Origin of the sequence: Oceanihabitans sediminis (genome assembly GCF_003337215.1) — a bacterium.
Taxonomy (GTDB): Bacteria; Bacteroidota; Bacteroidia; order Flavobacteriales; family Flavobacteriaceae; genus Oceanihabitans; species Oceanihabitans sediminis.
The window spans coordinates 1,211,098-1,268,768 of the sequence record NZ_QPIG01000001.1 but is presented as its reverse complement, the minus strand read 5'-3'; the positions used below and the strand labels follow the sequence as shown (position 1 = coordinate 1,268,768).

The window sequence follows — 57,671 nt, the reverse complement described above, 5'->3', positions numbered from 1 at the left end:
GTTATAGTTCTTTACAACACGCATACGTGTATCTCCTTCTAAAGCAGTACTAGGTACTACAATATCTCTTGTTGCTTGTTGCCCATCTTCACCACTTGAATTGTTTATTGATCCAATTTCGTACATTTCTTCTGTTTCAAAAGTTCCATTTTGGTTCCAATCAATCCAAACTGTAAAGTAATTTGTATATGGTCCACTAGTATTACCTTCTGCTGTAAAACTATAGGTATTATCTACTTCCACTTCTCCAACAATAGAAGTAAAATCTTCATAACCTGAACCAGCAGTAGTTGTAGGCGAAGAATTATCTATACCTGCAAATATAACTCTAGTAATTGGCTCTACACTAGATCCTGCAGATGTACAATAGTTTATTGAAGAAGTAAAAGTAGCTATCTCAGAATATGCAGATTCTTCTGAAACATTACAGGTTACAACTAACCTCCACTCTACAGTGTCACCAATCTCACTAGGAGCTGTTGCCACATAAGGAATTAAAGTATCGGAAGAAACCCCTTCATCTTGCCATCCTTGACCATTCAAATTAGATTGCCACTGAAAAGACATATCTGAAGCTAAGGTATAACCTTGTGCTGAAACCGTATAAGATTCTCCTGGGTTTCCTGATGTTGCGCTAAGCACTACAGTTCCGCCAGCAGGAGTACCTGTACAAGCTTCGTATACATAAGGAGCTGTCCCATCAATGTTTATTGTATACTCTGTACTTTGAGGTGATGGCCAAGTAGATATCACTATATAGTATGTTTGACCTGCAACCACTGGTAAGTTAGGAATTGATCGAGCTGCACCACTGGTAGACGTATGATATCCTACTGTTTCACTAAAAGGACAGCCTGTAAAAACCCACAATCCAATCCAAGAGTTTTGATTCGTAGTACTAATGTTTATTGACCCATCTGCCCCTGCAGTATAAGAATAAACCACATCATCACCACTAATATAGTCTGAAGCGCCTGTACCATTAGTTACAGCACCAGCCGCAAGTGGTGGAACATCAGAGCTTGAGTAGTTATTTCCAAAAGCAGAGGTGTTTCCCGCATCATTAAAGGGAACACTCGAAACAACTAAAGGAGCAGAACAATCGCTTCCTAATTGCGCATAGCCTTGCCAACTAAAAGCAGCAGCTAAAAACGAAAACAATAAAAAAGTAATTTTTTTCATAAAAAATAAATTAAGGTTAAACTAATAATATGATTAAATCATCATCCCCTCTTAAAATAGATTATATGCCTTTTTATTTTACTTGGGTATCGTGAAATGGAAAAGATGTATTCCATAATAAAAAACCTACCACAACCTTAGATAAGAAGGGGAATCCCTCATAAACATAACAAATGTTTTAATATTTAACAAAACATTTAATATCACTAAAATAAAACCCTTAATAATTTATACACTTGTTAGCTTTTACTGTATTCTAACAGTACTAAACACATATATGATTCCCTTCTATATCCCAGATGTATATCCCTTTTAACTAAAAATCAAAAATCAACAATAGAAAACGAACTTAATTTTAAATGACAAATAGTATCTTCGTAAAACAAAACTAAAAAGCAAAAGCATGCATTTAACGATTGAAAACATACTGTTAGTTGGATCTTTATTATTGTTAATTAGTGTTTTTGCAGGTAAGACTTCTTACAAATTTGGTGTACCAACCTTATTACTCTTTTTAGGTATTGGTATGTTAGCGGGTTCTGATGGTATTGGAGGAATTCGCTTTAACGATCCAAAACTAGCGCAATTTATAGGTATTGTTTCTCTTAACTTTATTTTGTTTTCTGGTGGACTTGACACTAGTTGGAAAGCCGTGAAACCTGTGCTATGGGAAGGGATTGCATTATCTACAGTCGGAGTATTACTAACCGCTATTTCTCTTGGTACCTTTGTTTGGTTTATTACCGACTTCACCATATATGAAAGCATGCTTTTAGGATCTATTGTTTCATCAACAGACGCGGCAGCTGTATTTTCTATTTTACGTTCTAAAAACCTTGCTCTTAAAAAAAATCTTAGACCTACTTTAGAGCTGGAGAGTGGTAGTAACGACCCTATGGCTTATGTACTTACGCTTGCCTTTTTAACCTTGGTAATTAATCAGGATCAGCATGTGCTTTCTATAATCCCTATGTTTTTTCAACAAATGATACTTGGTGGGATTGCAGGTATTGGATTTGGTTTTCTAAGCAAATTCATTATTAATAAAATTAAGCTCGATTTTGAAGGACTTTATCCTGTTTTAGCCATTGCTTTAATGTTCCTTACGTTTGCTGCTACAGATTTTATAGGTGGAAACGGGTTTCTTGCTATTTATATCTGTGCTGTATACTTAGGAAATCAAGATTTAATACATAAGAAAACCATCTTAAAAATGTTTGATGGTTTAGCTTGGTTGATGCAAATTGTGTTATTCCTAACCTTAGGACTACTAGTATTTCCATCGCAAATTGTTCCATATATAGGCATTGGGCTACTAATTTCTATTTTCTTGATAGTAGTAGCAAGACCGGTAGGAATACTTATTAGTTTGATGTTTTTTAAAATGAAGCTTAGAAGAAGAGCTTATATCTCCTGGGTGGGATTACGAGGAGCAGTTCCTATTGTGTTTGCCACCTACCCCCTTTTAGCCGGTATTGAAAAGGCCGATATGATTTTTAATATTGTATTTTTTATTTCGGTAACTTCTATATTAATACAAGGAACTACTTTGTCTGTAGTTGCAAAATGGCTGCGTGTTGCTCTTCCTGAAGAATCTAAGAAAATCACAAGAATAGACCAGTTACTTTTAGATTTACCTAAATCTGCCTTACAAGAATTTGAGATTTTAGCAGATTACTTTTCTATAGATAAAAGAATCGTAGACCTTAACTTCCCGGAATCTGCTTTTATAGTTATGATAAAACGTGGAAAGCAATTTATTCGACCAGGAGGATCTACAGTAATTAAAGAAGGAGATATTTTAATGGTTCTTGCAGATAAAGAGGAAGACTATACGCAAGTAAGCGAATGTTTAAAAAACTCCTTGTTATAAGTTATACAACAAGGAGTTTGCTATATATTTCTACATGCGTTCTGGAACGTCAACACCTAACAATCCGAATGCATTTTTAATTGTATTTGCTACCACACCAGCTAACTGCACTCTAAATGTTTTTTCAACTTCCGTATCTGCACCAAGTATCGAAACATTTTGATAGAAAGAGTTAAATTCTTTTACCAAGTCGTACGTATAGTTTGCAATTAATGCTGGGCTATGGTTTTCAGCTGCATTTTGAATAACCTCTGGAAACAATTCTAATTGTTTTAATAATTCTCTCTCCTTATCGTGAAGAGATACTTCTGAAGCGTTTAAATTTGTATTCAAATCTATATTTGCTTTGCGTAAGATAGATTGAATTCTCGCATAGGTATATTGAATAAAAGGCCCTGTATTCCCTTGAAAGTCTATAGAACTCTTAGGGTCAAAAAGAATACGTTTTTTAGGGTCTACTTTTAAGATATAATACTTTAAAGCTCCAAGCCCTATAGTTTTATAAAGCTCCTTCTTTTCGTCTTCGGTATAGTTTTCTAACTTTCCTAATTCTTGCGAAATTTCTTCGGCAGTATTAGCCATTTCTACAATTAAGTCATCGGCATCTACAACCGTTCCTTCTCTACTCTTCATTTTTCCAGAAGGTAAATCTACCATTCCGTAGCTTAAATGGAAAAGGTTTTTAGCCCAATCGAATCCTAGCTTTTTCAGAATTAAAAACAATACTTGGAAATGATAGTCTTGCTCGTTTCCTACCGTATAAACCATTCCTCCTACATCTGGAAAATCTTTTACACGTTGGATTGCTGTACCAATATCCTGAGTCATATAAACAGCGGTACCATCACTACGAAGTACGATTTTTTCATCCAATCCTTCCTCTGTTAGGTCACACCAAACAGAACCGTCTTCTTTCGTAAAGAAAACACCTGTTTTAAGTCCTTCTACAACAAATTCTTTTCCTAATAAATAGGTTTGGCTTTCGTAATAAAGGGTATCAAAATCTACCCCTAGGTTTTTATAACTTACGTTGAAACCATCGTAAACCCAGTTGTTCATTTTTGTCCAAAGAGCAACAACCTCTTCATCGCCAGCTTCCCATTTACGAAGCATTTCTTGCGCTTCTAATAAAATAGGTGCATTCTTTTTGGCATCGTCTTCGCTTTGTCCTTGCGCTTTTAAAGTCTCTATTTCTTTTTTATATTCTTGGTCGAATTTCACATAATAGTTTCCTACTAGTTTATCACCTTTTAACCCTGTTGACTCTGGCGTTTCATTATTTCCGTAACGTTGCCAAGCTAACATACTTTTACAAATATGAATACCTCTATCGTTTATAATTTGTGTTTTGTAAACTTTTTTTCCTGAAGCTTTAATAATTTCTGCAACAGAATAACCTAATAAATTATTACGAATATGTCCTAAATGCAAAGGCTTGTTTGTGTTAGGCGAAGAATACTCTACCATAACAGCTTTATCGTCTGCATTAGGCGCAACGAAACCGTATGTTTTATTGTTTTTTACACTATTGAAAAAATCTAGGTAATAAGCATCTTGAATTTCTATGTTTAAAAATCCTTTAACAACATTATATGCTTTTACTTCTGAAACATTTTCAACCAAATATTCCCCTATAGACTCACCAATTTGCATAGGGTTCCCTTTAATTAGCCGTAGCATAGGAAAAACAACTACAGTAATATCTCCAGCAAATTCTTTTCTTGTTGCTTGAAATTCTACAGTTTCTAATTCTACCTCATAGATAGATTTTACAGCTTGCTTTATTTGATTTGATAAAGTGTTTTGAAGGTTCATTTTTCGTTATTTTTAAGGATGCAAAGATAGGAATTTGATAATCTATATTGCGATTTTAAATTCATGATTTTTAAAGCAAGGCTAATAGATGTACTTTTTTTAGTGAAAATTAAAAAGATATAATCCTAACAAGAACATACTACAACAGGTTTTAGAAACAGATTTAACTTTGTTCCATAAAAAAATCTGGATGTTTTAGCATCCAGATTTTTTATTCGTTTTTATTTAGAAATAGTTTACTTTTTTGGCAAAAACACTTCTGCCATCATGCAACGTGCGCTTCCTCCACCGCAAGCTTCAATAGTTTCTAAACTACTACTCAAGATTTCACAGTGTTTTTTGAAAGTCTTTATTTGTGAAGGCGTTAAGCTATCATAAGCCGCTTGACTCATAATTAGATAACGCTTATCATCGTTTCCTCTTACTTGAAGCATATTACCTGCAAAATTATTGATTTGCTCTTCTGTAATATCGATAACTTCTTTTCCGCTTTCTTTTAAATGTTTTACTACATTTTTTCGTTCACTCTTATCATCAATAGCATCTAAACAGATAACTGAAAAAGTTTCAGCAAGACACATCATAACGTTTGTATGATAAATAACTTTACGTTCGTTATCAACGGTTTGATATGCTGTAAAGATTACTGGAGTATACTCAAAGTCTTCACAAAATTCAATAAATAATTCTTCATCTGCTCTTGCAGATAAAGCACAATATGCAATTTTGTTTTCTCTATCTAGTAGTAAACTTCCTGTTCCTTCTAGAAAAACTCCTTCTTCCTCTGCGCTAGTATAGTCTACAATGGTTTCAATATGGAAACCTTCTTCTTCTAGTCTTTCTAAAACATCCTCTCTTCTTTCATGTCTTCTGTTTTCAGCAAACATAGGATACAGTCCCACTGTACCGTTTTGATGAAAAGAAATCCAGTTGTTAGGGAAGATAGAATCTGGGGTATCATAATCGTCTGTATCACTTATAACGATAACTTGTACACCAACAGCTCTTAGTTTTTCTACAAATGCATTAAACTCTCTTTGAGCTTTTACATTTTCTGATTCTGCCAATTGAAGATCTGCTTCTTTTTGGTAGAAGTTATTTACTGCTGTTTGCTCATTCCTCCTAAAGTTAATAGGACGAATCATTAAAATGGTATTTGTAGTTTGTTGCATTTTTAAAAAATTTTAGACAGACAAAACTAATCTAAATATTTGTAATTATTTACTATAAATCAAATCCTAGTGAAAACATCCATACTCTGTTATGATGTTTAGTGTCTTCTTCATTAACATCCCCTAATCCTAAGTGATATCTTACACCAATACTAACACCAGAGTCTGTTTTAAATCCTCCACCAAAGTTCATTCCCCAATCAAATTTATTAGGCTCATAATCTGAACTAATATCAACAAAAGTCCCTTCATAAGTTTCCTTATGAGAAACAGCCAAACCTGCTTGTGGTCCTGCCTCTAAGAAAAAGTTGTTTGTTGGATATACTTTAAACATTAATGGCACATTAATATAATCTAGTTTTTGCGTAAAAGTACCAGTAGCATACTCTACTTCATATCCTTGTTGCGAGTATAATACTTCTACTTGAAGTGCAAGGTTATTCGTAATAAAAGATTCCCCATAAAGTCCAACATGAAAACCATGTCTTTGCCCTGTCTCTCCATCTTCATCTATACTTACAGCTGCCAGGTTATAACCAGCTTTCAAACCAAAGTTTGAATCGTTACTACTTTTATCTTGCGCTTGCATACTAAAAACCAAGCCTAAAATCACTAAAATAGATAAATACGTTTTCTTCATTTTTAATTGTTTTAAGTTAATAATTGTTCGTTTTTAATAAGAAATTCTACTGAATTGTTTAACAATAAACTTCCTACATAAATATATACGGAACATATAAGATTATGGATTATAATCTTAATAAAAATTATAATGAAATAAGTGTAATATTAATCTCTTAGTAGCGGTAAAGTACTACAACGAAGTAATCCTTCTTGCTTAGAAATCTCTGCATACGGTACTTCTTCAACAGTAATACCATTTTCACGAAGCCAAGTATTTAACCTTGTAAAGTTTTTTTCTGAAACTACAACATCTTCTGAAATAGAGAATATATTACTATTCATGTGGTACATCTCGTCTTTGGTGATTTCGAATACATTTTCTTTTCCGAAGAAATCAACTAACCATTCGTATTCACTTTCTTCTAAGAAGCCATTTTTATGAAGGATAGCTTTGTTTTTTCCTACTGGTTGAAAACAACAATCTAAATGTAAAGCATTTTCTCTAGGGTTGGTATTCGATTTTCTTAAGTTAAAAGACTTAATAGTTTTATGTGGAAACAACTCTTTCATTGCTTCAACTGCTGCCACATTGGTTCTAGCAATAATAAAATCTGAATAATCTTCTCCTCTGTATGTACCAATAAAGATATGATCGTTATATAACATTACATCACCACCTTCTATATGGCAATGCTCTGGAAGTTGTACTCTTTGCTCTTTTGGAACTTGTTTCCAAACATTATTTATAGCATCAAACTCTTGCTCTCTATCCGGAAGTACGTTTGCTTTTACAAATTTATCATCTATAACAAAGCCAATATCTCTAGTAAATATTTGATTGCAATCTTTAATTAATTCTGGCCTATAAACTTCTACATCGTACTTTTTAAATACAGCAGCTACTGCTTCCATTTCTTTTACCATATCTTCTTCTACTGGGTAAGTACCAGCTTTGATATGTTCTAAAGATTTTGGATCATAAGCTTCTTCAACAGTAGGTGTTGGACCGTTGCTATTTGCAATACCCAAAATAACTGATCTTAATCTAGATGTTTCGTTTTTTACGTTTAGTTTTAGCATATGTGATTATATATAAAAAGCCTCATAATTTCTTATGAAGCTTTTTTATTTAAGGTTTTAAACTTATCTATTTTTAATGTCTTTAAAATCTCTACGATTTTCTCCGATATATACTTGTCTTGGTCTACCAATTGGTTCTTTACGTAAACGCATTTCTCTCCATTGAGCAATCCATCCTGGTAATCTACCTAAAGCAAACATTACTGTAAACATATCTGTTGGTATACCCATACCTCTGTAAATAATTCCTGAATAGAAATCTACGTTTGGATATAATTTTCTGTCTACAAAGTATTTATCTTCTAAAGCTTCTTTTTCTAATCCTTTAGCAATATCTAAAATTGGATCTTCAATACCTAAGTCAGATAACACTTCATCTGCGGCAACTTTAATGATTTTTGCTCTAGGGTCAAAGTTTTTATAAACCCTATGTCCGAATCCCATTAAACGGAAAGGATCGTTTTTATCTTTAGCTTTTGCCATGTATTTTTTAGTATCTCCACCATCTTCTTGGATACCGTTTAACATTTCTAAAACTGCTTGGTTAGCTCCACCATGTAAAGGTCCCCAAAGTGCAGAAATACCAGAAGATAAAGATGCAAATAAGCTAGTATGTGCAGAACCTACGATACGTACAGTAGATGTAGAACAGTTTTGCTCATGATCTGCATGTAAGATTAATAATTTATCTAAGGCATTAACTAAAATTGGATTCTGTTTATATTCTTCGTTAGGTTGTTTAAACATCATTTTTAAGATGTTTTCAACGTAACCAAGGTTTTTATCTCCATAGTCTAAAGGTAAACCTTGTTTTTTACGAAGTGTCCACGCAACTAGAACAGGGAATTTCCCTAAGATCTTAACAATTGCTTTATACATATCTTCTTCCGATTCTACGTTTACTGAAGAAGGGTTGAAAGCTGTTAATGCACTTGTAAGAGATGATAACACTCCCATTGGATGCGCCGATTTAGGAAATGCATCTAATATTTTCTTAACATCTTCGTCTACTACAGATTGTTCTTTGATATCTGCATGAAACTTATCTAATTGTGCTTGTGTTGGAAGTTCACCAAAGATTAACAAATAAGCAACTTCTAAAAAATCTGCTTTATCAGCTAACTCCTCTATAGAGTATCCTCTGTATCTTAAAATTCCTTTTTCACCATCTAAGAATGTAATTGCGCTTTCGCAAGAACCTGTGTTTTTATACCCAGGATCAATGGTTGTAACACCACCTGTAGCACTTCTTAAGGTTTTTATATCGATAGCAACTTCGTTCTCAGTTCCTACGATTAAAGGGAATTCGTATTTTTTTCCATCAATTTCTAATGTAGCTGTTTTTGACATATGTAATCTTGAATATTATTTTAGTTTGCGGAATGCTAATTTACAAAATTTCACACGATATTTCATGCGATATAATAAAGGTTTTTTCAATATTAATATTAATAAAATTTATGGAATAAAAAAAGTGCTTATTCCATTAAAATAAGCACTTTTAAGATTTTGAAGAAAACAGCTTTTTATTTCACTTTAAAAGCTTTTTCCTGAGGATAATAGGCTACTTGCCCTAATTCTTCTTCTATTCTAAGAAGTTGGTTGTATTTTGACATTCTATCACTTCTTGAAGCAGAACCTGTTTTTATTTGTCCAGTATTTAAAGCAACTGCTAAATCTGCTATAGTATAATCTTCTGTTTCACCAGAACGATGCGACATTACGGAAGTATAACCTGCATTATGCGCCATGTTTACAGCAGCAATAGTTTCGGTTAAAGTACCAATTTGGTTTACTTTAATTAAAATAGAATTTGCAATTCCGTTTTCAATCCCTCTTGATAAACGCTCTACATTAGTAACAAATAAATCATCTCCTACTAACTGTACTTTCTCTCCTACTTTTTCCGTTAGGTATTTCCATCCGTCCCAGTCATTTTCATCCATACCATCTTCAATAGAAATGATTGGATATTTAGCAACTAGCTCGGCTAAGTAATCTGCTTGCTCTTTACTAGTTCTTACTTTACCTGAAGCACCTTCAAACTTTGTATAGACATATTTTCCGTCTATATAAAATTCTGCAGCAGCACAATCTAAAGCAATCATGATATCCTCTCCTAAAGTATAACCTGCATTACTTACTGCTTTAGCAATAGTTTCTAGAGCATCTTCTGTACCTCCTTCTAAGTTTGGCGCAAATCCACCTTCATCTCCTACAGCAGTGCTTAAACCTCTTTCTTGTAAAACTTTTTTAAGGTTATGGAAAATCTCTGTCCCCATTTGCATAGCATGTGTAAAGTTATTTGCTTTTACAGGCATGATCATAAATTCCTGAAAAGCTATAGGTGCATCACTATGCGAACCTCCGTTGATAATATTCATCATTGGAACAGGAAGTGTGTTTGCAGAAACACCACCAACGTATCTGTATAAAGGCAAACCAAGTTCATTTGCTGCTGCTTTTGCCGCTGCAAGAGAAACTCCTAAGATAGCATTAGCTCCTAATTTTGATTTGTTTGGTGTACCATCTAAATCGATCATGATTTGATCAATTTCATTTTGTTCAAAAACAGAAACTCCTAAAAGTTCTTGAGCAATTATTGTATTTACATTATTAACAGCTTTTGTAACAGCTTTACCCATGAATGCATCACCTCCATCTCTAAGTTCAACTGCTTCATGTTCTCCAGTTGAAGCACCAGATGGTACTGCAGCTCTACCCATAAAACCGTTTTCGGTAGTTACATCAACCTCTACAGTTGGGTTTCCTCTAGAGTCTAAAATTTGTCTTGCGTGAATATTAATAATAATGCTCATTGTAATATGTTTATACGATTAATAGTTTTGTTATTTTTTTATTCTTGAAATAAATTCATCGAATAAGTAAGTTGAATCATTTGGTCCAGGACTAGCTTCAGGATGGAATTGTACGGAAAAACAGTTTTTGTTTTTCATTCTCATACCTGCTACCGTATTGTCGTTTAAATGCACATGGGTAATTTCTAAGTCTGGATTTGCTTCCGTTTCTTCTCTATTCACAGCGAAACCGTGGTTTTGAGAAGTAATTTCACCTTTACCAGTGATAACATTTTTTACAGGATGGTTAATTCCTCTATGTCCGTTATGCATTTTATAAGTTGAAACTCGGTTTGCTAAAGCAATTACTTGGTGCCCTAAACAAATACCAAATACAGGTAAATCTCTTTCTAAAATTTCTTTTGCAACTTGTTGTGCTTCTACTAATGGTTCTGGATCTCCAGGTCCGTTAGATAAGAAATATCCATCTGGATTCCATGCTGCTAATTCTTCGAACTTCGTATTATATGGAAAAACTTTAATATAAGCTCCACGGTTAGCTAAGTGACGAAGGATATTCTTTTTAATTCCTAAATCAAGAGCGGCAATTTTAATGGAAGCATTTTCATCTCCAAAGAAATAAGGTTCTTTGGTAGAAACTTTAGAAGCTAATTCTAAACCATGCATTTCAGGGAAATCGGCTAGTTGCTTTTTTAGTTCCTCTAAATTGTCCACCTCTGTAGAAATCACAGCATTCATTGCTCCATTATCTCTAATATATCTTACAAGTGCTCTTGTGTCTACATCCGATATGGCAAAAAGATTGTTGTCGTTTAAAAACTCTTCTAAGGAAGCATCAGCAATATCGCGAGAATATTCATAACTAAAGTTACGACATATTAATCCTGATATTTTAATAGAATCTGATTCTACTTCCTCTTTATTAGTACCGTAATTACCAATATGTGCATTGGTAGTTACCATAAGTTGTCCAAAATAAGAAGGGTCTGTGAAAATTTCTTGATAACCGGTCATTCCAGTGTTAAAGCAAACTTCTCCGAAAGCAGTACCTTCTTTGTCTGCAACTGCCTTACCATGAAAAATTGTTCCGTCTGCTAATAAAATGATGGCTTTTCTACGAGATTGATATTTCATTATTTATTGTGTAGTGTTGTGTTGTTTGTTTTGCAAAATTGCATAAAAAAAAGGATAAACTAAAATAGTTTATCCTTTATATTATGAATGCTTATTAACATTTATTCTTCTTCGTTAGAAGCTTTAGTATCTACAGGTGGAGTAACAGTTTTACTTCCTCCTCTTCTACTTCTACGCGTAGTTTTCTTAGCTTTCTTATCTGCGTTGTAGATTTCGTTATAATCTACAAGTTCGATCATTGCCATATCCGCGTTATCTCCTAAACGGTTACCTAATTTGATTATACGAGTATAACCTCCTGGACGGTCTCCTACTTTAGTAGAAACTTCTCTGAATAATTCAGTTACAGCATCTTTTTGTCTTAATCTAGACATTACAATACGTCTGTTGTGAGTTGTATCCTCTTTAGACTTTGTAATTAATGGCTCAACAAATTGCTTTAAAGCTTTTGCTTTTGCTACAGTAGTGTTAATACGTTTATGCTCAATTAAAGAACAAGCCATATTAGCTAACATAGATTTTCTATGTGCTGTTTGTCTACTTAAGTGGTTTACTTTTTTTCCGTGTCTCATGACATTTTGGTTTTAACTCCATCTTGCTCTACTCCCTTTAGAGGAGCAAATTATGAAGTAATTAATCTTTATCTAGTTTATATTTTGAAAGATCCATACCGAAGTTTAAACCTTTAACATTTACAAGCTCTTCAAGCTCAGTTAAAGACTTCTTACCGAAGTTACGGAATTTCATTAAATCGTTTTTGTTGTAAGATACTAAGTCTCCTAAAGTATCTACTTCTGCAGCTTTTAAACAGTTTAATGCACGAACAGAAAGATCCATATCTACTAATTTTGTTTTAAGTAGTTGTCTCATGTGAAGTGATTCTTCGTCATAAGTTTCTGTTTGAGCAATTTCATCCGCCTCTAAAGTGATACGCTCATCAGAGAATAACATAAAGTGGTGAATTAAAGTTTTAGCTCCTTCTGTTAAAGCATCTTGAGGCGAAATAGAACCATCTGTTTGGATTTCGAAAACTAATTTTTCGTAATCTGTTTTTTGTTCTACACGGAAATTCTCAATGCTATACTTAACATTTTTTATTGGAGTGTAAATAGAATCTGTAAAGATAGTACCAACTGGTGCTGAAGACTTTTTATTTTCTTCTGCAGGTACATATCCTCTACCTTTTTCTATTGTAATTTCCATATTGATGTTTACTTTAGGGTCTAAGTTACAGATAACTAAATCTGAATTTAATACTTGGAATCCTGAGATAAACTTTTGGAAATCTCCTGCTGTAAGTGTTTCTTGACCAGAAATTGAAATAGAAACAGACTCATTGTCTACATCTTCTATTTGACGCTTAAAACGCATTTGTTTTAAGTTTAAGATAATTTCTGTTACGTCTTCTACAACTCCAGCAATAGTAGAGAACTCATGATCTACACCTTCAATTCTTACCGATGTGATAGCAAATCCTTCTAAAGAAGAAAGTAATACTCTTCTTAAAGCGTTTCCTACTGTTAATCCATAACCTGGTTCTAGAGGTCTGAATTCGAATTTACCTTCGAAGTCAGTAGAATCAATCATGATTACCTTGTCAGGTTTCTGAAAATTAAATACTGCCATGTTTTTTTCTTCGTTTTAATTGTTATTAGGTTGCGCGATTTAGAAGTTTGAAGATCACTAATAAATCCTTTGGCCAAATACCAATGTGATTATTTATTATTTAGAGTATAATTCAACGATTAACTGCTCGTTAATGTTTTCTGGAATCTGAATTCTTTGAGGTACAGAAACGAAAGTCCCTTCCTTCTTTTCGTTATTCCAAGTAATCCACTCATATACTTGACTAGAGTTTGATAAAGATCTATCAATAGCTTCTAGTGACTTTGATTTTTCTCTTACTCCAACAACATCTCCAGCTTTTAATTGGTAAGATGGAATGTTTACTAACTCTCCATTTACAGTGATGTGTTTATGAGAAACTAATTGTCTTGCACCACTTCTAGTTGGAGCGATACCCATTCTAAATACAACGTTATCTAATCTTGACTCACAAAGTTGTAATAAGATTGCACCTGTAATTCCACGTGCTGCTGTTGCTTTTTTGAATAAACCTCTGAATTGACGCTCTAAAATACCGTAAGTATATTTCGCTTTTTGTTTCTCCATTAATTGGATCGCATATTCAGATTTTTTTCCACGTCTTCTTGTGTTTCCGTGTTGCCCAGGAGGGTAATTTCTTTTTTCGAAAGATTTGTCTTCTCCGAAGATAGCCTCGCCAAATTTACGAGCTATTTTAGTTTTAGGACCAGTATATCTTGCCATTTTTAATTGTTTTTTGAGAGTGTTTGTGAATTAAGGTCTTAATCTTATCCTTCGACAAACGTTAATCTCTCTAATTGATACTTGTTTATAATTTTCAATTTGCAAATTTACATATAAAAAATTTAATAGCAACTATTAAAAAACAGTTGCTATTAAATTTCTTTATGATATAAATTATACTCTTCTACGCTTAGGAGGTCTACATCCATTATGTGGTAATGGAGTAACATCGATAATTTCGGTTACTTCAATTCCTGCATTGTGGATAGAACGAATAGCAGATTCTCTACCATTTCCTGGTCCTTTAACATAAGCTTTCACTTTCTTTAAACCAGCTTCTAAAGCTACTGCTGCAGCATCTTCTGATGCTAACTGAGCAGCGTAAGGAGTATTCTTTTTAGAACCTCTAAATCCCATTTTACCAGCTGAAGACCATGAAATCACGTCTCCTTTTTTGTTGGTAAGTGAAACAATGATGTTGTTGAAAGAAGCAGTAATGTGCGCTTCTCCTACAGCATCTACTATAACTTTACGTTTTTTAGTACTTGACTTTGCCATATTATTTAGTTTTTAGTATTAGTATAAAGTCGCTAGAATCCTAAACCGTTAAATTTCAAACAGATTCTTTCCAACGCCTAAAGACTAAAGACTATTTTTATTTAGTTGCTTTTTTCTTGTTAGCAACAGTTTTTCTTCTACCTTTTCTAGTTCTAGAGTTGTTCTTAGTACGTTGCCCTCTTAAAGGAAGACCAGATCTGTGACGAATACCTCTGTAACATCCAATATCCATTAATCGCTTAATGTTTAATTGCGTTTCAGAACGTAATTCACCTTCGATTGTATAACTTCCAACAGCATCACGAATAGCTGATATTTGGTCGTCGTTCCAATCTTGAACTTTTATACTTTCGTCAACTTTAGCGCTAGCTAAAATTTCTTTTGCTCTACTTCTACCTACTCCGTAGATATAAGTTAAAGAGATTACTCCTCTTTTTTGTTTTGGTATGTCTACACCTGCAATTCTTGCCATAATTATCCTTGTCTTTGTTTGAATCTAGGATTCTTTTTGTTAATTACGTAAAGTCTTCCTTTTCTACGCACTATTTTGCAATCTGCGCTTCTTTTTTTAACTGATGCTCTAACTTTCATCGTATTAGTATTAGTATCTATAAGTTATTCGAGCCTTAGTTAAATCGTAAGGACTCATTTCTAATTTTACTTTATCTCCAGGTAACAATTTAATGTAATGCATACGCATTTTACCAGAAATATGTGCTGTCACAATGTGACCATTTTCTAATTCAACACGAAACATTGCATTTGATAATGCTTCAATAATTGTTCCGTCTTGTTCTATTGCTGCTTGTTTTGCCATAGTATTATAATTAAGCTACTGCTTTTCTATTTTTACCAGTTTTCATCAAGCCATCATAGTGTCTATTTAACAAGTAAGAATTCACCTGTTGCATAGTATCTATCGCAACTCCAACCATAATTAATAGTGATGTTCCACCAAAAAATAAGGCCCAACCTGATTGCACATTCATTAGCTTTACTATAAATGCTGGGAACACAGCAATAAGTGCTAAGAATATAGAACCCGGTAATGTTATTTGAGACATAATCTTATCTAAATATTCAGAAGTTTCTGATCCTGGACGAATACCTGGAATAAATCCACCGCTTCGTTTTAAATCGTCTGCCATTTTGTTTGTAGGTACTGTAATTGCTGTATAGAAGTATGTGAATACTATAATTAATAAAGCAAATATTAAGTTGTACCAGAATCCAAACATATCAGAAAAATTAGTCTGCATCCACTGTCCAGCCGCTGTATCTTTTAAGAAAGAAGAACCACCTATTAAACCTGGAACAAACATAATTGCTTGAGCAAAGATAATTGGCATTACTCCTGAAGCGTTAAGCTTTAATGGAATATATTGTCTTGAACCAAATACGTTTTTTTCGTAACCACCAGAAGCAGTTCTTCTTGCGTATTGTACGGCAATTTTTCTAACTGCCATTACTAATAGCACAGATGCTGCAATGATAGCTAACCAAATTACTAGTTCAAAAAGGATTAACATTACGTTATTTCCTTCTAATCTTGAAGATGCATTTAGTAAGAAGTTTTTAGGTAGAGTAGCAATAATACCAACCATAATTAATAATGAAATACCATTACCAATACCTTTGTCTGTAATCTTCTCACCTAACCACATTGCAAAAATACACCCTGTTACTAAAATAACGATAGATGAGAAATAGAATAATCCACCTTGACCTAATAAAAAGGCTGATTGTGGAATACCTAATGCTGGTAAACTTGCTAAATATCCTGGTGCTTGCACTAGACATATAGCTATGGTTAACCAACGTGTAATTTGCGTGATTTTCTTTTGACCACTAGCTCCTTCTTTTTGTAGTTTTTGTAAGTAAGGAATAGCTATTCCCATTAACTGTACTACAATAGAAGCAGAAATGTATGGCATAATACCTAAAGCAAAAACAGATGCGTTAGCGAATGCTCCACCTGTAAATGCGTTTAATAAACCTAATAAACCATCTTCTGTGTTACCTTGTATACCTGCTAATTGAGATGCATCAATACCCGGAAGTACTACTTGCGCTCCAAAACGATACACTAAAAGTAACCCTAATGTTAAGATTATACGGTTTCTTAGTTCTTCTATTTTCCAAACATTCTTTAATGTCTCTATAAACTTCATGCTTCTTAGTTGATTATAAAGTTACTGCTTCTCCTCCAGCCGCTTCGATAGCTGCCTTTGCAGTTGCTGTAAATTTATGAGCTGTTACTGTTAATTTAGATTTTAATTCACCACGTCCTAATATTTTAACTAGATCATTTTTTCCAGCTAAACGTAAAGAAACCATAGTATCTAAATCAAGTGTGTCTGTAATTTTCTTATCATCTACTAACTGTTGTAGCGTATCTAAGTTAATTCCTTGATGCTCTTTACGGTTAATATTTGTAAATCCAAATTTAGGAACACGACGTTGTAAAGGCATTTGACCTCCCTCAAAACCAACTTTCTTAGAGTATCCTGAACGAGATTTAGCTCCTTTGTGACCACGAGTTGCAGTACCACCTTTACCAGAACCTTGTCCACGACCTACTCTTTTTCCTTGATTTTTTACTGAACCTTCTGCAGGTTTTAAATTACTTAAATCCATTTGTAAGTGTTATATTATTTTGTTTCTTCAACAGAAACTAAATGTGAAATTTTAGATACCATTCCAAGGATATTTGGAGTGGCATCGTGCTCTACTACTTGACCAATCTTTTTAAGACCAAGAGCTTCTAAAGTTCTTTTTTGTCTTTGTGTACGATTGATTGCACTTCTTACTTTTGTTACTTTTATCTTTGCCATCGTTTTCCTTTTTATCCTTTAAAAACTTTTTCAAGAGAAACTCCTCTATCACGAGCAATTGTTCCAGCATCTCTTAACTGTAATAAAGCATCAAAAGTTGCTTTTACTACGTTATGAGGGTTTGATGAACCTTGTGATTTAGATAAAACATCTTGTACTCCAACTGCCTCAAGAACTGTTCTTACAGCTCCACCAGCAATTACTCCGGTACCGGCAGATGCAGGTATGATGTTTACTCTTGCTCCACCATATTTCCCTTTTTGTTCATGTGGTAAAGTACCTTTGTTAAGTGGGATACGTACTAGGTTTTTCTTAGCGTCTTCAACTGCTTTTGCAATTGCACTTGCAACGTCTTTAGATTTTCCTAAACCGTGTCCTACAACACCAGCCTCATCACCAACCACTACGATTGCTGAAAAACCAAATGCTCTACCACCTTTTGTTACTTTTGTAACTCTTTGTACACCAACTAAACGATCTTTAAGATCTAATCCACTTGGTTTTACTAACTCTGCGTTTTTGTATTTATGATACATAATTTCTTAGAATTTAAGTCCTGCTTCTCTAGCTCCTTCAGCTAATGATTTTACTCTTCCGTGGTATAAGTATCCACCTCTATCAAAAGAGATAGTGTTGATACCTAATTTCATTGCTTTTTCGGCAACAGACTTACCTACTAATGCAGCTACTTCTGTTTTACTTCCTTTAGCAGAACTAATGTCTTTATCTCTTGAAGATGCTGCACTGATAGTTTTACCAGTTACGTCATCTACTATTTGAGCATAAATTTCTTTATTACTTCTAAAAACAGATAATCTTGGTCTAGCTTCTGTGCCTGTAACAATCTTACGTATTCTGTTTTTAATTCTTATTCTTCTTTCGTACTTTGATAGTGCCATAACTTATTTATTAAGCTGATTTACCTGCTTTTCTTCTTAATTCTTCTCCAACAAACTTAATACCTTTTCCTTTGTAAGGTTCTGGTTTACGGAAGCCACGAATCTTTGCAGCAACTTGACCTACTAATTGTTTATCGAAAGAAGTTAACTTGATGATTGGATTTTTACCTTTATCTGAGATTGTTTCAATCTTAACTTCAGGAGCGATATCCATAACTATATTGTGAGAGAAACCTAAAGCTAAATCTAATTTTTGACCTTGGTTTGATGCTCTATATCCTACACCAACTAACTCTAAACTTAAAGTCCATCCTTTAGATACACCTTCAATCATGTTATATACTAATGATCTGTATAAACCATGTTTTGATTTGTTCTCTTTTGAGTCAGAAGAACGAGTAACATATACGTTTCCTTCTTCCACTTTGATATCAATAGTATCAAAAGTTTGTGTTAATTCTCCTAATTTACCTTTTACAGTTAGAGTATTATCTTTAATATCTACTGTTACGCCTTCTGGAATGGCTACTGGATTATTTCCTATTCTTGACATTTCTTTTGGGCTTTAAATTAGTAAACGTAACAAAGTACTTCTCCACCTACTTTTTCTCTTTGTGCTTGTTTGCCTGTCATTACACCGTGAGAAGTAGAAACGATAGCAATACCAAGACCGTTTAAGATTCTAGGAAGATCTTTAGAACTTGAATATTTACGTAAACCTGGTTTACTGATTCTTTGAATTTTCTTGATTACTGGTTCTTTTGTTTCTTTATTATACTTAAGAGCAATTTTAATTGTTCCTTGTATTGAAGAATCGTCGAACTTGTAACTTAAAATATATCCTTGATCGAATAATATTTTAGTAATTTCTTTCTTTAGATTAGATGCAGGAATTTCAACCACTCTGTGGTTTGCTCTAACTGCATTTCTAATTCTAGTTAAATAATCCGCTATTGGATCTGTGTACATAACTAATTGATTTTGTGATCTTGGTTTTCAACGTTGGTGTTGAACCTAAAATCTGATTATAATAATATTACCAACTTGCTTTCTTAACCCCTGGGATTAAACCATTATTCGCCATTTCTCTAAATGTAACACGAGAGATTCCAAAGGTACGCATGTATCCTTTTGGTCTTCCTGTTAATTTACATCTATTGTGCATACGCACTGGCGAAGCATTTTTAGGTAGCTTTTGTAATGCTTCGTAGTCTCCAGCTTCTTTTAAAGCTTTACGTTTCTCAGCGTATTTTGCTACTGTTTTTGCTCTTTTCACCTCGCGGGCTTTCATTGATTCTTTAGCCATAACTTAGTTCTTTTGAAAAGGTAATCCTAGTTCTGTTAATAATGATTTTGCTTCTTTATCTGTATCTGCGGTTGTAACAAATGTAATATCCATACCTGAGATTCTGTTTACCTTATCGATATCGATCTCTGGGAAGATAATTTGTTCAGTAATACCTAAGTTGTAGTTACCTCTTCCGTCAAAGCCAGTCGCTTTAATTCCACTAAAGTCTCTTACACGTGGTAAGGCACTAGTGATTAAACGATCTAAGAATTCATACATTCTTTCACCACGTAAAGTTACTTTTGCCCCAATTGGCATTCCTTTACGTAATTTGAAAGATGCAACGTCTTTTTTAGATATTGTCGCTACAGCTTTTTGTCCAGTTATAGTTGTTAATTCTTCTACTGCGTAGTCGATTAACTTTTTATCTGCAACTGCAGCACCAACTCCTTTAGATAAAACTATCTTAGTAAGTTTAGGTACTTGCATTACATTTTTATAACCAAATTCTTCTGTAAGAGTTGCAATTACTTTGCTTTTATACTCTTCTTTAAGTCTAGGTGTATATGCCATAACTATATTACTTCATTAGATTTTTTTGAAAATCTTACTTTCTTGTCGCCTTCCATTCTGAATCCAACTCTTGTTGTTTCTCCTTTTGAAGTCAACAAAGATAAGTTAGAAATTTGAATTGAAGCTTCTTTTTCTACGATTCCTCCTTGTGGGTTTTGTGCACTTGGTTTAGTATGTTTCTTCACCATGTTAATTCCCTCAACGATCGCTTTATTCTTATCGGTTAATACTCTAAGAACTTTACCTTCTGAACCTTTATGGTCTCCAGCGATTACTCTTACTGTATCTCCTGATTTTATTTTGAGCTTTGTCATTTTTTTAATGTATTAAAGCACTTCTGGTGCTAATGATACAATTTTCATGAATTGTTTATCACGAAGTTCTCTAGCAACAGGTCCAAATACACGTGTTCCTTTCATTTCACCAGTTGGGTTTAAAAGTACACAAGCATTGTCATCAAATCTTATATAAGATCCGTCTGGACGTCTTACTTCTTTTTTAGTACGAATAACTACTGCAGTAGAAACAGCTCCTTTTTTCACGTTTCCGTTAGGAGTTGCATCTTTAACTGTAACAACAATTTTGTCACCTACAGAAGCATATCTCTTCTTTGTTCCACCTAGAACACGAATGGTTAATACCTCTTTTGCTCCAGTGTTATCAGCTACTTTTAATCTTGATTCTGTCTGTACCATAATTATTTAGCTCTTTCTATTATTTCAACTAATCTCCAACATTTAGATTTAGATAAAGGTCTAGTTTCCATGATCTTTACTGTATCTCCAATGTTACAGTCGTTTGTTTCGTCGTGTGCAACATATTTTTTTGTTTTTAACACGAACTTACCATACATAGGGTGTTTTACTTTTTTTACCTCTGCTACAACAATAGATTTCTCCATTTTGTTAGAAGTAACTACACCAATACGTTCTTTTCTTAAGTTTCTTTTTTCCATCTTTTCAGCTGAATTATTGTAATTCTCTTTTAGTTAATTCAGTCGCAATTCTAGCTACTGTTCTTCTTACAGAACGTATCTGAATAGGATTCTCTAAAGGAGAGACTACATGAGCCATTTTAAGGTCTGAATAACTTTTTCTAGTCTCACTAAGTTTCTCTTGTAACTCAGCAGTAGATAATTCTTTAATTTCTGATTGTTTCATCATCTTAAATTATTATGCTTGATAATCTCTAGCAATTACAAACTTAGTTTTAACTGGTAGTTTTTGTGCAGCTAAACGAAGAGCTTCTTGCGCTACTTCTAAAGGCACTCCTCCTACTTCAAATAAGATTCTACCTGGTTTAACTACAGCTGCCCAATATTCTACAGCACCTTTTCCTTTACCCATACGTACTTCAAGAGGTTTCTTTGTGATTGGTTTATCTGGAAAGATTTTAATCCACAATGATCCTTCTCTTTTCATGTAACGAGTAGCAGCAATACGTGCAGCTTCTATTTGACGTGAAGTTAAAAAGTTTGAATCTAATGATTTTATTCCAAAAGTACCGTATGATAATTGGTGACCTCTACCAGAGTTCCCCTTCATACGTCCTTTTTGCATTTTTCTAAATTTTGTTCTTTTAGGCTGTAACATTTTTTCTTTTCTTTAAAAAATTACTTTCTACGACGAGATTGGTTCTTATTTCCACCGCGTCCACCTTTTCCTTGCTTCTTAGATAAACCAACAAGTGGAGAAAGTTCTCTTTTACCATAAACCTCGCCTTTCATGATCCATACTTTCACACCTAATCTACCGTAAGTAGTATGTGCCTCAACTAAAGCATAGTCAATATCAGCTCTAAAGGTTGATAATGGAATACGTCCTTCTTTATAGTGCTCACTACGTGCCATTTCAGCTCCGTTTAAACGACCACTAATTTGAATTTTTATTCCTTCTGCATTCATTCGCATTGTAGCAGCGATAGCCATCTTGATTGCTCGTCTGTATGAGATACGGTTTTCGATTTGACGTGCAATACTTGATGCTACTAAAAATGCGTCAAGTTCTGGTCTTTTGATTTCAAATATGTTTATTTGAACCTCTTTACCTGTAATTTTCTTCAGCTCTTCTTTTAACTTGTCTACCTCTTGTCCACCTTTTCCGATAATGATACCAGGTCTAGCAGTAGTGATAGTAACGGTTACAAGTTTAAGAGTTCTTTCGATAATTACTCTTGAAACACTAGCTTTTGATAAACGTGCATGAACGTATTTTCTGATCTTATCGTCTTCGGCAAGTTTATCGCCGTAATCGTTTCCTCCATACCAGTTAGATTCCCATCCTCTGATAATTCCTAAGCGATTCCCGATTGGATTTGTTTTTTGTCCCATTTCTATCTTAGCTTTGTGTGTTATTGTTAGCTCCCACAACGATTGTTACGTGGTTTGAGCGCTTTCTTATTCTGTGTGCACGACCTTGTGGTGCTGGACGTAATCTTTTTAACATAGATCCGCCATCTACTCTAATCTCTTTTACTATTAATTCAGCGTCTTCTAGACTTGCGTCTTCGTTTTTAGCTTGCCAGTTTGCAATTGCAGACAATAACAATTTCTCTAAACGATTTGAAGCTTCTTTTTGGCTAAATTTTAAGATATTTAAAGCTTTCTCTACGCGTTCACCTCTTACTAAATCGGCTACTAAACGCATTTTCCTTGGTGATGTAGGACAGTTATTAAGTTTAGCAAAAGCGATTTCCTTTTTTGCTTCTTTAATAGCGTCTGCCATTTGTTTTTTACGACTTCCCATAGCTTTCTACTTTTTACCTTTATTTTTAGCACCAGCGTGACCTCTAAAAGATCTTGTTGGTGAAAATTCTCCTAACTTATGCCCTACCATGTTTTCAGTTACGTAAACTGGAACAAATTGACGTCCGTTGTGTACTGCTATTGTTTGTCCTACAAAATCTGGAGTAATCATACTTGCTCTTGACCAAGTTTTGATTACTGTTTTTTTGTTAGCTTCAACGTTAGCTGCAACTTTCTTCTCTAGTTTATAATGAACGTAAGGTCCTTTTTTTAATGATCTTGACATGACTTATTATTTCTTTCTACGTTCTACAATATATTTATTACTCGCTTTTGTTTTAGAACGGGTTCTATAACCTTTAGCAGGTATACCATTTCTAGAACGAGGGTGTCCTCCAGCAGACTTACCTTCTCCACCACCCATTGGATGATCAACCGGGTTCATTACTACTGGTCTAGTACGTGGACGTCTACCTAACCATCTTGTTCTACCAGCCTTACCTGACACTAACAGTTGATGATCTGAGTTAGACACTGCACCTATTGTAGCCATACAAGCTGCTAATACTAAACGTATTTCCCCTGAAGGTAATTTAACAGATACAAATTTACCATCTTTTGCTACTAATTGAGCAAAAGCTCCTGCACTACGAGCCATAACAGCTCCTTGTCCTGGACGTAATTCTATACAAGAAATAATTGATCCTAAAGGAACATTACTTAATGTCATTGCATTTCCTACATCAGGAGTTGCTGTATCTCCAGAAACTACTTTCTGTCCTACTTGCAATCCGTTTTGTGCAATGATATATCTTTTTTCGCCGTCTTGATAGTTCAATAAAGCGATGAACGCAGTTCTGTTTGGATCGTACTGAATTGACATAACTTCTGCTGGGATTCCAGCTTTATCACGTTTAAAATCAATAATACGATACTTACGTTTATGACCTCCACCTATATAGCGCATGGTCATTTTTCCTTGACTGTTTCTACCACCAGACCTTTTGTTCGGAGCTAATAAACTTTTCTCCGGCTTATCAGTAGTTATGGCGTCAAACCCATTTACTACTCTAAATCGCTGTCCTGGTGTGATTGGTTTTAATTTTCTTACTGACATTTGTCTCTAATTACATGTTACTGTATAAATCAATCATTTCACCTTCCGCCAGTTGTACAATTGCTTTTTTAACAGCATTTGTTTTACCATGTTGAATACCAGTTTTTGTAAACTTAGTACTTCTATCTGGACGGACATTTATAGTACGAACTTTTTCAACAGAAACTCCATAAGCAGCTTCCACCGCTTTTTTAATTTCTACCTTGTTCGCCTTTGTATTCACTTGAAATGTATAGCAGTTATTTAACTCACTATTAGCTGTCGCTTTTTCTGTGATTATCGGTTTAATTAAGATATTCATTTGTTTCTTATTTACTTAAATTCGTTTCAATTCCTTCTAAAGAACTCTCTAAAAGCACTACTTGATTTGCATTTAAAATCTTGTAAGTACTTAATTCTGTGTTAGTTATAACTTCAGAGCCTTTTAAATTGCGTGAGGACAAATATACATTATTATTTGAAGCACCCAACACAAATAAAGATTTTTTGTTTTCTAACCCTAAAGCTTTCAGCACATTTGTGAAATTTTTAGTCTTTGGAGAGTCGAAATTTAGATCCTCTAAAACTACTATTGAGTTTTCACTAGCCTTCATACTTAAGGCAGATTTACGTGCTAAACGTTTTAAGTTTTTATTTAATTTAAAACTGTAGTTTCTAGGTCTTGGTCCGAACATACGTCCACCACCTTTAAAAACTCCAGACTTAATTGATCCAGCTCTCGCTGTACCAGTTCCTTTTTGTTTTTTAATCTTACGAGTACTTCCAGTAATCTCAGCTCTTTCTTTAGCCTTGTGAGTACCTTGTCTTTGGTTTGCTAAATATTGTTTAACATCCAAATATACTGCATGATTATTAGGTTCAATAGCAAACACATCTTTAGAAAGGTCTACCTTTCTACCTGTGTCTTTTCCGTTAATATCTACAACTGCTACTTTCATTATTTTCTAATAATTACATAAGCGTTTTTATGACCAGGAACACATCCTTTAACCACAAGCAGATTCTTTTCAGCAACTACTTTTAAAACTCTTAAATTTTGAACTTTTACTGTTTCACCACCCATTCTTCCGGCCATTTTCATGCCTTTGAATATTCTACCAGGGTAAGAAGCCGCTCCAACAGATCCAGGTGCTCTACCCATACTTTGTTGACCGTGCGTTCTCTCAGACCCTGCGAATCCGTGACGTTTTACTACACCTTGAAACCCTTTACCTTTAGAAGTTCCTGCGACATCCACAAATTCTCCTTCTGTAAATTGATCTACTGTGATAGCATCTCCTAATTTGTACTCCTTATCAAAACCTTTGAATTCAACAACTTTGCGTTTTACAGAAGTACCTGCTTTTTTAGCGTGACCTAAGTCAGCTTTTGTAGCACTTTTTTCTGTCGCGTCATCGAAACCAAGTTGGATAGCTTCATAACCATCAACTTCTTCAGTTCTGACTTGGGTAACGATACATGGTCCAGCTTCGATTACTGTACATGGAATGTTTTTTCCATTTTCATCGAAAATGCTGGTCATACCGATTTTTTTTCCAATTAACCCAGACATAATTTATCTTTATTATATTATGGACAACTCGCGATTTGTCCTGCTTATTTATTAGTAGACAAGTCGCGACTTGTCTTTAAAAATTCAAGGCTGAAAAATACGTTTCAGCCTTGAATTGTATTTTTACCGTTTTTCCCTTGCACGCAGCTCAGGACATGTACATCCTGTTATCAACAGGAATCTCTTTTGGAGATCTCCCAAAAATATATTTTGGGCTGTATATTAAAGTCTATACTTAAACTTTGATCTCTACTTCTACTCCACTTGGTAACTCTAATTTCATTAGAGCATCAATCGTTTTAGAAGATGAAGAGTAAATATCTAATAATCTCTTATAAGAGCTTAATTGAAATTGTTCTCTTGCTTTCTTGTTAACGTGTGGTGAACGTAGCACAGTGAAAATTTTCTTGTGTGTTGGTAACGGGATTGGACCAGTTACAACAGCTCCAGTACTTTTTACTGTTTTTACAATCTTTTCAGCAGACTTGTCTACTAAATTGTGATCGTAAGACTTTAATTTTATTCTGATTTTTTGACTCATTTTCTTAAGATTTACGATTCTGTGCCTTTAGCAGCTTTGATTACTTCTTCTGAAATATTTGATGGAGTTTCCGCATAGTGTGAAAATTCCATTGTAGATGTTGCACGACCTGAAGATAATGTTCTTAATGTTGTTACATAACCAAACATTTCAGATAATGGTACTACAGCTTTTACTGTTTTAGCTCCAGCTCTATCTCCCATTTCGTTTACTTGACCTCTTCTTCTGTTTAAGTCACCTACGATATCACCCATATTTTCTTCTGGAGTAATAACTTCAATTTTCATGATAGGCTCCATAATAACAGCTTTTGCTGCTTTAGCTGCATTTCTAAATCCTAGTTTAGCAGCTAATTCGAATGATAATTGGTCAGAATCCACATCGTGGTAAGAACCGTCAGTTAATGTTACTTTCATAGCATCTACTTCGTATCCTGCTAATGGTCCGTTAATCATAGCCATTTTGAATCCTTTTTCAATTGAAGGGATAAATTCTTTAGGAACGTTACCACCTTTAATTTCAGAAACAAATTCTAATCCTACTTTTCCTTCTTCTGCAGGCTCAAGAGTAAATACAATATCTGCGAATTTACCACGTCCACCAGATTGTTTCTTATAAACTTCTCTGTGTTCAGCACGTTGTGTAATTGCTTCTTTGTACTCTACTTGAGGTTGTCCTTGGTTTACTTCTACTTTAAACTCACGTTTAAGACGATCTACAATAATATCTAAGTGAAGCTCACCCATTCCTGATATAATTGTTTGACCTGAATTCTCGTCAGTTCTAGCTGTAAACGTTGGATCTTCTTCAGATAACTTAGCTAATGCCATACCTAATTTATCAACATCTGCCTTAGTCTTAGGCTCCACTGCGATACCAATTACTGGATCTGGGAAGTCCATAGATTCTAAAACGATAGGATGTTTTTCATCAGACATAGTATCACCAGTCTTAATATCTTTAAATCCTACTGCTGCTCCAATATCTCCTGCTTCAATATAGTCGATAGCATTTTGTTTATTAGAGTGCATTTGATAGATACGTGAGATACGTTCTTTCTTTCCTGAACGGTTGTTAAGGATATAAGAACCTGCATCTAAACGTCCTGAGTACGCTCTAAAGAATGCTAAACGTCCTACGAAAGGATCTGTAGCAATTTTAAAAGCTAATGCAGCGAATGGCTCGCTTACGCTTGGTTTACGAGAAACCTCTGCACCTGTATTAGGGTCTGTTCCAATTACACTTTCTCTATCCATTGGAGAAGGTAAGTAACGACAAACAGCGTCTAATAAGAATTGTACTCCTTTATTTTTGAATGAAGAACCACAAACCATAGGAATGATAGCCATATCCATTACAGCAGCTCTAAGTGCAGCGTGCACTTCATCTTCTGTAATAGATTCCTCATCTTCCATGAATTTTTCTAATAAGTTCTCATCATAACTAGCTACTTCTTCGATTAATAAAGCACGGTACTTACGTACTTCGTCTTTCATATCTTCTGGAATGTCTACAACGTCGAATGTAGATCCGTAGTTCTCGTCATGCCATACAATAGCTCTGTTTTTTACTAAATCAACGATACCTTTAAAGTCTCCTTCGTCACCAATGTTTAAAACGATTGGCACCGCGTTAGACTTTAACATATCTTTTACTTGTTGACAAACACCTAAAAAGTTAGATCCTTGACGGTCCATTTTGTTAACGAAACCAATTCTTGGAACTTTATAGTTATCTGCAAGTCTCCAGTTAGTTTCAGATTGTGGCTCAACACCATCTACTGCACTAAATAAGAAAACTAAACCATCAAGCACACGTAATGAACGGTTTACCTCTACAGTAAAGTCAACGTGACCTGGTGTGTCAATAATATTAAAGTGATAATCTTTAGCATCTGCTGTTGGCTGTCCATTTTCCATTGGGAATGTCCAATCACATGTAGTTGCTGCTGAAGTAATTGTAATACCTCTTTCTGCTTCTTGCTCCATCCAGTCCATTGTTGAAGAACCTTCGTGAGTTTCACCCATTTTGTGATTAACACCCGTATAAAAAAGAATACGCTCTGTTGTTGTTGTTTTACCAGCATCAATATGAGCGGCAATCCCTATGTTTCTTGTAAGTTTTAAATCTCTTGCCATTTCTTAAAATCTAAAGTGAGAGAACGCCTTGTTAGCCTCCGCCATTTTATGTGTATCTACTCTTTTCTTAACCGCTGCTCCTTCTTCTTTAGCTGCTGCTAAAATTTCTGAAGCTAAACGTTGCGCCATAGACTTTTCATTTCTCTTACGAGCATAGCTAATAAGCCATTTCATCGCTGTTGAAACTTTTCTGTCTGGACGTATTTGCATTGGAATTTGGAATGTTGCACCTCCAACTCTACGGCTACGCACTTCTACGTGAGGCATAACGTTAGATAAAGCATCCTTCCAAGTCTCTAATGCTGTTTTTTCGTCATCTGTTTTCTTTTCTTCTACAATTGCAATAGCATCGTAAAATACTTTAAAAGCTACAGACTTCTTACCATCCCACATCATCATGTTAACGAAACGAGTCACTAACTGATCATTAAATTTTGGATCCGGTAAAAGCGGTCTTTTCTTTGCTGCTTTTTTTCTCATGTCTTCTTCTTAAAGTTTTAAAATTACTTCTTAGGGCGTTTTGCACCATACTTAGATCTACGTTGCGTTCTACCTGCAACACCTGCTGTGTCTAAGGCACCACGAACTACGTGATATCTAACTCCTGGTAAATCTTTTACCCTTCCACCTCTAACCAATACTATCGAGTGCTCTTGTAAATTGTGACCTTCTCCACCAATGTATGCATTCACCTCGTTACCGTTTGTCAAACGAACCCTTGCTACCTTACGCATTGCTGAGTTAGGTTTTTTAGGTGTCGTTGTATAAACACGAGTACACACACCACGTCTTTGTGGACACGAATCTAAAGCAGCCGATTTACTCTTCTTGGCTATTTTGGTTCTTCCTTTTCGTACTAATTGTGAAATTGTTGGCATATATATTATATATAAATTTTAATAAACCTCTACTTAGAGGGGTGCAAATGTAGAAATAAAATTTAAAACATCAAACGTTAAAGCATTAATTTTCAATAGAAATTAAAAAATAATTTTCATTCTATATTTTTCCTAAGCTTTTTCCGTTAGTTTTACAAAACATAAATTATCTTAATATAACGGTGCAAAAAACGTATTTTTTTCTTCTTTTAATACAAATTCTATTCTCTAATTGGATGGTTAGCCAAAATCTTCAACTAGAAATTCAAGGAGAAACAGATATTGAAACCAGCATTATTGATTCTATTTCGTATAAAAAATTACATATAGATTTAAATGGACTTAATAAAGAAATAGATAGTCTTCAAAATAAGCTTTTCAAAATAGGTTATATAGAAAATAAACTTGAGGAAATATCCAAAAAAAACGACTCCAGCTACCAAGCTATTTTTCAATTAAAAAATAGATATGACACCATATATATATACTTCGAAAAAGATATAATAAAAAAAAGCACGCTTCAAAATATAAGCAAGCAGGTTTTTGATGATTATTTCATTTTAGATTTTCAAAAAATAGAAACATCCTTGCAGTATATAAATTCTAAAATTATTGATTTAGGGTTTCCGTTTAACGAATTACAACTTCAAAATATATCTATCAAAAACAAAAACACCTTACAAGCAACTTTAACTACAAGCAACAAAACACAGAAAAGAGGTATTGACAAAATAATTCTGAAAGGTTATGAGAAATTCCCTGAATCTTACTTAAAACACTATTTAAGAATTAAAAAGAAAAACACGTTTAATCTTTCAGAAATAAAAAAGAAAACAGAAGCTTTAGATGGATTACGATTTGCCAACCAAACTAAAGATCCTGAAGTTTTATTCACAAAAGATTCTACCATATTATATTTATATGTAGAAAAATCGAAAAGCAATAGTTTTGATGGCTTTTTAGGTTTTGGAACAAACAAGACAACTAATAAAATTGATTTTAATGGTTACTTAAACTTAAACCTTACAAACAATTTAAATTACGGAGAATCTTTTAACCTTATATACAAAAGCGATGAAAACGAGCAAAAAACCTTTAAAGTCCACTTAAGCGCACCATATTTATTTAACTCCCCTATTGGAACTGAAGTTGGCCTAGAGATTTTTAAAAAAGACTCCACTTTTACAACCGTAAATCAAACAGCTAAAATTTTCTACCCTATAAATAATAAAACCAATATTTATGTTGGTATAAAAAGTAGCATGTCTAACAATTTATTAAGCGAAGAAAATCTAATTAACAGCATTCAGGACTATAGATCCAATATCTATAGTATTAGATTCACACATATCAAACCACAAAAAAACAAGCTATTTAATAAAAACCTCGGATTAGATATTGAAGCCGGAACTGGAAAAAGAAGCTTTTCAAGCAATTCTGAAAACCAAACCCAACTAAGTTTAGAAGCTTTTAAGATTATAAACCTAAACAACAAAAACAGCGCATTTTTAAGAATAAATGGCTCTAGCTTATTCTCTAAAACATATTTAGAAAATGAATTATATCGTTTTGGAGGAATAAACTCCATAAGGGGCTTTGAAGAAAATAGTCTCATCGCCTCTCAATATGGCGTAATAAATTCTGAATACAGATACCAACTTAACCAAACCATCTACATACATTCTATTTTAGATTTCGCTTACTTGGAAAACAATATTATTTCCCAGAAAGATAAACTATATGGCTTTGGCTTTGGTTTCGGACTACTTACAAAAGCTGGTCTACTTAAATTCAACTATGCAAATGGAAAAAACGAAAGCCAAACTTTCAAATTCTCTAACTCCAAAATACACATTAGTTTAAGCGCAATATTTTAACAAAAAAATAACTTTAAACGCATGTATTTTGAAAAAAAATCAAAACTTTAACCGTTATTTATTGGTTTTTTAACTTTTTATTGTGATTTTTGAGAAGACTAATTCAAAAAAACATTATAATGAAAACAAAGTTTAATGGAATTCTAACGCTACTATTAGCGTTTGTTGTGCAGATGACATTTGCACAAGAAAAAACAATTTCAGGAACAGTTTCTGATGAAAACGGCATGCCCTTACCAACGGCAACTGTAATCATTCAGGGAACCAGTACTGGAACATCAACTGATTTTGATGGTAATTACTCACTTAATGCCAAATCAGGGGATGTTTTAATTTTTAGCTATGTTGGATACGCCAACCAATCTGTAACTGTTGGCTCCTCTAACAAAATTGACATCTCTCTCCTACCAGACAACACTCTAGACGAGGTAGTTGTAACTGCACTAGGTATTAAAAGAGAAAAGAAAAGCTTAGGGTATGCAACTCAAGAAGTTAAAGGAGATGCAGTATCTACAGTAAAGAGCCAAAACTTCGTAAATTCTTTATCTGGTAAAGTAGCAGGTTTAGAAATTAAAAGTTCTGGTACTTTAGGTGGATCCACAAACGTTGTAGTAAGAGGTAGTAACTCTATTTCTGGTAACAACCAAGCTCTTTTCGTAATTGACGGAGTACCTGTAAGTAACCAAAACACAAACACATCTGACCAAGTAAGTGGTAGGGGTGGTTATGATTATGGTAATGCTTCTTCTGATATTAACCCAGATGATATTGAGTCTATCAATATTCTTAAGGGTGCGGCTGCAACAGCTCTATATGGGTCAAGAGGTATGCACGGTGCTGTAATTATTACAACTAAAAAAGGTAACACGAAAAAAGGAATTGGTGTAACTGTTAGCTCCAGTGCAATGTTTGGTAGAGCAGATAAAGAAACACTTCCTACTTACCAAGACAAGTATGGTGCTGGGTACGGAGCATATTACGACTCTCCGGACGGATACTTCAACTATGAAGATATTAACGGAGATTCCGTAATGGACTTAGTAACTCCTACAACAGAAGACGCATCTTACGGTGCTGCTTTCGACCCTAATTTATTAGTATACCAATGGGATGCTTTATTTCCACAGTTACCAACTTACGGGCAAGCTAGACCTTGGTTAGCAGGTAAAAATGATCCAAACTACGTTTGGGGTACTTCTGGAACTTTTGTAAACTCTGTATCTTTAGATGGTTCTGATGAAAAAAGTTCTTTCCGTTTAGGATACACTAACATGATGCAAGAAGGTAACTTACCAAATAGTGAGATTAAAAGAAACTCTATTACGTTTAACGGATCTCATGAGCTAACTGACAAATTAACCGCATCTACAACTTTCACATACACTAAAGTGAGTGGTAAAGGGAGATACGGAACAGGTTATGACTCTAACAACGTGATGCAACAATTCAGACAGTGGTGGCAAACAAACGTTGATTTAGAAGCTCAAAAGAATGCATATTTCGCAACTCGTGAAAACATCACTTGGAATACGAGTTCTTCCACAGATTTATCTCCAATATATTCTGATAACCCATACTGGACTTTCTTTGAAAACTATGAAACAGATTCAAGAAACAGATATTTTGGAAATGTAACTTTAGATTACGAAATAAACGACTGGATCAACCTAATGGGTAGATTTACTTATGATACATTTACTGAATTACAAGAAGAGCGTACAAACGTAGGTTCTGCAAACGTATCTAGCTACTCAAGATTCAACAACCAAGTTGCTGAGTACAACTATGATTTATTCATAAACTTCAACAGAGACTTAACGGATAAATTAAACTTAGACGGTAATATTGGTTTCAACTTAAGAAGACAATCTTGGAACTCAATAAGAGCTAGAACTAATGGTGGTTTAGGTATTCCTAAACTATATGCTCTTTCAAACTCTAAAAACCCTATCAACCCACCAAACGAGTATGAGGCTATAAAAATGGTAGATGGTGCTTTCGCTAGAGCTAGTTTAGGTTATGATGGTTATGCTTTCTTAGAAGGAACATACAGAAGAGACCGTTCTTCTACCCTACCTAAAGACAATAACACTTATGGGTACTATTCACTTTCAGGAAGCTTTGTATTCTCTGAATTTATTGACCAAGATTGGATTTCTTTCGGAAAAGTAAGAGCTAACTACGCAGAGGTAGGTGATGATACAGGACCATACAGAGTATATAATACTTATGGAATTGCTCCACCTTTTGATGGATCTGGAGTAGCTTCAAACTCTTCTTCTTTAAACAACCTAAACTTAAAACCACAAAGACAAAAGTCTTATGAGTTTGGTTTAGACATGTCATTCTTAAACAAAAGAGCAGGTTTTGATGTAGCATACTACAATACTAGAACAGAAGATCAAATTGTAAACGTGCCTTACTCTAGTTCAACAGGCTATACTTCAAGATGGTTAAACGCTGGTACTATAGAAAACAAAGGTATAGAGTTACAAGTGTTTGGTACTCCTGTAAAAACGGAAGATTTAAGCTGGAATATTTCCGTAAACTGGGCTAAGAACGAAAGTGAAGTTGTAGAACTAGCTGAAGGAATTGAAAACCTACAGTTAGCTAGTTTACAAGGTGGTATTTCTATTAATGCAACACCAGGTGAAGCCTATGGAACCATTAGAGGTAACGATTTTGTTTACCATGATAACGGACAAAAAATCGTAAATTCTAACGGTTACTATGCAACTACAAGCAATTCAAATGCTGTAATTGGAAACATAACTCCGGATTGGAAAGCAGGTATTTCTAACGCAGTTTCATACAAAAACTTAAGTCTAAACTTCTTAATCGACATCCAAAAAGGTGGAGATGTATTCTCTCTTGATACTTGGTATGGTTATGCAACTGGTTTATATGACTTTACTGCAGGAACTAACGATTTAGGAAACCCTGTAAGAAACCCTGTAACAGGTGGTGCTGATAGTGGTGGTGTTATTTTAGAAGGTGTACAAGCTGATGGTACTCCTAACACTGTTAGAGCTAGTGCTACTAGTTATGCTAACCCATGGGGTTATGTTAGAACACCAAATGCTGCTCACGTTTATGATGCATCATATGTAAAACTTAGAGAGATGAGTTTAGCATACAAACTAGGAGATAAAGTATTAGCGAAATTACCTTTCACGAATGCTTCTGTTTCATTAATTGGTAGAAACTTATGGATCATTCATAAGAACGTACCATTTGCAGATCCTGAAGCTGGATTAAGTTCTGGTAATATTCAAGGATACCAATCGGGCTCTTACCCTTCTATTAGAGAAATTGGAGCTAGTTTAAAACTACAATTCTAAAAAAAATATTATGAAAAAAATCTTTCTTTCAATTTTAACTCTCACTCTTATATTTTCATGTATGAGTGATGAGAAATACGATCGCTTTAATGAAGATCCTAAAAATCCGACACAGGTTTCAGAAGATGTATTATTTACAGCTGCAACCAAAAGTCTGGTAGATCAAATGTCAAGCATTAACGTAAACATGAACGTTTTTAGAATGTTTGCACAATATTGTACGCAAGTAACGTATATAGACGAGTCTAACTACGATTTAAACGGTAGAGGAATTACAGATAATCACTGGTCTGAAATGTACAGAGATGTACTATTAGACTTACAAGATTCTAAAACTAAAGTAAATGAAAATGCAAATTTAACTGCTGCTGAAAAAGCAGGTAGAATTGCACAAATCGAAGTACTTTCTGTTTATGCTTGGCAACAATTAGTAGATACTTTTGGAGACATTCCTTATACAGAAGCATTAAATATCATTGATTACCCGCTTCCAGCTTATGATGACGCTGCAACAGTTATCTATCCAGATTTAATCAACAGATTAGATGCTGTTATCCCAAGTTTTGATACAGGGGAAGGATTTAATGCAGTTGCTGACAGAATTTATGACGGAGATATGGGGGCTTGGAAAAAGTTTGCTAACTCTCTTAAGTTACGTGTAGGAATGCGTTTATCTGATGTTAATCCAGGTTTAGCACAAAGTACCGTAGAGTCTGCAGCTCCTGGAGTTTTTACATCCAATGATGACAATGCTTTATTATACTACCAAAGTGCTACTCCTAACACGAATCCAGTATGGGTAGATTTAGTAGAGTCTGGTCGTAAAGATTATGTGGCTACGGAAACTATTATAGACATCATGAATGACTTAGATGATCCAAGAAGAGAATTCTATTTCAGACAAAATGTTGGACCTGACACCTACCAAGGTGGTGTATACGGGGATTCTAACAGCTATACTGCAAACACGCAATTAGGGGATATATTACACGAAGCAACTACTCCTGGTGTATTAATGGACTTTGCAGAAGTATCCTTTTTACTAGCTACTGCAGCTACTCCAGAGTACAACTTTAGTGTTGGTGGAACTACAGATTTCTTTTACTCAAGAGGTATTGAAGCTTCTATTGAGTATTGGGGTGGTTTACCTGCAGATGCTTTAGCTTACTTAGCTGATCCAGATGTGGCTTATGCTACAGCTCCAGGTACATGGAGAGAGAAAATTGGTAAACAATTTTGGTTAGCTATGTACAATAGAGGTTTTGAAGGTTGGACAGTTTGGAGAAAATATGACGCTCCAGTTATGAATATTGCTGCAGAATCAGGATTACCTGTTCCTCACAGATATACATATCCAATTGACGAGCAAAATCTTAACGTAGCAAACTACGATGCAGCATCTGCTAGTATTGGTGGTGATGCTCAAGGAACAAAGTTGTTTTGGGATGTAAATTAAAACCAAATAAATTACTTTAAATCAAGTAACTTTTATAAGCAAAAGCCAGAGATATTTTTTCTCTGGCTTTTTTTTCTTACACACTCAAGCAAAAAAATAAAAAAACAGATATAGAACAATAAAACATCTGTTTATTAAAAAAATCTTAAAAACAAATAGTTAAGCACAACCAATACCACACTAAGGTAGTTACAATAAAAGACAATAATTATTAGAAACCTTTTTAAAATCAAATGCTCCGAGTTAAAACTCTCTTTTTAGATGCAAATAGGAATTTTATCATAAAAAAGTTGTTTTATTAACTTTTTATTGTGATTTTTGGGCAGACTAATTCAAATAAAATATAAAATGAAAACAAAGTTTAGTGGGATTTTAACGCTATTACTAGCGTTTGTTGTGCAAATATCGTTTGCGCAAGAAAAAACAATTTCAGGGACAGTTTCCGATGAAATGGGGTTGCCATTACCAACGGCAACTGTAATTATCAAAGGGACTACAAGTGGAGTATCAACAGATTTTGATGGTAACTATACTATTAAAGCTAAAACAGGTGATGTTTTAAACTTTAGCTATGTAGGTTATGCAACTGTATCTAGAACAGTTGGTACATCAAATACTATTAATGTATCACTTCAACCTGACAACGCATTAGAAGAGGTAGTAATTACTGCTCTTGGTGCAAGACAAAAAGACGAGTTAACTTCAGCAGTATCTAACGTATCTGCAGAAGACTTAGAAAAGATTGCTCCTTCTGTAAGTATAGACAATATGCTACAAGGTCAAGCAGCCGGAGTACAAGTAACAGCTCAAAATGGTAAGCCAGGTCAAACGGCTTTTATTAGAATTCGTGGTATCGGATCAATTAATGCAGGTAACGAACCTCTATATATTGTTGATGGTGCTCAAATGGATGAAAGTTTCGTGAATGGTATTAACCCTTCAGACATTGAAAACATTTCTGTTTTAAAAGATGCTGCTTCTACATCAATCTATGGTGCACGTGGTGGTAACGGTGTTGTATTAGTAACAACTAAAAGAGGAAAAGTAAACAAAGGAGCTCAATTTCAATTAAGTAGCCGTGTAAGTAGTACAAGAAAAATCAAAGATAACTTTGAAATGATGGACGCTGCTCAAAAACTACAATATGAAAGAGAATTAGGTTTAGGTACTGGTGCAGGTCTTGCTACTCAAGCAGATTATAACAGATTAGTTGATCGTAACACAGATTGGCAAGATGAATTATTAAAAGATGGTTTTATCCAATCTATTAACTTTTCTGCTGTTGGTGGAGAAGAAAAAATCAACTACTTTTTCTCTGTAGGTAATGATGAAGATAGCGGTATCATTCAAGATATTGATGCTTACAACAGAACTACAGCTAGATTAAACGTAGATTATCAAGCTAAAGACTGGGTTAAGATTGGAACAAGCTTAGGTTTTTCTAGTATGAAAACTGGAGACCCTAGAGATAGAAACAACGCTCAAAACCCAATTAGAGCGATGTATGACTACAACCCATACGAAACGAAATGGGTAGTTGATGGAGACAACAACTTAGTATTAGATGCTAACGGTAATAAAATATTAAACGAAAACTTACTTGCAGGTTACCCTGTAACAGCTGAGTTAACAGGTAACACTACTGATAGATTTTATACTAGAATTTTCGGAAACGGATTTTTAGATTTCACACTTACTGATAAATTAAGTTTCAAAACGCAAGTATCTGGAGTTTATGAACGTTACCGTAGAGAAAACTTTTTACACCCAGGGTCTGTATTAGATTTAATTGTAAACAGTCAAATTCCTACAGGATCTAAAATAGAAAATGGATCTTTCGATTTAACTTATAGCTGGTTAAACAAAGTTACTTATAACACAGACATTAATGACATTCACAGATTACAATTTAATGTATTCTCTGAATATGTAAACAATGATTTTAGATCATATTCTGCAACAGGTAAAGGATTTCCTTTAGGAGGACCTAGCACACTTAATGTTGCTGCTACTCCAGATGCAGTTGGAGGAAGTAGATCTCAATACACATTATTCTCTCTTGCTGCAAACGTTGATTATAACTACGATGGACGTTATATCTTAAACGCAACTGTAAGAAGAGATGGTTCTTCAAGATTCGGAGAAAACACTAAATATGGTAACTTCTATAGTGGATCTTTAGCATGGAACGTAGACAATGAAGATTTCTTCAATGTAGATGCAATCAACACTTTAAGATTAAGAGCTTCTGCTGGTACATCTGGTAACGACCAAATTGGTAACTACAGTGCTCAAACACTTTATGGATTTAACGCATATAACGGAAACAACGCATTAGTACCTGCTCAATACGGTAGTGCTGATTTAGGATGGGAGCAAAACTTTAGCTACGGTGTTGGAGTTGAGTTTGGTTTATTTGAAAACAGAGTAAGAGGTCTTGTAGATTACTACAACAGAACTACTTCTGACTTATTATTAAGCCAACGTTATTCTTATACTTTAGGAGGTTTCTCTATCTTAGGTAACTTAGGAGAAATGGTAAACAAAGGTTTAGAATTTGAACTTTCTGTAGATATCTTAAGAGATACTGAATTAAAGTGGTCTGTTAACGGTAACGTAAACTTATATGACAACGAAGTAACTAAATTAGTAAATGATGAAGATTTATTTACTGCTAGTAACTTCTATACAATTTTAAGAGTTGGTGAAGAAGTAGATTCTTACTATATCACAGAGTACGCTGGTGTTAACCCTGCAAATGGTGAAGCATTATACTATGATACTGAAGGAAACATTACTAACAACCCTAATGGTAACGAAAAATTATTATCAGGAAAATCTCCTTATGCTAAGTTAGATGGTAGCTTTGCTACAAACCTTGCATACAAAGGATTTGATTTATCTGCAAACTTTTACTTCAAAACAGGAAACTATATCTATAACCTAATGGAGCAAAACATGCTTAACGATGGTACAGATATTAACTCTAACCAAAGAGTTGAAGCATTTAATTACTGGACTCCAGGTACTACTAATTCAGATGTATTACCAAGACCAACTTCTGCTTCTTATTCTCCTGATTTTGATACCAACACTGCCTCTACAAGGTTCTTACAAAAGGGTGACTACATTCGTTTAAGAAGCTTACAATTAGGGTATAACTTACCTTCTAAGTTTACAGACAAATTATCTCTTGATGCTTTAAGAGTATATGCTGCTGGTAACAACTTATGGACGTATGCTCCACATTATAAAGGCGATCCTGAAGTAGGTATTGGTTCTGGTGAAACTCAAGAAGGTAGCGTTACTCCAGGTGAGTTCTCATTATACAGTTACCCAACTACAAGAACTTTATCTTTTGGAATTGACGTTAAATTTTAAAAAAAAATAAAAATGAAAAAATACTTATATATATCAATATTCGCAATTGGAGCTCTATTTAGCTCTTGTGATGATAATTTAGATAAGACGCCGTTTTCTTCTGTTGGAGAAAATGATGCCTTAACTAGTGAAATAGCATTTGAAAATGCAACATTAGGGTTATATACTCTAGCGATAAGCCCAAGTTACTACGGTGAAGAGATGATGTCTTTTCCTGATGTAATTTCGGATAACTTAATTTTTAGCGCTGAAGGTCGTGGAACTCAAAAAGCTTACCACGAATGGCAGTTTAATGAAAATATTACTAAAGGGGGTTTCATGGCTCAAGCTTATGCTGTAGTAAGACATGCAAACTTTATCTTAGATAATATTGATAACATTCCTCAAACTCCTGCAAGAGATCATATCCAAGCGCAGGCATTAGCAATGAGAGCGTTATCTCACTTTAATATCACTAACACTTTTTCAAAGATACCTACACAAGATGCAGGTGCTTTATCTAGTTTAGGTATGCCTTATGTAACTTCTTCAGATATTTTACAAGAACCAGGTTCTAGAGGTACTGTTGAGGCTATTTATAATGGAATTATCAACGACTTAGAAACTGCTAAAAACTTAGTAGGAGCTGATGATATTATCAAAATAAACAAAAACGCTATTAATGGTTTACTTTCAAGAGTTTACTTATATAGAGGTATGTATGCAGAAGCTGCAGCTGCTGCAGATGACGTTACTGCTAGTGTAGCAACATTTGGAAACTTCCCAGGAGTATGGGATGATTCTTCTGATGATGGAGTTTTATTTAAGCTTAAAAACTTAGATGCTGATACAGGAGTTAGTGTTAACACTCCTTATAGCCAAACTGTTTCTTCAGGTGTAAGATCTGAGTATGTTGTAGATTTCGATTTATTCAACTTATACGGTGGTACAGATATTAGAAAAGCAACTTACGTTGAAACAAGTGCTTATAATGGGAAAAACTATAACCACGTTGCAAAACATATGGAATCTTCTATTAACTTAGGATCTGGTGTTGTGGATATTAAAGTTATAAGAATGGCAGAGGTTATGCTTAATAAAGCGGAAGCTTTAGCTATGCCTGGACCTGCACAAGATGAAGCTGCTGCTTTAGCTGCTTTAGACGCTGTACGTTCTCAAAGATATAGCTCTTTTGTATCTGGAAATGAAACTGGTCAACCTTTATTAGATGCAATTGCATTAGAAAGAAGATTAGAACTTGCATTTGAAGGACACAGATTCTATGACATCAAAAGATCTGGAGAAGGAATCAACAGAAGTGGTGCTGGTCAATATGCTGACGGTACTGGTTTAGCAACTTTATTTACTACACTTCCAGCGGGAGATTGTAAATTCCAGTTACCAATTCCTAAAACAGAAATGGATGTTAACCCTAATATGGAGCAAAACCCATGTTATAACTAATAAAGAAGAACAAAATGAAAAAAATATTTAAAACATTATTATTTGCATGTACTGTAGCATTAGTTTCAGTATCATGTGATTCCGATGAGAACTCTCATAGCTATAATGGTCCTTTTCAAACTTATTATGACCAAGCTAACTATTCAATTAGCGCTATGGATACTGATAACAACACAACTAATTTGGTTGTTGTTGCTACAACAGCAAGTGCAACTGACAGACAGATTTCATTATCTGTTGACCCAGCTTCAACTGCAGTTTTAGGGGATGATTTTACAATGGCTTCAACAGTAACAATTCCAGCGAATTCTTACACAGGAACTGTAGCAGTAACTTCAAACTTTACTGCTAATACTTTAGCTGGTGTTCAAGCAATTATTAACATTACAGATGATAGTGCTGCTCAGTTTAAAAACAGTGCTGTAGTAAATATCCAACACAGAAGTTGTGATCCAGTAGATGCTCCAGCATTTACAGGTCTTTATGCTATTGAGCAAGTAGCTGGATCAAACGGTTTTGGTGATTCTTTCAATGATGCTCAAGTTGAGTTATTCGATAATGGTACGGATTCTCGTGTATTCCAAGTAGGATACTTAATTGGTGCTCCATTAGTATTAGAATTAAACTTCGATTGTTCTTTTGTAACTATTGAGCCTACAGAAGCTCCTGTAACTTGTGGTGGTGCTATTACTTTAAGTAATGCTCCTGCAGGATCAGAAGGTACTTATATGCCAGCAGATGACAGTGAATTTTACTTCACATATACTGAGACTATCCCAGAAGGATGTACAGTTGCTCAATCTGCAGTTATAACTTATAAATTCACAAAAATATAATTATGAAAAAACTAATTTTTAAACTATTAGCTATAACTCTTGTCGTGAGTTTTACTTCATGTAACGAAGAATACAAAGACGATAATGATGATACTCTTGCAGATAGAACTACGGTAGCATATTTTGCTGAAAGTGGTAGTACTCTATTTGTAAAAGAAGAAGAGGTTGGTAAATTAGATGTACTTGTTAGTGTATCTGAAGCAAAACCTTATGATAGATCATTCGCAGTTTCTATAGATGCTTCTGCGACCACAGCTGTTGCTGGAGGATTTGATTATGAAGATTTAAACCTTTCTAATTTAGTTGTTCCTGCAAATGCACAATACGGAAGCTTTACAGTAACTGCTGGAGATTTTAATAATTCAACAGTACAAGGTGTTAACTTAGTATTTAACCTAGATGATGTACAAGATGCAACTTTAGATTACAGATTAACACATACTGTAAAAATTCAACGTTTTTGTCCAATCTATGCTCCTTTCGCAGGTGAGTATTTCATTGAGGAAATTACACCAATTGGTGCTGATGGTCCTGTATTAAATCACCAATCTGTGGTAACTTTATATACTTTACCAGGTTCAGAGACTAAAAGAGCATTTATGACTAACAACTTCCCTAACTTCTGTGCAACTCCTAACCAGTTTGTAATAGACTTAGTTTGTGAAGAGATCTTAATGCCAGTTGGTGGAAACAGAGGAAACTGTGTTTGTGATCAAGGAACTCCATATTTATTTGGAACAGCTCCTACACCTACTACTTTTGATCCTAATGACGATAGTGTATTTGAAGTATCATTTGAAAATGATGTAACAGGAAACTGTGGTCCTTCAGTAATTACTACTTACAGATTTACAAAACAATAATCTAGTATTGTAATATAATTTAAAACCACCTCAACAGAGGTGGTTTTTTTATACCTTTGTATTCATGGAAAACAGTACACAAATATTTGGAATAAGAGCAGTAATTGAAGCAATCAATGCTGATAAAGCTATAGATAAGGTTTTTATTCAAAAAGGATTAAGAGGTGAATTATCTCACGAATTAGAATCCTTAATTAAGGAAGAAGGAATTAACACATCTTATGTTCCTGTAGAAAAACTAAACCGATTAACTAAAAATAACCACCAGGGTGTTGTTGCACAGATATCGCCAATTGAGTTTTATGAACTTGATAATTTAGTATTACAAGTAATGGAATCTGGTAAAACACCATTGTTTTTAATACTTGATCAATTGAGTGATGTGCGAAACTTTGGTGCTATTATAAGAACAGCAGAATGTACCGGTGTGGATGGAATAATTATACAAAAAAGTGGTAGTGCACCTGTAAATGGTGATACTATTAAAACAAGCGCGGGAGCTGTATTTAAAGTTCCTATTTGTAAAGTAGATCATATTAAAGATGCTATGTTCCATTTTCAAGCTTCGGGAATAAAAGTTATTGCTGCTACAGAAAAAACAGATAACACCCTTTATGATGTTTCTTTTAAAGAACCTTGTGCTATCATAATGGGAAGTGAAGGACGAGGAATCAATCCTTCCGTTTTAAAACTTGTTGATGCTAAAGCAAAACTACCTTTACTAGGAGATATTGAATCTTTAAATGTTTCAGTAGCTTGTGGAGCTTTCTTATATGAAGCTATTAGGCAAAGAAGATAATCTTCAATAGTTATACCTATGAATTAGTAATCCTTAGAAAACTCTAAGGATTTTTTTTATCTAATTTTTTGAAAATGTAATTAACTTTTTGTTTAGATGTAGTTTCTAATTCATGGTATTGGGTGGTATCTTTTATGCTTATACTAGTTTCCTCTTGCTCCTCTTCCACTTCAACCGGTTCCTCAACACTTTCTATAAAGTTACCGTTTTCATCAAAGTGTTTTAAAAAAGGGTCATCATCTTCCTTATAGTCTTCTTCTTCCCAAACATACTTTTTAGGTTTCGCTATTTCTTTCGTGAATATAAATGCGAAAATCAATCCAGTTATTAAACCTGATAAATGTCCTTCCCAAGAAATGCCTTTTTCAATTGGCATAGTATACCAAATCATACTTCCATAGAGGAAAATAACTAATAAGGAAAGCGCTATTAAACGGTAATGTTTTGCTAGAATTCCTTTAAAAAAGGTAAAACTAACTAACACATAAATAAGTCCGCTTGCACCTATATGAAAAGAAGGTCTACCAATAAACCAAGTTAGTAATCCAGAAAGCAAAATACCATAGCCCAGAACCTTCCAAGCAATAGGCCTATAGAAATAAAACAAAGCAGTTGTTAATACATATAAGGGAATGGTGTTAGAATACAAGTGTTTTATTCCGGAGTGAATAAACGGACTAAAAATAACACCTTGTAACCCAGATATTTTTTTAGGATAAATACCATGACTATTAAAATTCATATGAAAACGAACTTCAAACCAAAAGACTAACCAAATGATTAAGACAAATGCTATTGGATAGCCAAAAACACCTGTAGTGAATTTAAATTCTTCTTGCATAATTTAAAGATAGCAAAATACTATCCAATATAAATTTTAGTGTTAAATTGTCAGTAGACAGCTTTACTAAATTTGTTTAAAATAGGTTAAAGAAGAATCCTTCTTGATAAAAGATTTGTAATTTTACCGTTATGAATGAACCACTAGCAGAACGCTTAAGACCAGAAACTTTAGAAGATTATATAAGCCAAACACATTTGGTTGGTAAAAACGGATCGTTAACCCAACAAATAAAGCAGGGCTTGATTCCCTCCATGATTTTATGGGGACCTCCAGGAATTGGTAAAACAACGCTTGCAAATATTATTGCAAACCAATCTGGTAGACCTTTCTACACTTTAAGTGCTATTAACTCAGGAGTAAAAGATGTTAGAGATGTTATTGAAAAGGCTAAAAAAAGTGGCGGTTTATTTACTACTAAAAATCCGATACTTTTTATTGACGAGATCCACAGGTTTAGTAAGTCGCAACAAGATTCCTTATTACAAGCTGTAGAAAAAGGTTGGGTAACTTTAATTGGTGCTACTACCGAAAATCCGAGTTTTGAAGTTATTTCTGCACTTTTATCACGTTGTCAGGTTTATATATTAAAAGCATTTGATAAAAACGATTTAGAGGCTCTTTTAAACCGTGCGATTGAAAAAGACGAGTATATATCTAAAAAGAATATAGAGCTTAAAGAAACAGATGCTTTATTGAAGCTATCGGGTGGTGACGCAAGGAAACTATTAAACATATTTGAATTACTCGTGAATTCGGAAGAAGGAGATGTGGTAACCATCACCAATGAATATGTTTTGGATAGAGTTCAAAATAATACAGTTCGTTATGACAAAACCGGCGAACAGCATTATGATATCATTTCTGCTTTAATAAAATCTATTCGTGGAAGTGATCCTAATGGTGCGGTATATTGGTTAGCTAGAATGATTGAAGGTGGTGAAGATGTGAAATTCATTGCTAGGCGTTTATTAATTTCGGCTAGTGAAGATATAGGAAATGCAAACCCAACTGCTTTGGTTATTGCAAATAACACCTTTCAAGCAGTTTCTACTATAGGAAATCCAGAATCAAGAATCATATTAAGTCAATGTGCCACTTACTTAGCTTGTTCTCCTAAAAGTAACGCTGCATATATGGCCATAGGAAAGGCTCAACAGTTGGTAAGAGAAACCGGGGATTTATCGGTTCCTCTTGATATAAGAAACGCTCCAACCAAATTGATGAAAGAATTGGGTTATGGCGACAATTATAAATATGCCCATAACTACGAAAACAATTTTGCAGAACAAGAATTTCTACCAGAAGAAATTAAAAACACCAAACTGTATGAACCAGGAAATAACGCTAGGGAAAATGCACATAGGGAGTTTTTAAGAAACCGTTGGAAGAATAAGTATGGATATTAATTAATAATAGATACCTCTACATTAGGCTTTATTAAAAAAGGACTCCTACAAATAGTTCTTTAGCTCTAGAAGCGAATCTACCTTTTTAATGTTTCTTTCTAATGGAAAATCATGATAGTTAAAGCAAATAGCATCCATCCCGAAGTTTAGTGCACCAAGAATATCTGCTTCATAATTATCACCAATCATTAAGCTTTGCTCTTTTGTGGTTTTGGCAAGGTTTAATGCGTGATCAAATATTTTAGGATTTGGCTTCTTCACCCCTACCATCTCACTATTAGTTACTGTTTTAAAGTAATTATTGATATTGGCATTTCGTAACTTATTATGTTGCACCTCATGGAAACCATTGGTTATAATATGTAAATTATAATTTGGTTTTAAATAATCAAGAATATCTAAAGTACCATCAAACAAATGATTAAAACTAGATAAATGTGCAATATAATCTTCTGAAAGCTGATCAATCAATGTTCTATTTGCTGAAAAATTAATCGCTTCAAAAGTATCATATAGCCTTTTATAACGCAGATTTGCTTTATCAATTTTCTCTTCTCTAAAAAGCTTCCAATAATTTAAATTTATAGGTTCGTAATGTTTTAAAAACTCCGAAGTATCCACCTCTACATTATGCACACGAAAGATTTTCTCGAAAGTTAAAGCAGAGTTCTTATCAAAATCCCATAAGGTATGATCTAAGTCAAAAAATATATCTGTGATGTTTTTATTCATTATTAGGCGATTCAATTATAATTTTAAAAAGTTCCTTAAAGCCACTCCATCTCTCTAGGTTACTAAAGGTATAATTATGAAACACAGGAATAAATGTTCCGTTTACTTTTTTAATTACCTCAATAGTTTCATTTAAAACTTTCTTCTTATCTAGTAAAGAATTTGTTTTTAATAGTGCGTAATCTAAAAGATTATACGAATATACTTTTAGTGGTGTTTGCACTTCGTAATCTAAATCATAAAACAGAAATGGTGTACAAGTTCCGGCTCTAAAACCTATATGATTAACAAAGCCCATGGTGTAATCTTCTTGAATTTCTAATTCTACTAAATTCCTATACGATTCGGGTAGACTTATTTTAGAATAGGAATTTCTAGAAGCTATTAAAGAAGAATTTATAACCGATTCCATTCTTTCCTTTTCCCGTTTTAAAGTATCATAACTAGTAAGCGATAAAAAAGAAGCTTTTAAACCAACCATACTATAATCTGACACTTGTTTTATAAGCGAAACAAAATTGGTGTTGTTTATATTGATGTTCTTATCGTAGGTAGAATAATCTCCTATTAAAAAGAAAAATATAAACTTAAATCTAGATTGCTTCTGCTTATTGATAATATACTTATAGTTATCAAAAGGATCTCTTTTCAATCCGAATAAAACGGAAAATCTGGTATATAATCTTTTAAATTTTAATCCAGCCAAATCCTGTAGTGATCCTCCTATACTGCGCATAATCCCCTTTTGTTTAAAGGAATATGCTTCTGGCACATCTATAACAGGTTTTACTTGGTATTTTTGAGTTTCAAATTTAAAATCGGGATAGCTATCTTGTAATATCTGTTTGAATTTATATGCCCATATATCTACAATTGGTTCGTGTAGAAAGTTGTTATTATAAGCAATACTTTCTTCTGCAGGAAAACGACCATAGGCATCTTTTACATGTGGTAAATATTCTTCGTATCTAGATAGTAAATAAAAGGAAGCTGCAAAAATATCATAAGGCAAGGCACTTTTTTCTCCTGTTGGAAAAAAGCCTTTAGTTTCTCCCCATGTATGCACTTGAATCTCAATATCATTTAAGCCTTGTTCAAATAATAATTCATGGCTTCGTATAGAAATTTCGTTGCTTAAAGGTTGCTTGGTGTAAGACATCTTTAAACTATCGTGCGCAATAAACTCTTCAATAGTAGTTGTAAAAGCAACTGGTAACCCTAGAATTCTAGTGCAAATATGCTTAAAAACATATTTTACTCTTGGGGTTATTTTATGTGTATATACTAATAACATTCGTTATTTGGATTCCGATTTGTTTTTTAGTGCAAACTAAAGAAGGTTTTCATCTGCAAAGCTAAAGTATGCTTTTTCGGTTATAATAAGATGGTCTAACACTTTAATATCTAAACTTTCTCCGGCTATTTTCAATTTTCTTGTAATTTGTTTGTCGGCTTCACTCGGTCTTAAAGTTCCTGAAGGATGGTTGTGAGCTAAAATAATTCCTGTGGCACCTACTTCTAAAGCATTTTTAAGTACCAGTCGAACATCTACCATCGTTCCTGTGATTCCGCCTTTACTTAGTTGATTTTTTTGAATTACTTTATTGGAATTATTTAAATAAACTATCCAAAATTCCTCATGAGGTAATTCACCTAAAATTGGCTGAAGCAATTCAAAAACCGAAACACTAGAAGTAATCTTCTTTCTTTCTAAGGCTTCTTCTCCCCTACGTCTTCTTCCTAGTTCTAATGCTGCTACAATGGTAATGGCTTTTGCTTCACCTATTCCTTTAAACTGCATTAGTTGTTTTAAAGAAAGCTTTCCTAGTTCGCTTAAATTATTATCTACACTTGCTAGAATTCGTTTACATAAGTCTACCGCACTTTCTTCTCTATTACCCGAACCTATAAGTATTGCAACTAATTCTGCATCACTCAAAGCCGCTTTGCCTTTATCGCGTAACTTCTCTCTTGGCTGGTCATCTTGACTCCAATTTTTTATAGAAAAAGAAGTTGGTTTTTCTCGCATAATATAAAAATAGCAAATTTTAAGTAAGTCTTAAAATTTACCTTATTTGCTTATGCAGAGCTTCTTATGAAAATGCTGTAAAACTATTTTATCAAACTTTTAACCTCATCAAAATCTAATCCGCCATAATTACCAGAACTCATTAGTAATAAGGCAGCATTATCTAGGTTTTGTGCGTATAAGAATTCTTTAAACTCCTCTGGAGTTGTATAAATAATTAGATCCTTGCGCTGAAAAGCATTAGCTATTTGCTCTTTACTTACTGCTTCTAATTTCTTAATTTCTACAGCATGTGGAGAGTAGAAAACTACCGCAACATCTGCTGCGTCTAAAGCTCCTTTATATTCTTTTAGAAATTCTGCATTTAAACTAGAATACGTATGTAATTCTAAACAAGCTACAAGCTTTCTGTTTTGGTATTGTTCTTTTACTGCGTTGGTAGTAGCTTCCACCTTTGAAGGAGAATGTGCAAAATCTTTATAAGCTACACTTGTATTAGATTCGGCAATTTTTTCTAACCTTTTACTTGCTCCTGAAAAAGTTGCAATAGCTTCATAGAAATCATCCTCATCAATTCCCATATGCTGACAAATCCATTTTGCTCCTGCTAGATTATTAAGGTTATGTTTCCCAAATACTTCAATTGGAAGTGGTCCTTCTGGAGTATCTAAAAGTGTTTCTCCATCTTCAACAGTATATTCAGGAGTTTGATATGCTAGTTTTCTAATGGTATTTTCACTTGCTTCTACTACTCTTTTTACTTCGGCATCTTCTTCATTATATGTGATGCTTCCGCCTCTAACAATACTATCTACAAATATGCTGAATTGCTCTACATAGTTTTCATACGTTGGAAACACATTGATATGATCCCAAGCTATTCCGCTTAATAATGCAATATTTGGTTTGTATAAATGAAATTTTGGTCTTCTATCTATTGGCGAACTTAAATACTCATCCCCTTCTAAAACAATAAAATCATTTTCTTCGGTAAGTTTTACCATTACATCAAATCCATCCAGTTGCGCACCAACCATATAGTCTACATCTCTGTTATGATAATGCATAACATGTAAGATCATAGAGGTTATTGTTGTTTTTCCGTGGCTTCCACCAATAACAACTCTAGTTTTATTTTTAGATTGTTCGTACAAGAATTCCGGGTAGCTGTAAATCTTTAACCCTAATTCTTGAGCTTTTAATAGTTCCGGATTATCTGCCTTGGCATGCATTCCTAAAACTACAGCATCTAAGTTTTGGTTTATCTTTTCTGGAAACCAACCAAAAGATTCTGGAAGAAGTCCTTTAGCTTCTAAACGAGATTTAGAAGGCTCAAAAATAGTATCATCGCTTCCTGTTACTTGGTATCCTTTATTGTGTAATGCTAGGGCTAGATTGTGCATTGCAGATCCGCCAATAGCTATAAAATGTACGTTCATGTCTTAATTTTGAAGATATTTCAAAGATAGTTTTTTGACACGAATTTCACTAATTTTCCAATATCTGTTGTAGAGATTGTTATATAGCATGCTTTTCTGAAGAAGCAAATAACATATACCTTGTAGAAATGAAGCAAAACAATAATGCGTTAAAGATTTAAGATGAAGTCCTTTTCTTCTTTAAAAACTTTCACTTTTGGTAATTCAGAAATAGCTAAATTAATATACTTTAAGGCTATAGCTTTATTTTGTCTATGTTTATAAATCTGTGCCAATCTGTAATTTGCCCAAGCAATTGGTACTCCGTCTCCTGCTTTATAATTTGCTATATACTTGTGTAGAAATTCTTCGCCTTTTGCTAACTGAATATTATAGCTTGCTGCAACCTTTCCTATTTGATAATGCAAGGCATTCCGTTGGTGTTTTTCATGCGAAGCCTCTATAGTTGCAAGTGCTTTTTCTGGTTGGTTTTCCTTTTCGTAAAAGGTAGAAAGTTTTTCATAACAAGTTAAAGAGCCTCCAACTTTAATTGCCTTTTTATAATATTTCTCTGCTAGTTCTGGTGAGGATTCATACTCATAAATATAACCTTTTGCCAAATATCCATCTACTTTTGAAATAGCTTCTAACTCATTGGCATACTGCAAGGATTTAGATAAGCTTCCTCCAATAATCCCTGGTAATTGCATGTATAATTCTACCAAAGCCCAGCGAGTATCAATATGCTTGCTATCTAATTTTGCTGCAGTTAAAAAAGCTTCTTTAACATCGCCAATCATAGATAATGCCATTAGTTTATTCACACTTAAAGCTTTCATTCCTAAAGCTCCACCATATTTATAATGGTAATTCGCAACCTCTGGCTTCGCAGCTATTAACTTATCATATTGCGTAATAGCTTCGTCCCATTTTTTCTGATAGCTAAAGGCATCTCCGTATAATTCTATTCCTTTTAAATCATTCGGATTTTCATTTAAGTAGTCAAACAGTGTTACTTCTGCTTTTATATATTCCTTTTTCTGAAGAAGTTCTTCTGCAAAAACTATACTTTGCTGACTGAAGCTCAACAAGGGAAATAAAAAGAAGAAAATTAACTTAGACATACTTATTAGACAATATAAACAAATATAAACTTTCAAAAACTATTTTAAACGGAAGGAGTTTTAACTTCAAAAAAATAAATTCCTTAAATTGAGCATAGACTTCAGTAGGAACTCTTTTTTGGAACGCATTTTGAAGTTAGCAGCATACAAATCTATAAATATGAAAAAAATTCTATCTATAATCATGATTCTTCTTTTCGCCAACAGTGCGTTAGCACAATCCGATGATTTTAAAAAGCTATGGGCTCAAGTCGATACATTTGAAAAAAAAGGTTTAACAAAATCAGCATTAAAAGTTGTAGAAGAAATTAGTCGCAAAGCGAAATCAGATAAAAACTCTCCGCAAACTGTTAAGACACTAATATACAAAAGTAAATACGCCTTAACCCTTGAGGAAGATGCACAACTAAAAATTATCCTTGACTTTAAAGAGGAAATTAATAAAAGTGTTTCGCCTACTAAAAACCTTTTAGAAAACATGCTTGCTAATTTATATTGGCAATACTTTCAACAGAACAGATATAAATTTTATAACAGAACAAAAACCGAAGAAAAAGTTGATGATACAGACTTTAGAACTTGGGATTTACAAACGCTTTTTAATGAGGTGAGCATTCATTTTCAGAATTCTCTAGAAAACAAAAAACTCCTACAAGAAACAAGCCTAGAGGATTTTGATGAAATTTTACACAAGCAAGAAAACTCTAAAACTTTTAGACCTACGCTTTACGACTTGCTAAGTCATAATGTTCTAGATTTTTACAAAACAGACGAAAATAGCATTGCAAAACCTGCATATAAATTCACCATAAATCATGAAGATTACTTAAGTGAAGCCGATACTTTTATAAAGCTACCTATCACTACAAAAGATACAACTTCCCACCAATTACAGGCATTAAAAATTTATCAAAACTTAATACAGTTTCATAGCAAGGATAAAACATCAGAAGCATTTGTAGATGTAAATATTAAAAGACTACACTTTGCTATGAATCATGCCTCCTTTGATAACAAAGACCTTATCTACCAAAAGACCCTTCAAGCAGAAATCCAAAAAGTAAAAGACCTAGAGGTTTCAGGATTATACACTTTTGAAATTGCTTTCTTTTATATGCTTCAAGGTAGCGAATACAACCAAGATAGCAATAATGATCATCGTTGGAAACTACAAAAAGCAATCACATTAATTGACGAACTAACATCAAAATTCCCAAAAAGTGTAGCTGCAGAAAAATCTGCAGTTCTTCGTGATAGAATTCTTCAACAAAGCTTATATATTACCACAGAAGAACATTTACCAGTTCAAAAACATGCTAGACTTCTAATAAATTACAAAAACATTGAAAACCTTCAGTTTTCTGTCTTTGAAATTAATGAATCACAGCTAGAAAAAATTAACAAAACTTATAGGCAGGATGAAAAACTGGAGCTTATAAAAAAACTTCCATTAACGACTAGTTGGAATAGCTCTTTATGTAACGAAAACGACTACCAAAAACATAATACCGAAGTAGTAATTCCTAAACTAAATTCTGGTAGATATATTCTTTTAGCAGAAACAGAAAATAAGACTTATGCCTTTTCGAAAGTTCAAATCACCAATCTAGCAATCGTTGAAAACACGACAAATAGCAAGACTATTTTTCAAGTTATAGATAGAAATAACGGAAAACCAATTCCGGATGCTAAAATTAATATCAGATATCTAAAAAATGGAAGAAGAACTTTTTCTTCAGAAAAACATGTTTCAAACGAAAAAGGGGAAGTTACATTAAACATAGACTCTTCAAGATATAGCAATGTAAAAATAGAAGTTACACACCAAGGTGACAAGGCTTATTTTGGGGATTATTATATATACCAAAACAACTATCATAAGGAAGATAAACAGACCTATAAAAGCTTTTTATTTACAGATAGAAGTATTTACAGACCAGGACAAACGGTGTACTTTAAAGGAATAGCCATACAAAGCAAAAATGGAAAAACAGAAGTTCTAGCTAATGAACCTGTTTATATAACTTTATACGACGCAAACAGTCAAGAGGTAAAAGAGATAGAATTAAAAACGAACGAATTCGGTTCGGTTGCTGGAGAATTTATACTACCTAGTACCGGAATTACAGGGGAATTTGAATTGGAGTTTGATGGGGATATAAAAGATATTTATACCACACATTATTTTTCTGTTGAAGAGTATAAACGACCTAAGTTTGAAACCACTTTCCAACCGGTTACCGAAACTTATAAGGTAAATGATGAAATCACTATAAAAGGAAACGCACTAGCCTATGCAGGTAGTAATATTACCGATGCTAAAGTTTCTTATAGAGTGCACAGAAAAGTACAATATCCTCGTTGGTATTATTGGTATCGTCCTTCGTTTGTAATTGAACCACAAGAAATCATTCACGGGGAAGCTAAAACTAATAAAAAAGGAGAATTTGAAATTACATTCCCTGCACTACCAGATGAAAGTGTAGACAAAAAAAACCTTCCTACATTTCACTATGAAATTACCGCAGATGTTACAGACCTGAATGGCGAAACACGAAGCGCAACTACCATTGTAAATGTTGGCTATCATGCTTTATTAGCAAATATTTCTATTGCTGAAAAGCTTGACAAAAACAATAAAAACCATAAGCTTAGCATAGACACAAAAAACTTAAACGACCAATTTGCTCCTGCAACAGGAACCATTAAAGTTTATAAGCTACAAGCCCCGAAACAAGTATTAAGACCAAGACCATGGAAAGCTCCTTTTTATCAAGATATTTCAGAAGCTGATTTTCAAAATTTATTTCCAAACGAAGTATATACAAACGAACATGAAATAAACAATTGGCCAAAAGGGAAACTAGTGTTAAATGAAAAATTCGATACTTCTGTTTCAAAAGAATTAGCCTTAGGAAAAATTAAAAATTGGGAATCTGGAGCTTATATCATACTTCTAGAAAGCAAAGACAGATTCGGTCAAGAAGTTAAAGATCAAATTAGGACTTTTCTGTTTAGCGAGAAGGATAAAACTGTAGCAGACAATCAATTATTTAGTATTACAACAAATAAAAACTCCTACAAATCGGACGAGAATGCTCTTATTACTTTTGCTTCGGCTGCAGAGGATATTTACATCACAGTTTCAGTAGAAAAACAACATGAAATTATTAAGAAAGAGGTTATTCGTTTAAATAAAAATAAGAAAACAATAAGTATTCCTATAGAAAAAGAAGATGTAGGAGGTTTTGCTGTGCATTATAGTTACGCGGCTTTTAATAGTTACAAGGGGAGTAGTATACATATTTCTGTGCCTTACCCTATAACCAAATTAGAAATGGAAACTTTAAGTTTTAGAGACAAGCTAGAACCTGGAACAGAAGAAACATGGAGTTTTAAAATTAAAGGTCCGCAAGGAGAAAAAGTTAGCGCAGAATTACTAGCTAGTATGTATGATGCTTCACTAGATCAATTCAAGTCACACACTTGGAATTTTAATCCTTTAGAACAACCAAACTATTACGCACAAAACTCTAGCAATGCAAGACAAAGTTTTGGCACAAATGGTTTTAGATTATACAGTCAAAATCGGGACACCAAATATTACACGACACAAAGCTATGATCAAATAAATTGGTTTGGGTTGTATTTCGGAGCTAGTAGGGATTACATGATTACTAGAAGCAATATAGCAAGACAAAAGTTTAACAATAATGGAGTTCCTCCTGCTGCTCCAGAATTGGAAACAACAGTGGCTACTTATAGAGACGAACTCACAAATTCGGTTCCTATTATAAGCATGGAAGATGCCGAGCTAGAGGAAGTAGTTGTAAGCGCTCTACAGGGAAAGGCTTCAGGTGTTCAAATTTATGAAGAGAAAGAAAACGAATTCACAGGAGTTTCCATTCGAAAAAACTTGCAAGAAACAGCATTTTTCTTTCCGCAATTACAAACAGACGATACAGGAAACATCCGTTTTAGTTTTACTACTCCAGAAGCACTTACCAAATGGAAGCTGCAATTATTGGCACATACTAAAAATCTAGAAAGCACAGTAACAAAATTAGAAACTGTAACACAAAAAGAATTGATGGTTATTCCTAATGCACCTCGTTTTTTACGTGAAGGAGATGAAATTACCATAAGTACTAAAATTGCAAATCTTACCGAAAAACAACTTTCCGGTAAAGCTGTTTTACAACTTTTTGACGCTACAACAGGAAAAACCATAGATGAAAAGCTATTTGTTTCATCAGAAAAAGATGCGAATATCAAGGAATTTATCGTAGAAGCGAACGGAAACACGCAAGTTTCATGGTCGCTTTTTATTCCAGAAGATGTACAAGCCGTACAATACAAAATCATTGCAAAAGCTGGTGATTATAGTGACGGTGAGCAAAATGCACTTCCTGTACTTAGCAATAGGATGTTGGTTACAGAAACACTTCCTATGTGGATTAAAAGTAACGAAACAAAAACCTTCACTTTAGATAAGTTAAAGAATACCAATTCTAGCAGCTTAAAGCATCATAATTTAACCTTAGAAATGACAAGCAATCCGGCTTGGTATGCAGTACAAGCACTTCCGTATTTAATGGAATACCCTTATGATTGCAGTGAGCAAATCTTCAGCAGATATTATGCAAATGCACTAGCAAGCCATATTGCAAACAACAATCCTAGGATTCAGGAGGTATTTAATCAGTGGAGAAACACAGATGCATTGCTTTCTAATCTAGAAAAAAATCAAGAGTTAAAAGCAATATTAATTCAAGAAACTCCTTGGTTACGAGATGCTCAAACTGAAACCGAACAGAAAAAACGAATTGCACTATTATTCGATTTAAACAAAATGAATAATGAGCTTAAGAAAGCAAAACGCCAACTAGAGCAAAACCAAATGCATAATGGTGCTTGGTCTTGGTTTGCTGGTGGAAGAGAAAACCGATACATCACTCAGCATATCGTTACTGGATTCGGACACCTAAAACATTTGAAGGTGGAAACTTCAGAAGATGCTAAAATGATAGAAAAAGCCATTAAGTTTTTAGATGCTGCATTTGTTCAAGAGTATAAAGACATCCGTAAATATCATAAAGATGTAGAATTAAGCAAAGACCATTTAAGCCATATGCAATTGCATTATATATACATGCGAAGCTTTTTCCCAGAAATCAAAAAAAGCAAGGAAGTTCAAGAGATCACAAACTATTACCAAACACAAATCAAAAAATACTGGTTGTCTAGAAGTTTGTATGCTAAAGGAATGATGGCTTTAATTTCTGAAAGATTCAATGACAAAAAAACTGCGAAAGCAATTTTAAAATCTTTAAAAGAAAACAGCATTACTAGCGAAGAATTAGGAATGTATTGGAAAGAAAACTCCAATTCTTGGTTTTGGTATCAAGCACCAATTGAAACACAGGCTTTATTAATTGAAGCATTTGCTGAAGTTGGAAATGTTATTCAGAGTGAAGCGAAGAATCTCGAAGACATAGACAATCTAAAAATCTGGCTACTAAAGAACAAGCAAACCAATAGTTGGAAAACAACAAAAGCAACCACCGAAGCTGTATATGCTTTACTACTACAAGGTAGCGACTGGTTATCTGTTACCGATATGGTGGATATTGTAATTGGAAATCAAAAATTAGATCCTAAAAAACTAGAAGCCGTTAAAGTAGAAGCTGGAACCGGTTATTTTAAAACCTCTTGGAAAGGGGAAGAAATCAAACCTGAAATGGCGGAAGTGAAACTTAGTAAAAAAGGAAAAGGTATTGCTTGGGGAGGTTTATACTGGCAATATTTTGAGGACTTAGATAAAATCACCTCAGCAGAAACACCTTTGAAATTAAGAAAAAAACTCTTCCTAAAAAAGAACACCAATTTAGGAGAAGAGCTTTCTAAGATTACAAAAGACACTAAGTTACAAGTAGGTGATCTTGTTCGTGTCCGAATAGAATTACGAAGCGATCGCGCTATGGAATTTGTTCATATGAAAGACATGCGAGCTGCCGGTTTAGAGCCAGTAAATGTATTATCGCAATACAAATGGCAAGATGGATTAGGTTATTACGAAAGCACGAAAGATGCTGCAACTAATTTCTTTTTCGACTATTTACCAAAAGGCGTTTATGTTTTTGAATACGATTTACGAGTAAACAATTCTGGACATATGAGTAATGGAATAACAACTATTCAAAGTATGTATGCACCAGAGTTCAGCAGTCATAGTGAAGGTGTGAAAATCACGGTAGAATAACTAATTCAGGAGAAAGCAGAAGTTTTATGATTTCTGCTTTCTTAGGGATATAGAAATCAAAAATAAATAAGATATGGCTGTAAATGGAAACAGTTTAATTTGCAATATAATTAGAGCTACTTTTAAATTATTAGTTTAGAATTGACTTACTTAATTCCTTAACTTTGCCTGATTATAATCAGGTTAATATTTTGTTTATGCTATTTTCGAAGTTAAGTTACAAAGTGAGCATTGTTATAGTTTTACTGTTTAGTTTTCTTTCTTGTGCTTCGAATCAAAAAGCGATTTCAGAAGAGCCTACTGTAAACACTCCACCAAAACTTCTTTTTCTTAATTACGAACTTTCTAAAAGTACTAATGGAGAAAAAAAAATTAACTTAATAAATCAAATTACTGCAGAAGGTAGGTTAAAAGAAAAGCCTACAATTGTAGAAAACACACAACCAGGAGATTTACAATATTTTATTCTTGACAAAGACCTGAAAGAAATAGATACACAGTATATTAAAAACCCTTTAATTAAAACATTTGAATTCATTAACGATCATGGTGAATTTGAAAAGAAAACAATAGATTTAGATACTGTACAATTTCATATAAGATTACAACTTCAGCCACAGACTAAATATATTGTATTTAAAGAGCTAACAGAAAACAAACCAAAAACACACATTACTACAAAAATTGAATAACATGAAAAAACTTTTACTTT

The 57,671-nt window shown here is 33.9% G+C and carries 59 protein-coding genes (2 of these 59 only partly in view); 13 read left to right on the top strand and 46 right to left on the bottom strand.

Going from position 1 to position 57,671, the window contains the following annotated elements; translation table 11 throughout:
* On the bottom strand, positions 1-1,182 hold the 5' portion of the coding sequence (locus DU428_RS05730; protein ID WP_113966292.1) for a GEVED domain-containing protein. 351 nt of this gene lie to the left of the window's left edge; only the first 1,182 of its 1,533 coding nucleotides appear in the window; the start codon lies at positions 1,180-1,182; its stop codon lies beyond the left edge, outside the window.
* Positions 1,183-1,585: 403 nt separating this feature from the next.
* Between DU428_RS05730 and DU428_RS05725 the strand changes: the two genes are divergently transcribed.
* Positions 1,586-3,055: a potassium/proton antiporter gene (locus tag DU428_RS05725; RefSeq protein WP_113966291.1), complete on the top strand. Its 1,470-nt coding sequence runs from the start codon at positions 1,586-1,588 to the stop codon at positions 3,053-3,055.
* A gap of 30 nt (positions 3,056-3,085) precedes the next feature.
* Here DU428_RS05725 and argS read toward each other — a convergent pair whose 3' ends face one another.
* From argS to rpsL, 39 genes are all read right to left on the bottom strand, one after another.
* Positions 3,086-4,870, bottom strand: a complete 1,785-nt coding sequence (gene argS / locus DU428_RS05720) for an arginine--tRNA ligase (protein ID WP_113966290.1) — start codon at positions 4,868-4,870, stop codon at positions 3,086-3,088.
* Positions 4,871-5,106: 236 nt separating this feature from the next.
* Positions 5,107-6,042, bottom strand: a complete 936-nt coding sequence (gene ctlX, locus DU428_RS05715; RefSeq protein ID WP_113966289.1) for a citrulline utilization hydrolase CtlX — start codon at positions 6,040-6,042, stop codon at positions 5,107-5,109.
* Between the two features lie 52 nt (positions 6,043-6,094).
* Entirely contained in the window at positions 6,095-6,682 is a 588-nt protein-coding gene (locus DU428_RS05710; protein ID WP_113966288.1) for a porin family protein, read from the bottom strand.
* 149 nt (positions 6,683-6,831) lie between these two features.
* The gene (locus DU428_RS05705; protein ID WP_072349785.1) at positions 6,832-7,746 is read right to left on the bottom strand and encodes a dimethylarginine dimethylaminohydrolase family protein; all 915 of its coding nucleotides are present in this window, start codon (positions 7,744-7,746) and stop codon (positions 6,832-6,834) included.
* Between the two features lie 63 nt (positions 7,747-7,809).
* Complete coding sequence (locus DU428_RS05700; protein WP_072349786.1) at positions 7,810-9,096, bottom strand: citrate synthase; 1,287 nt, start codon at positions 9,094-9,096, stop codon at positions 7,810-7,812.
* A 176-nt stretch (positions 9,097-9,272) separates the two neighbouring features.
* Entirely contained in the window at positions 9,273-10,565 is a 1,293-nt protein-coding gene (gene eno / locus DU428_RS05695; protein WP_113966287.1) for a phosphopyruvate hydratase, read from the bottom strand.
* A gap of 30 nt (positions 10,566-10,595) precedes the next feature.
* The gene (carA, locus tag DU428_RS05690; RefSeq protein ID WP_072349788.1) at positions 10,596-11,699 is read right to left on the bottom strand and encodes a glutamine-hydrolyzing carbamoyl-phosphate synthase small subunit; all 1,104 of its coding nucleotides are present in this window, start codon (positions 11,697-11,699) and stop codon (positions 10,596-10,598) included.
* A 101-nt stretch (positions 11,700-11,800) separates the two neighbouring features.
* Positions 11,801-12,271 (bottom strand): 50S ribosomal protein L17, encoded by a 471-nt coding sequence (gene rplQ / locus DU428_RS05685; RefSeq protein ID WP_072349789.1) that lies wholly within the window; start codon positions 12,269-12,271, stop codon positions 11,801-11,803.
* Positions 12,272-12,332: 61 nt separating this feature from the next.
* Positions 12,333-13,325 (bottom strand): DNA-directed RNA polymerase subunit alpha, encoded by a 993-nt coding sequence (locus tag DU428_RS05680; RefSeq protein WP_072349790.1) that lies wholly within the window; start codon positions 13,323-13,325, stop codon positions 12,333-12,335.
* Positions 13,326-13,421: 96 nt separating this feature from the next.
* On the bottom strand, positions 13,422-14,027 hold the full coding sequence (gene rpsD / locus DU428_RS05675) for a 30S ribosomal protein S4 (protein ID WP_072349791.1): 606 nt from the start codon (positions 14,025-14,027) through the stop codon (positions 13,422-13,424).
* A 174-nt stretch (positions 14,028-14,201) separates the two neighbouring features.
* Complete coding sequence (gene rpsK / locus DU428_RS05670) at positions 14,202-14,585, bottom strand: 30S ribosomal protein S11 (RefSeq protein ID WP_113966286.1); 384 nt, start codon at positions 14,583-14,585, stop codon at positions 14,202-14,204.
* Positions 14,586-14,682: 97 nt separating this feature from the next.
* The gene (gene rpsM / locus DU428_RS05665; RefSeq protein ID WP_072349793.1) at positions 14,683-15,057 is read right to left on the bottom strand and encodes a 30S ribosomal protein S13; all 375 of its coding nucleotides are present in this window, start codon (positions 15,055-15,057) and stop codon (positions 14,683-14,685) included.
* Between the two features lie 2 nt (positions 15,058-15,059).
* Positions 15,060-15,176, bottom strand: a complete 117-nt coding sequence (ykgO, locus tag DU428_RS05660) for a type B 50S ribosomal protein L36 (protein WP_013305171.1) — start codon at positions 15,174-15,176, stop codon at positions 15,060-15,062.
* A gap of 10 nt (positions 15,177-15,186) precedes the next feature.
* Positions 15,187-15,402, bottom strand: coding sequence for a translation initiation factor IF-1 (gene infA / locus DU428_RS05655; RefSeq protein ID WP_007094967.1), 216 nt, complete (start codon positions 15,400-15,402; stop codon positions 15,187-15,189).
* Between the two features lie 10 nt (positions 15,403-15,412).
* Positions 15,413-16,756: a preprotein translocase subunit SecY gene (gene secY, locus DU428_RS05650; RefSeq protein ID WP_072349794.1), complete on the bottom strand. Its 1,344-nt coding sequence runs from the start codon at positions 16,754-16,756 to the stop codon at positions 15,413-15,415.
* Positions 16,757-16,769: 13 nt separating this feature from the next.
* Positions 16,770-17,222, bottom strand: coding sequence for a 50S ribosomal protein L15 (gene rplO, locus DU428_RS05645; protein WP_072349795.1), 453 nt, complete (start codon positions 17,220-17,222; stop codon positions 16,770-16,772).
* Between the two features lie 14 nt (positions 17,223-17,236).
* Positions 17,237-17,419: a 50S ribosomal protein L30 gene (rpmD, locus tag DU428_RS05640; protein ID WP_072349796.1), complete on the bottom strand. Its 183-nt coding sequence runs from the start codon at positions 17,417-17,419 to the stop codon at positions 17,237-17,239.
* Between the two features lie 11 nt (positions 17,420-17,430).
* A complete protein-coding gene (gene rpsE, locus DU428_RS05635) occupies positions 17,431-17,955 on the bottom strand; it encodes a 30S ribosomal protein S5 (protein WP_072349797.1) in 525 nt (174 codons plus the stop codon).
* A gap of 6 nt (positions 17,956-17,961) precedes the next feature.
* Complete coding sequence (gene rplR, locus DU428_RS05630) at positions 17,962-18,318, bottom strand: 50S ribosomal protein L18 (RefSeq protein ID WP_072349798.1); 357 nt, start codon at positions 18,316-18,318, stop codon at positions 17,962-17,964.
* A gap of 10 nt (positions 18,319-18,328) precedes the next feature.
* Positions 18,329-18,871, bottom strand: coding sequence for a 50S ribosomal protein L6 (rplF, locus tag DU428_RS05625; RefSeq protein WP_113966285.1), 543 nt, complete (start codon positions 18,869-18,871; stop codon positions 18,329-18,331).
* Between the two features lie 17 nt (positions 18,872-18,888).
* The gene (gene rpsH, locus DU428_RS05620; RefSeq protein WP_072349800.1) at positions 18,889-19,287 is read right to left on the bottom strand and encodes a 30S ribosomal protein S8; all 399 of its coding nucleotides are present in this window, start codon (positions 19,285-19,287) and stop codon (positions 18,889-18,891) included.
* A gap of 67 nt (positions 19,288-19,354) precedes the next feature.
* Positions 19,355-19,624 carry a 30S ribosomal protein S14 gene (rpsN, locus tag DU428_RS05615; protein WP_072349801.1) on the bottom strand — a complete coding sequence of 90 codons (270 nt, stop codon included), beginning with the start codon at positions 19,622-19,624 and terminating at the stop codon, positions 19,355-19,357.
* 3 nt (positions 19,625-19,627) lie between these two features.
* Complete coding sequence (gene rplE / locus DU428_RS05610) at positions 19,628-20,179, bottom strand: 50S ribosomal protein L5 (protein ID WP_072349802.1); 552 nt, start codon at positions 20,177-20,179, stop codon at positions 19,628-19,630.
* A gap of 2 nt (positions 20,180-20,181) precedes the next feature.
* Complete coding sequence (rplX, locus tag DU428_RS05605) at positions 20,182-20,493, bottom strand: 50S ribosomal protein L24 (protein ID WP_072349803.1); 312 nt, start codon at positions 20,491-20,493, stop codon at positions 20,182-20,184.
* A gap of 12 nt (positions 20,494-20,505) precedes the next feature.
* A complete protein-coding gene (rplN, locus tag DU428_RS05600; protein WP_072349804.1) occupies positions 20,506-20,874 on the bottom strand; it encodes a 50S ribosomal protein L14 in 369 nt (122 codons plus the stop codon).
* A gap of 2 nt (positions 20,875-20,876) precedes the next feature.
* Positions 20,877-21,134, bottom strand: coding sequence for a 30S ribosomal protein S17 (gene rpsQ, locus DU428_RS05595; protein ID WP_072349805.1), 258 nt, complete (start codon positions 21,132-21,134; stop codon positions 20,877-20,879).
* Between the two features lie 13 nt (positions 21,135-21,147).
* Positions 21,148-21,339, bottom strand: coding sequence for a 50S ribosomal protein L29 (rpmC, locus tag DU428_RS05590; protein WP_072350014.1), 192 nt, complete (start codon positions 21,337-21,339; stop codon positions 21,148-21,150).
* Positions 21,340-21,351: 12 nt separating this feature from the next.
* Complete coding sequence (rplP, locus tag DU428_RS05585; RefSeq protein WP_072349806.1) at positions 21,352-21,771, bottom strand: 50S ribosomal protein L16; 420 nt, start codon at positions 21,769-21,771, stop codon at positions 21,352-21,354.
* Between the two features lie 20 nt (positions 21,772-21,791).
* On the bottom strand, positions 21,792-22,508 hold the full coding sequence (rpsC, locus tag DU428_RS05580) for a 30S ribosomal protein S3 (RefSeq protein ID WP_072349807.1): 717 nt from the start codon (positions 22,506-22,508) through the stop codon (positions 21,792-21,794).
* A gap of 7 nt (positions 22,509-22,515) precedes the next feature.
* A complete protein-coding gene (rplV, locus tag DU428_RS05575; RefSeq protein WP_072349808.1) occupies positions 22,516-22,923 on the bottom strand; it encodes a 50S ribosomal protein L22 in 408 nt (135 codons plus the stop codon).
* Between the two features lie 6 nt (positions 22,924-22,929).
* Positions 22,930-23,208, bottom strand: coding sequence for a 30S ribosomal protein S19 (gene rpsS / locus DU428_RS05570; protein ID WP_072349809.1), 279 nt, complete (start codon positions 23,206-23,208; stop codon positions 22,930-22,932).
* A 6-nt stretch (positions 23,209-23,214) separates the two neighbouring features.
* A complete protein-coding gene (gene rplB, locus DU428_RS05565; RefSeq protein ID WP_072349810.1) occupies positions 23,215-24,039 on the bottom strand; it encodes a 50S ribosomal protein L2 in 825 nt (274 codons plus the stop codon).
* A 10-nt stretch (positions 24,040-24,049) separates the two neighbouring features.
* A complete protein-coding gene (rplW, locus tag DU428_RS05560) occupies positions 24,050-24,340 on the bottom strand; it encodes a 50S ribosomal protein L23 (RefSeq protein ID WP_072349811.1) in 291 nt (96 codons plus the stop codon).
* Between the two features lie 7 nt (positions 24,341-24,347).
* Entirely contained in the window at positions 24,348-24,977 is a 630-nt protein-coding gene (rplD, locus tag DU428_RS05555; protein ID WP_072349812.1) for a 50S ribosomal protein L4, read from the bottom strand.
* Entirely contained in the window at positions 24,977-25,591 is a 615-nt protein-coding gene (gene rplC / locus DU428_RS05550) for a 50S ribosomal protein L3 (protein WP_072349813.1), read from the bottom strand. Before rplC ends, rplD begins: the two co-directional genes overlap by 1 nt.
* 235 nt (positions 25,592-25,826) lie before the next feature.
* The gene (gene rpsJ / locus DU428_RS05545) at positions 25,827-26,132 is read right to left on the bottom strand and encodes a 30S ribosomal protein S10 (protein ID WP_006988551.1); all 306 of its coding nucleotides are present in this window, start codon (positions 26,130-26,132) and stop codon (positions 25,827-25,829) included.
* 11 nt (positions 26,133-26,143) lie between these two features.
* Positions 26,144-28,270, bottom strand: a complete 2,127-nt coding sequence (gene fusA / locus DU428_RS05540; RefSeq protein WP_072349814.1) for an elongation factor G — start codon at positions 28,268-28,270, stop codon at positions 26,144-26,146.
* Between the two features lie 3 nt (positions 28,271-28,273).
* Positions 28,274-28,750: a 30S ribosomal protein S7 gene (gene rpsG, locus DU428_RS05535; RefSeq protein WP_072349815.1), complete on the bottom strand. Its 477-nt coding sequence runs from the start codon at positions 28,748-28,750 to the stop codon at positions 28,274-28,276.
* A gap of 23 nt (positions 28,751-28,773) precedes the next feature.
* Positions 28,774-29,148 carry a 30S ribosomal protein S12 gene (rpsL, locus tag DU428_RS05530; protein WP_072349816.1) on the bottom strand — a complete coding sequence of 125 codons (375 nt, stop codon included), beginning with the start codon at positions 29,146-29,148 and terminating at the stop codon, positions 28,774-28,776.
* A gap of 236 nt (positions 29,149-29,384) precedes the next feature.
* Here rpsL and DU428_RS05525 point away from each other — a divergent pair, with 236 nt between their 5' ends.
* The 8 genes from DU428_RS05525 (at position 29,385) to rlmB (ending at position 43,144) form a co-directional block, all read left to right on the top strand.
* Positions 29,385-31,025, top strand: a complete 1,641-nt coding sequence (locus tag DU428_RS05525; RefSeq protein ID WP_113966284.1) for a BamA/TamA family outer membrane protein — start codon at positions 29,385-29,387, stop codon at positions 31,023-31,025.
* A gap of 119 nt (positions 31,026-31,144) precedes the next feature.
* Positions 31,145-34,366 (top strand): SusC/RagA family TonB-linked outer membrane protein, encoded by a 3,222-nt coding sequence (locus DU428_RS05520; protein ID WP_113966283.1) that lies wholly within the window; start codon positions 31,145-31,147, stop codon positions 34,364-34,366.
* A 10-nt stretch (positions 34,367-34,376) separates the two neighbouring features.
* Positions 34,377-35,822 (top strand): SusD/RagB family nutrient-binding outer membrane lipoprotein, encoded by a 1,446-nt coding sequence (locus DU428_RS05515; protein WP_072349819.1) that lies wholly within the window; start codon positions 34,377-34,379, stop codon positions 35,820-35,822.
* A 348-nt stretch (positions 35,823-36,170) separates the two neighbouring features.
* Positions 36,171-39,203, top strand: coding sequence for a SusC/RagA family TonB-linked outer membrane protein (locus DU428_RS05510; RefSeq protein ID WP_072349820.1), 3,033 nt, complete (start codon positions 36,171-36,173; stop codon positions 39,201-39,203).
* 12 nt (positions 39,204-39,215) lie between these two features.
* Complete coding sequence (locus DU428_RS05505) at positions 39,216-40,646, top strand: RagB/SusD family nutrient uptake outer membrane protein (RefSeq protein ID WP_072349821.1); 1,431 nt, start codon at positions 39,216-39,218, stop codon at positions 40,644-40,646.
* Positions 40,647-40,660: 14 nt separating this feature from the next.
* Positions 40,661-41,482 carry a hypothetical protein gene (locus DU428_RS05500; RefSeq protein ID WP_072349822.1) on the top strand — a complete coding sequence of 274 codons (822 nt, stop codon included), beginning with the start codon at positions 40,661-40,663 and terminating at the stop codon, positions 41,480-41,482.
* Between the two features lie 2 nt (positions 41,483-41,484).
* On the top strand, positions 41,485-42,345 hold the full coding sequence (locus DU428_RS05495) for a hypothetical protein (RefSeq protein ID WP_072349823.1): 861 nt from the start codon (positions 41,485-41,487) through the stop codon (positions 42,343-42,345).
* Positions 42,346-42,409: 64 nt separating this feature from the next.
* A complete protein-coding gene (gene rlmB, locus DU428_RS05490; protein WP_072349824.1) occupies positions 42,410-43,144 on the top strand; it encodes a 23S rRNA (guanosine(2251)-2'-O)-methyltransferase RlmB in 735 nt (244 codons plus the stop codon).
* A 43-nt stretch (positions 43,145-43,187) separates the two neighbouring features.
* Here the strand turns inward: rlmB and DU428_RS05485 are convergent, their stop codons facing one another.
* Positions 43,188-43,985 carry a rhomboid family intramembrane serine protease gene (locus DU428_RS05485; protein WP_113966282.1) on the bottom strand — a complete coding sequence of 266 codons (798 nt, stop codon included), beginning with the start codon at positions 43,983-43,985 and terminating at the stop codon, positions 43,188-43,190.
* A 131-nt stretch (positions 43,986-44,116) separates the two neighbouring features.
* Between DU428_RS05485 and DU428_RS05480 the strand changes: the two genes are divergently transcribed.
* A complete protein-coding gene (locus tag DU428_RS05480; protein ID WP_113966281.1) occupies positions 44,117-45,394 on the top strand; it encodes a replication-associated recombination protein A in 1,278 nt (425 codons plus the stop codon).
* A gap of 45 nt (positions 45,395-45,439) precedes the next feature.
* On the opposite strand, the gene DU428_RS05475 is transcribed toward DU428_RS05480, so the two are convergent.
* From DU428_RS05475 to DU428_RS05455, 5 genes are all read right to left on the bottom strand, one after another.
* Positions 45,440-46,126 (bottom strand): YjjG family noncanonical pyrimidine nucleotidase, encoded by a 687-nt coding sequence (locus DU428_RS05475; protein ID WP_072349827.1) that lies wholly within the window; start codon positions 46,124-46,126, stop codon positions 45,440-45,442.
* The gene (locus DU428_RS05470; RefSeq protein ID WP_072349828.1) at positions 46,119-47,420 is read right to left on the bottom strand and encodes a polysaccharide deacetylase family protein; all 1,302 of its coding nucleotides are present in this window, start codon (positions 47,418-47,420) and stop codon (positions 46,119-46,121) included. Before DU428_RS05470 ends, DU428_RS05475 begins: the two co-directional genes overlap by 8 nt.
* Before the next feature lie 36 nt (positions 47,421-47,456).
* Entirely contained in the window at positions 47,457-48,155 is a 699-nt protein-coding gene (gene radC / locus DU428_RS05465) for a RadC family protein (protein WP_072349829.1), read from the bottom strand.
* 83 nt (positions 48,156-48,238) lie between these two features.
* Complete coding sequence (locus tag DU428_RS05460) at positions 48,239-49,594, bottom strand: UDP-N-acetylmuramate--L-alanine ligase (protein ID WP_113966280.1); 1,356 nt, start codon at positions 49,592-49,594, stop codon at positions 48,239-48,241.
* Positions 49,595-49,743: 149 nt separating this feature from the next.
* Positions 49,744-50,697: a tetratricopeptide repeat protein gene (locus DU428_RS05455; RefSeq protein ID WP_113966279.1), complete on the bottom strand. Its 954-nt coding sequence runs from the start codon at positions 50,695-50,697 to the stop codon at positions 49,744-49,746.
* A 160-nt stretch (positions 50,698-50,857) separates the two neighbouring features.
* On the opposite strand from DU428_RS05455, the gene DU428_RS05450 reads away from it, so the two are divergent.
* From DU428_RS05450 to DU428_RS05440, 3 genes are all read left to right on the top strand, one after another.
* Entirely contained in the window at positions 50,858-56,959 is a 6,102-nt protein-coding gene (locus DU428_RS05450) for an alpha-2-macroglobulin family protein (protein ID WP_113966278.1), read from the top strand.
* A 224-nt stretch (positions 56,960-57,183) separates the two neighbouring features.
* Positions 57,184-57,651 carry a hypothetical protein gene (locus DU428_RS05445; protein ID WP_123796486.1) on the top strand — a complete coding sequence of 156 codons (468 nt, stop codon included), beginning with the start codon at positions 57,184-57,186 and terminating at the stop codon, positions 57,649-57,651.
* A gap of 1 nt (position 57,652) precedes the next feature.
* A protein-coding gene (locus DU428_RS05440; RefSeq protein ID WP_072349834.1) for a T9SS type A sorting domain-containing protein crosses the window boundary here: on the top strand, positions 57,653-57,671 show its 5' end (the start). It continues 1,376 nt past the right edge of the window; the window shows 19 of its 1,395 coding nt (coding positions 1-19); it begins with the start codon at positions 57,653-57,655; its stop codon lies off the right edge, out of view.

What these genes read in the sequence shown, in the direction of transcription:
- rplE (WP_072349802.1), bottom strand. Translation starts at nt 20,179, where the DNA reads ATGGCATATACACCTAGACTTAAAGAAGAGTATAAAAGCAAAGTAATT.
- rpsN (WP_072349801.1), bottom strand. Translation starts at nt 19,624, where the DNA reads ATGGCTAAAGAATCAATGAAAGCCCGCGAGGTGAAAAGAGCAAAAACA.
- rpsE (WP_072349797.1), bottom strand. Translation starts at nt 17,955, where the DNA reads ATGTATCATAAATACAAAAACGCAGAGTTAGTAAAACCAAGTGGATTA.
- rpsC (WP_072349807.1), bottom strand. Translation starts at nt 22,508, where the DNA reads ATGGGACAAAAAACAAATCCAATCGGGAATCGCTTAGGAATTATCAGA.
- rpsH (WP_072349800.1), bottom strand. Translation starts at nt 19,287, where the DNA reads ATGTACACAGATCCAATAGCGGATTATTTAACTAGAATTAGAAATGCA.
- rpsJ (WP_006988551.1), bottom strand. Translation starts at nt 26,132, where the DNA reads ATGAGTCAAAAAATCAGAATAAAATTAAAGTCTTACGATCACAATTTA.
- rplW (WP_072349811.1), bottom strand. Translation starts at nt 24,340, where the DNA reads ATGAATATCTTAATTAAACCGATAATCACAGAAAAAGCGACAGCTAAT.
- DU428_RS05710 (WP_113966288.1), bottom strand. Translation starts at nt 6,682, where the DNA reads ATGAAGAAAACGTATTTATCTATTTTAGTGATTTTAGGCTTGGTTTTT.
- DU428_RS05470 (WP_072349828.1), bottom strand. Translation starts at nt 47,420, where the DNA reads ATGTTATTAGTATATACACATAAAATAACCCCAAGAGTAAAATATGTT.
- rplF (WP_113966285.1), bottom strand. Translation starts at nt 18,871, where the DNA reads ATGTCAAGAATAGGAAATAATCCAGTAGCCATTCCAGAAGGCGTAACA.
- rplN (WP_072349804.1), bottom strand. Translation starts at nt 20,874, where the DNA reads ATGGTACAGACAGAATCAAGATTAAAAGTAGCTGATAACACTGGAGCA.
- rpsL (WP_072349816.1), bottom strand. Translation starts at nt 29,148, where the DNA reads ATGCCAACAATTTCACAATTAGTACGAAAAGGAAGAACCAAAATAGCC.
- rplB (WP_072349810.1), bottom strand. Translation starts at nt 24,039, where the DNA reads ATGTCAGTAAGAAAATTAAAACCAATCACACCAGGACAGCGATTTAGA.
- DU428_RS05525 (WP_113966284.1), top strand. Translation starts at nt 29,385, where the DNA reads ATGGTTAGCCAAAATCTTCAACTAGAAATTCAAGGAGAAACAGATATT.
- DU428_RS05480 (WP_113966281.1), top strand. Translation starts at nt 44,117, where the DNA reads ATGAATGAACCACTAGCAGAACGCTTAAGACCAGAAACTTTAGAAGAT.
- rpsG (WP_072349815.1), bottom strand. Translation starts at nt 28,750, where the DNA reads ATGAGAAAAAAAGCAGCAAAGAAAAGACCGCTTTTACCGGATCCAAAA.
- DU428_RS05460 (WP_113966280.1), bottom strand. Translation starts at nt 49,594, where the DNA reads ATGAACGTACATTTTATAGCTATTGGCGGATCTGCAATGCACAATCTA.
- rlmB (WP_072349824.1), top strand. Translation starts at nt 42,410, where the DNA reads ATGGAAAACAGTACACAAATATTTGGAATAAGAGCAGTAATTGAAGCA.
- rplV (WP_072349808.1), bottom strand. Translation starts at nt 22,923, where the DNA reads ATGGGAAGTCGTAAAAAACAAATGGCAGACGCTATTAAAGAAGCAAAA.
- radC (WP_072349829.1), bottom strand. Translation starts at nt 48,155, where the DNA reads ATGCGAGAAAAACCAACTTCTTTTTCTATAAAAAATTGGAGTCAAGAT.
- DU428_RS05510 (WP_072349820.1), top strand. Translation starts at nt 36,171, where the DNA reads ATGAAAACAAAGTTTAGTGGGATTTTAACGCTATTACTAGCGTTTGTT.
- rpsK (WP_113966286.1), bottom strand. Translation starts at nt 14,585, where the DNA reads ATGGCAAAGTCAAGTACTAAAAAACGTAAAGTTATAGTAGATGCTGTA.
- rpsQ (WP_072349805.1), bottom strand. Translation starts at nt 21,134, where the DNA reads ATGGAAAAAAGAAACTTAAGAAAAGAACGTATTGGTGTAGTTACTTCT.
- rplO (WP_072349795.1), bottom strand. Translation starts at nt 17,222, where the DNA reads ATGGATTTAAGTAATTTAAAACCTGCAGAAGGTTCAGTAAAAAATCAA.
- rpmC (WP_072350014.1), bottom strand. Translation starts at nt 21,339, where the DNA reads ATGAAACAATCAGAAATTAAAGAATTATCTACTGCTGAGTTACAAGAG.
- DU428_RS05700 (WP_072349786.1), bottom strand. Translation starts at nt 9,096, where the DNA reads ATGTCAAAAACAGCTACATTAGAAATTGATGGAAAAAAATACGAATTC.
- DU428_RS05485 (WP_113966282.1), bottom strand. Translation starts at nt 43,985, where the DNA reads ATGCAAGAAGAATTTAAATTCACTACAGGTGTTTTTGGCTATCCAATA.
- infA (WP_007094967.1), bottom strand. Translation starts at nt 15,402, where the DNA reads ATGGCAAAACAAGCAGCAATAGAACAAGACGGAACAATTATTGAAGCA.
- rplX (WP_072349803.1), bottom strand. Translation starts at nt 20,493, where the DNA reads ATGACAAAGCTCAAAATAAAATCAGGAGATACAGTAAGAGTAATCGCT.
- DU428_RS05505 (WP_072349821.1), top strand. Translation starts at nt 39,216, where the DNA reads ATGAAAAAATACTTATATATATCAATATTCGCAATTGGAGCTCTATTT.
- secY (WP_072349794.1), bottom strand. Translation starts at nt 16,756, where the DNA reads ATGAAGTTTATAGAGACATTAAAGAATGTTTGGAAAATAGAAGAACTA.
- DU428_RS05680 (WP_072349790.1), bottom strand. Translation starts at nt 13,325, where the DNA reads ATGGCAGTATTTAATTTTCAGAAACCTGACAAGGTAATCATGATTGAT.
- rplC (WP_072349813.1), bottom strand. Translation starts at nt 25,591, where the DNA reads ATGTCTGGGTTAATTGGAAAAAAAATCGGTATGACCAGCATTTTCGAT.
- DU428_RS05495 (WP_072349823.1), top strand. Translation starts at nt 41,485, where the DNA reads ATGAAAAAACTAATTTTTAAACTATTAGCTATAACTCTTGTCGTGAGT.
- eno (WP_113966287.1), bottom strand. Translation starts at nt 10,565, where the DNA reads ATGAGCATTATTATTAATATTCACGCAAGACAAATTTTAGACTCTAGA.
- DU428_RS05520 (WP_113966283.1), top strand. Translation starts at nt 31,145, where the DNA reads ATGAAAACAAAGTTTAATGGAATTCTAACGCTACTATTAGCGTTTGTT.
- rplP (WP_072349806.1), bottom strand. Translation starts at nt 21,771, where the DNA reads ATGTTACAGCCTAAAAGAACAAAATTTAGAAAAATGCAAAAAGGACGT.
- ykgO (WP_013305171.1), bottom strand. Translation starts at nt 15,176, where the DNA reads ATGAAAGTTAGAGCATCAGTTAAAAAAAGAAGCGCAGATTGCAAAATA.
- DU428_RS05500 (WP_072349822.1), top strand. Translation starts at nt 40,661, where the DNA reads ATGAAAAAAATATTTAAAACATTATTATTTGCATGTACTGTAGCATTA.
- DU428_RS05705 (WP_072349785.1), bottom strand. Translation starts at nt 7,746, where the DNA reads ATGCTAAAACTAAACGTAAAAAACGAAACATCTAGATTAAGATCAGTT.
- argS (WP_113966290.1), bottom strand. Translation starts at nt 4,870, where the DNA reads ATGAACCTTCAAAACACTTTATCAAATCAAATAAAGCAAGCTGTAAAA.
- carA (WP_072349788.1), bottom strand. Translation starts at nt 11,699, where the DNA reads ATGAAATATCAATCTCGTAGAAAAGCCATCATTTTATTAGCAGACGGA.
- ctlX (WP_113966289.1), bottom strand. Translation starts at nt 6,042, where the DNA reads ATGCAACAAACTACAAATACCATTTTAATGATTCGTCCTATTAACTTT.
- DU428_RS05515 (WP_072349819.1), top strand. Translation starts at nt 34,377, where the DNA reads ATGAAAAAAATCTTTCTTTCAATTTTAACTCTCACTCTTATATTTTCA.
- DU428_RS05450 (WP_113966278.1), top strand. Translation starts at nt 50,858, where the DNA reads ATGAAAAAAATTCTATCTATAATCATGATTCTTCTTTTCGCCAACAGT.
- rpsS (WP_072349809.1), bottom strand. Translation starts at nt 23,208, where the DNA reads ATGTCAAGATCATTAAAAAAAGGACCTTACGTTCATTATAAACTAGAG.
- rpmD (WP_072349796.1), bottom strand. Translation starts at nt 17,419, where the DNA reads ATGGCAAAGATAAAAGTAACAAAAGTAAGAAGTGCAATCAATCGTACA.
- DU428_RS05475 (WP_072349827.1), bottom strand. Translation starts at nt 46,126, where the DNA reads ATGAATAAAAACATCACAGATATATTTTTTGACTTAGATCATACCTTA.
- rpsD (WP_072349791.1), bottom strand. Translation starts at nt 14,027, where the DNA reads ATGGCAAGATATACTGGTCCTAAAACTAAAATAGCTCGTAAATTTGGC.
- rplR (WP_072349798.1), bottom strand. Translation starts at nt 18,318, where the DNA reads ATGGCACTATCAAAGTACGAAAGAAGAATAAGAATTAAAAACAGAATA.
- rplD (WP_072349812.1), bottom strand. Translation starts at nt 24,977, where the DNA reads ATGAAAGTAGCAGTTGTAGATATTAACGGAAAAGACACAGGTAGAAAG.
- rpsM (WP_072349793.1), bottom strand. Translation starts at nt 15,057, where the DNA reads ATGGCAAGAATTGCAGGTGTAGACATACCAAAACAAAAAAGAGGAGTA.
- DU428_RS05455 (WP_113966279.1), bottom strand. Translation starts at nt 50,697, where the DNA reads ATGTCTAAGTTAATTTTCTTCTTTTTATTTCCCTTGTTGAGCTTCAGT.
- rplQ (WP_072349789.1), bottom strand. Translation starts at nt 12,271, where the DNA reads ATGAGACACGGAAAAAAAGTAAACCACTTAAGTAGACAAACAGCACAT.
- DU428_RS05725 (WP_113966291.1), top strand. Translation starts at nt 1,586, where the DNA reads ATGCATTTAACGATTGAAAACATACTGTTAGTTGGATCTTTATTATTG.
- fusA (WP_072349814.1), bottom strand. Translation starts at nt 28,270, where the DNA reads ATGGCAAGAGATTTAAAACTTACAAGAAACATAGGGATTGCCGCTCAT.